Source organism: Streptomyces sp. NRRL F-2664 (assembly GCF_000719345.1).
In the GTDB taxonomy this organism is placed as follows: Bacteria; Actinomycetota; Actinomycetes; order Streptomycetales; family Streptomycetaceae; genus Streptomyces.
The window spans coordinates 1-56032 of the sequence record NZ_JOFX01000024.1; the positions used below are offsets into that span (position 1 = coordinate 1).

Sequence of the window (56032 nt, forward strand, 5' to 3'; positions counted from 1 at the left end):
CCTGCCCGGCACCGCGACTCCGCCGTCGCCGCGACCGTGTTTCGCCCGCCACGGCGAAGACCCGGCCAGGGGGCGGTGCCCCGGTTCGCCGCACCCCCGTGGGAGTGGCTCGGTCCCGGGGCCGGACCCGGTCCGCTGCCCCCGCGGGAGCGGCCCGCCACGGCGAAGACCCGGCCAGGGGGCGGTGCCCCGGTAGCCGCACCCCCGCGGGAGTGGCTCGGGCCCGGGGCCGGACCCGGTCTGCTGCCCCCGCGGGAGCGGAAGGGTCAGGGGGTCGGGCGGTTTCGGTGGAGGGTGGCGCAGGTCAGGGTGACTGCTGCGCCTACCGCCGCCCAGGCGGCCAGTACCAGCGTCGGGCCGCCCGCGCCGTTGCCGTCGAAGTACGTGAGGGAGCGTGCGGCGTACGTGCCCGCGCCCGGTGGCAGGGCCGGGCCGATCGCGCTCCAGAACGGCGGCAGGAGCGGGTACGGGTAGGCGCCGCCCGCACTGGGGTTGCCGAGGACGACGACGAGCAGGATGGCCAGGCCGATGCCGACCACCCCCGCCAGCCCCTGGAGGGCGAGGGTGAGCGCGCCGACCGCGAAGACGACCAGGGTGCCCAGCCCCCACAGCCCCCAGAGGGCGCCGGGCAGCGCGTCCAGGACCGGCCCGGCGATGACCGCGCCGAGCAGCCCGGCCGCGATCGCGTACGCGAGCAGCGCGCCGAGCCGGATCACGGCACGGTGGGGGTTGGCGGGCCGCGCCCCGGCGCTGATCGCGAGGATCGCGGCGCACAAGTAGCCGCCCACGCACCAGCCGATGACGAGGTAGAAGGAGCTCAGCCCCCGGCTGTCGCCCCGGGCGGCCGGGGCCACGTCGGTGACCTGCACGGTCCGCCCCTGGGCGCGTTCGGCGGCGCCCACGACCTCCTCGAGCGCCTGGGACAGCGAGGCTCCGGCGCCGGAGGCGACCAGCAGCCGGTCGGTCCGGCCGGCCGGGTCGATGACCAGCGCGCCGTCGACGTCCCGGTTGCGGACCTGGGCGAGCGCCGCGGCTCCGTCGTCGACCACCCGGGGGTCGAGCGGGTCCCCGGGCAGGGCGCCGAGCTGCTGCGCGGCCCGCTCGGCCGCCGGTGCGGCGGGCGCGGCCACGGCGATCGGGATCTCGCTGGGCTTCGGGTGGTGGAAGGCTCCGATGTACGAGGTGATGAAGGCGAGCTGGAGGACGAGGACCCCCAGGACGAGCAGTGCCGCCCGGGTGGTCACGGCGTCCTTGATCTCGGCGAGGAAGCCTTGGGACGGGGTCATGTCTCACACGCTCGGCGGGCCGGGGGCGGCCCGCAGCAGGGGCGGGCCGAACGGATGACCCGCCCGCCCCCGGTGATCGAACATGTGTTTCGCACGGGTATTCGAATTGCTCTATGGTGGAGAGCGGGGGTGGTGTTCTACGAGCGAAGCAGGAGGCCGCGGGTGCCTGGGTTTACGCATCTGCACACCGTTTCGGGGTTCTCCATGCGCTACGGAGGCTCGCACCCGGAACGGCTGGCGGAGCGTGCCGCCGAGCGGGGCATGGACGCCCTCGCCCTGACCGACCGCGACACCCTGGCGGGTGCGGTCCGGTTCGCGAAGGCAGCGGAGCAGGCGGGCGTCCGGCCGCTGTTCGGCGTGGACATGGCGGTGTCGCCCGCCGGGTCCCCCGCGGCGGGCTCGGCCGGGCCGGGGGGCCCGACCGCGTCCGCCGCGGGCGGCGGCCCCGGCGAGGCCTCGTCCCGCCGGCGCACCCCCGTCAAGGGCGGGGCCTTCCTGGACGAGTCGGCCGCGCGGGCCGTCTTCCTGGCCCGGGACGGGGCCGCCGGCTGGGCCGAGCTGTGCCGGATGGTCACCGCCGCCCACGCGGCGTCCGCCGAGGTCCCCTGCGTCCCCTGGGGCGCCCTGCGCGGGGAGGGCGTCTTCGTCCTCCTCGGCCCGGGCTCCGAGGTGGGGCGCGCCCTCGCCGCGGGCCGCCCCGACCGGGCCGCCCGGCTGCTCGCGCCCTGGCGGGAGGTCTACGGCGGCTCCCTGCGGCTGGAGGCCGTCCACCACGGCCGTACGGGCACCGGCCCCGGCTCGCTGCGGCTGGCCGCCCGTACCGTCGGCTTCGCCGCCGAGCAGGGCGTCCCGGCCGTGCTCACGAACGCCGTCCGCTACGCCGACCCCGGCCAGGGCCCGGTCGCCGACATCCTCGACGCGGCCCGCCGCCTGGTCCCCATCGACCGCCGGGGCCCCCTCGACACCGGCGAGCGCTGGCTCAAGCCCCCCGCCGCCATGGCCGACGCCGCGGACCGGATCGCCCGGGCGGCCGGTCTCGGCCCCGCCGACGCCCGACGCCTCCTCGCGCAGACCCGGGACACCGCCGAGGCCTGCTGCGTGGACCCCGAGGACGACCTGGGCATCGGGTCCGTGCACTTCCCCGAGGCCCGGCTCGTCGGCGCCGCCCACCGCAGCGCCCAGCGGGTCCTCACCTCGCGGGCCTCCGCCGGCATGGTCCTGCGCGGCTACGCGGGCGATCCCGCCTACTGGGAGCGGATGCACCACGAGCTCGACATCATCGCCCACCACGGCTTCGCCTCGTACTTCCTGACCGTCGCCCAAGTGGTGGACGACGTCAGGGAGATGGGCATCCGGGTGGCGGCCCGCGGCTCCGGCGCCGGCTCGCTCGTCAACCACCTGATCGGGATCGCGCACGCCGACCCCGTCGAGCACGGCCTGCTGATGGAGCGCTTCCTGTCCAAGCGCCGGCGCGTCCTGCCCGACATCGACATCGACGTGGAGTCCGCCCGCCGGCTGGAGGTCTACCGGCGGATCATCGACCGGTTCGGCACCGAGCGCGTCGCCACCGTCTCCATGCCCGAGACCTACCGGGTCCGCCACGCCGTCCGCGACGTCGGCGCCGCCCTGTCCATGGACCCGGCCGTCGTCGACCGGCTCGCCAAGGCCTTCCCGCACGTCCGGGCCCGCGACGCCCGCGCCGCGCTGGAGGAGCTGCCCGAACTGCGGGACGTGCGGGGGGAGTCGTACGGGCGGCTGTGGGAGCTCGTCGAATCCCTCGACGCGCTGCCGCGCGGGACCGCCATGCACCCGTGCGGGGTCCTGCTCTCCGACGCCTCGCTGCTCGCCCGTACGCCCGTGGTCCCCACCAGCGGCGAGGGCTTCCCCATGTCCCAGTTCGACAAGGACGACGTGGAGGAGCTCGGGCTGCTCAAGCTGGACGTGCTGGGCGTACGGATGCAGTCCGCGATGGCGCACGCGGTCGCGGAGATCCGGCGCGGCACGGGCCGGGAGCTCGACCTGGACGACCCGGCGCAGGTGCCGCCGGGCGACCGGGCCACGTACGAGCTGATCCGTTCGGCCGAGACGCTGGGCTGCTTCCAGATCGAATCGCCGGGCCAGCGGGACCTGGTGGGCAGGCTCCAGCCGGCCACCTTCCACGACCTGGTCGTCGACATCTCCCTCTTCCGGCCGGGGCCGGTGGCCGCCGACATGGTGCGGCCCTTCATCGAGGCCCGGCACGGGCGGGCGCCGGTGCGCTTCCCGCACCCGGACCTGGCCGACGCGCTGCGCGAGACGTACGGGGTGGTGGTCTTCCACGAGCAGATCATCCGGATCGTGGACGTCATGACCGGCTGCGGGCGGGACGAGGCGGACCGCGTGCGGCGCGGGCTGTCCGATCCGCCGTCGCAGGCGCGGATCAAGGTCTGGTTCGCGGCGAAGGCCGCCGAGCGCGGCTATCCGGTCGAGGTGGTCGCCCGTACCTGGGAGATCGTCGAGGCCTTCGGCAGCTACGGCTTCTGCAAGGCGCACGCGGTGGCCTTCGCCGTGCCCACCTACCAGTCGGCGTGGCTGAAGGCGCACCACCCGGCGGCCTTCTACGCCGGGCTGCTGACCCACGATCCGGGGATGTACCCGAAGCGGCTGCTGCTGGCGGACGCGCGGCGGCGGGGCGTCCCGGTACTGCCGCTCGACGTGAACCGGTCGGCGGTCGCCCATCGCATCGAACTGGTGTCCGAGGCGGCGGGCGGGGTGTGGGGCCTGCGGCTGGGGCTCACCGACGTCCACGGCATCAGCGGGGCCGAAGCGGCCCGGATCGAGTCCGGGCAGCCGTACGCCTCCCTGCGCGACTTCTGGGACCGCGCGCATCCGGGACGACCGGTCGCCGAACGGCTCGCCCAGGTGGGGGCCCTGGACTCCTTCGGCACCAACCGCCGGGACCTCCTGCTCCACTTGACGGAACTGCACGGCGCGCAGCGCGCGGCCGGGGTGCGCGGTGCCCAACTCCCGTTGGAGGGCGGCCGGTCCACGGCCTCCGTCGGACTGCCGGACCTGACCGACGCGGAACGGCTCAGCGCCGAGCTGGGCGTCCTCGGCATGGACGCCTCGCGGCACCTGATGGGCGACCACCATGCCTTCCTGGCCGAGCTGGGGGTGGTCCCGGCCCGCCGGCTGCGGGAGGTCGAGCACGGGCGGACCGTACTGGTCGCGGGGGCCAAGGCGGCCACCCAGACCCCCCCGATCCGGTCCGGGAGGCGGGTCATCTTCACCACCCTGGACGACGGTACGGGCCTGGTCGACCTGGCCTTCTTCGACGACAGCCACGAGCGCTGCGCGCACACCGTCTTCCACTCCTTCCTGCTGCTCGTACGGGGTGTCGTGCAGCGGAGAGGGCCGCAGAGCCTGAGCGTGGTCGGGGCGGCCGCGTGGAACCTGGCCGAGCTGGTGGAACTGCGGGCGACGGGCGGCCTGGACGCGGTCGCGGCCCGCCTCGCAGAGCCGGCCGGCACCGCCTCCGGCGAACCGGCCGCCGAGGGCGCGGCCGGGGGTGCGGCCGAAAGCGGGGTCGCGGCCGACGGGGAGCCTGCGGCGAAAGGGCCCGGACGCCGCACGATCCGCATGTCCACGGGGTACGAGATGAATCCCTGGGCCGACCTCCAGCCGCCCGGCACCGGCCCCGCGACCGGCCGCAAGCTGTGGCACTCCAGTCCGGGGAGCCCGGGATGAACACCACCGGCAAAGCCGTGATGTGCCTGCGGCTGCACTCCGCCGACGGCGGCCCGCTCGGGGCGCGGGAGTACGCCGGGGTGCTCGCCCTGCTCGGCGGGATCACCCCGGCCGTGCAGGCCCTGCCGCCCGACGCCGCCCTCGCCGATGTCCGGGGCGCCCTGCGCTACTTCGGCTGCGACGCCCGCCGGCTGGCCGCGGTGATCCGGGTCCGGGCCCTCGCCCTGTACGGCGTGGACGCCGCCGTCGGCGTGGCCGGCAACCCCATGCTGGCCCGGGCCGCGGCTCGCGAGGCCCGGCCCGGGGCGACCCTGGTGCTCCCCGAGGACCCCGCCGCCGTACGGGACTTCCTGGCGGACAAGCCCGTCACCGCACTCGACGGAGTCGGCCCCAAGGCCGCCCGCACCCTGTGCTCCTACGGCCTCGACTCCGTCGGGCGGGTCGCCGCCGCCCCGCCCGCCGCCCTGCGGCGGATCCTCGGCGCCCGGCTCGGCCGCGAGGTGCACGAGCGCGCCCTCGGGATCGACCGGACCCCCGTCCGGCCGGGCGCGGCCGCCCGCGCCGTCGCCGCCGAGCGGCTCTTCGACCGGGACGAGCTGGATCCCGTACGGCACCGGCGGGCGCTGCTCTCGCTGACGGAGGAGCTCGGTGCGAAGCTTCGTACACAAGAGGGCGGGCGGGTCTGCCGGGTCCTCTCGCTCGCCGTCCGCTGCGCCGACCGCACCACGCTCACCCGGACCCGCACCCTGGCCGAGCCCACCGCGCACTCGGCGGCCCTGACCGCAACGGCCTACTCCCTGTACGAGGGCCTCGGCCTGCAACGGGCCCGGGTCCGGGCGCTGTCCCTGCGGGCGGAGGAGCTGATCCCGGCCGAACGGGCCGTGCGGCAGCTCAGTCTCGATCCCGAGGACGACAAGGCCCGCCGCCTGGAAGCAGTCACGGACCTGGTCCGTACGCGCTTCGGTGCGCATGTCATCGCCCGCGGCACGCTGGCCGCCTGACGGTCGGTCGGCCGACACACGAGTTTTTACCGACGCGTAACTTCCCTGTGTTGCTACTCACACGTAATTTAGCGGCAGCAGCGCCCCCTTGTGATCCGGATCACGGGACGAATCCCCACGCTCATCCCCTTGAGTCGACCGCAAGGAGATCACACGATGCTGCCCTGGAGACGCCTGCTCCGCCCGCTGGCCGTCCTCACCCTCACCGCCGCCGCACTCGTCGCCCCCACCGGCGCAGCGCAGGCCGCATCCGCCCCGAGCAGCGGCTGGAACAACTGGTCCTGCAAGCCGTCCGCCGCCCACCCGCGCCCCGTCGTCCTCGTACACGGCACCTTCGGCAACTCCTGGGACAACTGGCTGGGCTTCGCCCCGTACCTCGTGAACCGCGGGTACTGCGTCTACTCGCTCGACTACGGCCAGCTGCCCGGTGTGCCTCTCTTCAACGGGCTCGGCCCCATCGACAAGTCCGCCGAGCAGCTCGACGTCTTCGTCGACAGGGTGCTGGCCGCCACCGGCGCGTCCAGGACCGACATCGTCGGGCACTCGCAGGGCGGCATGATGCCGCGCTACTACCTGAAGTTCCTCGGGGGCGCGCAGAAGGTGAACGCGCTGGTCGGGCTCGCCCCCGACAACCACGGCACGACCCTGCTCGGCTTCACCGAGCTCCTGCCGTACTTCCCCGGGGCCGAGGACCTGATCAGCAGCGCGACCCCCGCCCTGGCCGACCAGATCGCCGGCTCCGCCTTCCTGCGCAGGCTCAACGAGGGCGGGGACACCGTCCCCGGGGTGAAGTACACCGTGATCGCCACCAAGTACGACCAGGTGGTGACCCCCTACAGCAGCGGCTTCCTGGAGGGGCCGAACGTCCGCAACGTGGTGCTCCAGGACCTGTGTCTGCTGGACTTCTCGGAGCACGTGGCCATTGCGCTCACCGACCGGATCGCCTGGCACGAGGTGCTCAACGCCCTCGACCCGGCCCATGCCGAACGGACCACCTGCGCCTCGGTCTTCGACTGACCGGGGGCGCGGGCGGTCCGCACGGGAGGAGCATTCGCTAGCGGCCGTGCCGGCCCGCCGCCGTCGCACGGCGGCGGGCCGTCGCGAACAGCACGGCGGCGCCGACGGCCAGTGCGCCGGCCCCGGCGATGGCGATGGACGGGGTGGCGCTGTTGCCGCCGGTCTCCGCCAGGTTGCCGCCGCCGGCCGGGGCGGCCGCGTTCACCGGGGACGGCGAGGACGCGGACGGGAGCGGGGCACCGGCCGCGGCGTTCGTCCTCGGGTCGTTGTCGCCGTGGCCGTTGTGCTCCACCGAGGACTTGCCGGCGCCGTCGGCGATCTGCTGGTCCGTCGGGGCCGAGGGCTTGTCGGCGGGCTTCGCTCCGGGGGAGCCGTCGCCGCTCCCGGCGCCGTTCCCGTTCCCGGTGCCGGGCCTGGTGCTCGGTGCGGCTCCCGCCCCGGCGCTCCCGCCGCTGCCGCCGTTCCCGCCGCCGTTGTCCTTGCCGAAGACCACGTCGGAGCAGGTGTAGAAGGCCTCCGGGCTGTCGGAGCGCTGCCAGATGCTGTAGATCAGGTGCCGGCCGGACTTCGCGGGGACGTTCCCGGAGAAGACGTAGGCACCGTTCTGCATGCCCGGGTCCGTGGCCTTCGCGAAGGGCGCGGGCTCCAGGTCGGACCACTTCAGCGGCTTCGCCGGGTCGTAGCCGTCCTTCGTCACGTACAGCTCGAAGGAACCCCGGTGCGGTGCCGTGCCCTTGTAGCGGAAGGTGTGCGCGCCCGCGGACATCGGGCTCGCCGGCCAGTCGGCGCGGGCCAGGTCCAGGCCGCGGTACTTGTCGTTGCCGGCCGAGCACAACTGGCCGTTGGGGATCAGCGACCGGTGGTTGCCGGCGGCGTTGGCGATGTTGACGGCGTTCCAGTCGTAGAACGCCTGGGTCCCGCTCGCGGCGACGGCCGCCTTGCACGCCGCCGACTCCGGCGACTCGGGCCCCTCCGCGTAGCACGCCGCGACCCTGCTGACCGGGTCCGTCATCGAGCCGTGGGCGGCCGCGGGCACGGCGGCGTACGCGGCCAGCGCGAGCGGGGCGAGACCGGCGGCGGCGATGCGGACCGGCATCACGGTACGGCGGCGTGCGGACATGACTGGATCTCCTTCGGGCGACGGCGGGGGAGCGCCTGTGGAACGGGGCTCGGCGGCGCCGCCCCCCGGCGGCGCCACAACCGGCCCTTCCTGTCCTGGCCCCGCCAAGCTAGCCCCCGGACCACGCCTTTTCGCCGCTCCGGCCCCCCAGGAGAGGATCCTTAGGGTCCGCTTAAGGAGGGGAAAAGAGCGGCATCAGGAACAGGCCCCGGCCCGGGGCGGTGCGTCGCCCGGCGGGAGAAGAGCGGCCAGACCGGAGGGGGAGCGGGCCTGGTCATCCAGGGCGTCCAGGGCGCGGACGGCCTGGGCCGCCGCCTCCGGGTCGCTCGCCGCGAGGCCGCTCGCCGCGAACTCGTCCTCGTCCAGGCGCAGGACGGACGACCCGTCCGCCGAGACCCACAGGTCGAGGTCCAGGTCCTCCACCAGGATCTCCCCGTTCTGCACGTGCACGGGGCGCGTCACGTCGCAGTACCAGCCCTTCAGGACGCCGTCGCCCGTCCACACCTCCTTGATTGCGTACCAGCGGGTCCGCCAGAAGTGCTCGACGAACACGTCGCCCGGCTCGAAGCGGACGAAGCCGAAGTCCCTTACGCCCTCCGCGGCCCAGGGGGCGCGGACGGAGATGCGGTCGCCGTCGTCGGCGACCCGCGCCGCCGGATAGCGGATCCTGGTCCGGCCGGCCTTGGTCAGGACGACGGTCAGCTGCTCGGCCACCTGGTCCCCAGCTCCCTCGTGCAGTGCGTCTCGGTCGCGCAGATCTCGTACCCGAACCACCGGTTGATGGCGAGCATCGGTTCGTTGCCGCTGTCGTTGCCGGTGAACGCCTCCGTGAAGCCGGCCGCGCGAGCCCGGTGCAGGGAGGTGTTCTTGGCGAGTTTGGCCAGGCCGCGGCCCCGGAAGGCGCGCAGCGTGCCGGTCATGGCCGAGCCGTAGCGGGTGGCGCCGTCGGTCCGGGCGGCGCTGAAGGCCACCGCCTGCCCGTCGACCAGGGCGACGGTCGTCAGCTCCTTGTCGAGGGTCGGGTGGTGCCAGACGTGAGCCAGCCAGTCCTCGTAGTCGTCGAGTTCGGCACCCAGGTCACCGGGCTCGTCGGTCGTCGACTCGGCGTCGACGGCGAAGAGGGGGCGCGGGTCCGCGGCGAAGGCGGCGGCGGGCCGCAGCTCCACCCCGGGCGGGAGGACCTCCGGGAGCGCGGGCAGCGCGGCCGCCGTCAGGTCCAGGCGCAGGAGGTGCGCCGAGCGTCCGGGCCGGTAGCCGTGCCGCTCGGCGAAGGCCCGGTGCGCGGCCTCGTCGAGGACCCAGGCGTACGCGTCCGTCGCACCCCGGGCGGCGAGGTGCTCCTCCGCCGCGCGCAGCAGGAGCCGGCCGGCGCCGAGGCCGCGGCGGGCGGGGTGGACGTACGCGTTGAGGTACCCCTGGCCCGGCCGGGGGCTGTCGTGCGCGATGCCGACCTGGGCGGTGCCGACGACCTCGCCGTCCGCGGTCTCGGCGACGAGGACGCGGTGGTGCCGGGCGGGATGCGCGCCGGTGAGTTCGAAGGCGACGTCCCGGACGCTGGTGATCAGGAACGGCAGCGCGGCGCGGCGTACCCGCACCACCGACTCGACGTCCCGGGGGTCGCCCGGGCGGAGATCGCGGATCAGAACGGTCATGCGGCAGACGCTACGGGCGGCCCCGCACCCGGCGCCTCCCAATTAACCGGCGATGGGGGACAATCACCCCGTGAGCTCGACGAACCTGAAGATCACCCTCGACGGCTCGGCCGGCTCGGCCGCCCCGTACGAGCAGCTGCGCGCACAGATCGCCGGCCGGGCCCGGTCCGGGCAGCTGCCGGCCGGCTTCAAGCTGCCGACGGTGCGGGGGCTGGCGGAGGAGCTGGGGCTGGCCGCCAACACCGTCGCGAAGGCCTACCGGGCGCTGGAGGCCGACGGGGTGGTCGAGACGCGGGGCCGCAACGGGACCTTCGTCGCGGCCGCGGGGGAGGGCGCGGCCCGCGAGGCCGCGTCGGCCGCGCAGGCGTTCGCGGAGCGGGCGCACCGGCTGGGGCTGACGGAGGCCGAGGCGGTCGCCGCCGCCACCGCCGCCCTCCGGGCCCGGTACGCCGCCTCGTAGCCGCGGCCCCGTAGCCGCCGCCCTAGAGGTAGAGGCCCGCCTCCGAGTGGGGCTGCGGGGGCAGGACCGCCGCCGGGCCCGTGCCGCGGCGCAGGGCGAAGAGTTCCGCCAGGGTGGCGCCCTCGCGGGAGACGCCCTCGTCGGTGCCCAGCCAGTCCACCGCTTCCCGGTGGGTCAGCCGGCCGACCTCGATGCGGGCCAGGCAGCGCCCCGGGCGGACCACCGCCGGGTGGAGGCGTTCCAGGTCCTCGTTGGTCGTCACGCCGACCAGGACGTTGCGGCCCTGTCCCAGCAGACCGTCCGTCAGGTTCAGCAGCCGCGACAGCGCCTGGCCCGCCGTGTGCCGGGCCTCGCCGCGGATCAGCTCGTCGCAGTCCTCCAGCAGCAGCAGTCTCCAGCGGCCCTTCGCCGTGCCCTCGTCCTCGCCGATCGCGATGTCCATCAGATAGCCGACGTCGTTGAACAGCCGCTCCGGGTCCAGGACGCAGTCCACCTGGCACCAGTCCCGCCAGGACCGGGCCAGCGTGCGCAGCGCCGAGGTCTTGCCCGTGCCGGGCGGGCCGTGCAGCAGGAGCAGCCGGCCGGCGATGTCGTCCGGGGTCACCTTCATCAGCCGGTCCATCGCCGTGGCGACCGGTGCGGTGTAGTTGGGCCGCACCTCCGCCCAGGTCCCGGCCGCGATCTGGCGGGTCGTCCGGTACGGGCCGCGGCGCGGCGAGACGTACCAGAAGCCCATCGTGACGTTCTCCGGCTGCGGCTCCGGTTCGTCCTGCACGCCCTCGGTGGCCCGGCCGAGGACGCCGGCGGCCAGTTCGTCGCTGACCGCCGTCACGGTGACGTCCGCACCCCGGCTCCACCGGGAGACGAGCATGGTCCAGCCCTGGCCCTCGGCGAGGGTGGCGCTGCGGTCGCTGTCGCGCGCCGAGCGCAACACCGTGGCCTCCGGGGGCAGGAGGGTCGCCTCCGCCTTCACCCGCTCGATCGACACGCTGTGCGAGTAGGGCTGCTCGCCCGAGGCGAACCGCCCGAGGAACAGCGCGTCGACGACGTCCGACGGTGAGTCGCTGTCGTCGACGTTGAGCCGGATCGGCAGCGCGTCATGCGGGTTGGCTGGCATGGCGCCCATGATCCGGCACGAGGTGCCCGCGTGCACCCGTGTTTCGCCGGATCGGGTGCCAAGTTCCCCCTTCAAACGCAGGGCGGGTGAAGATTCGGGCCGCATGTCCGCCCCGAACATTCTTGGCATGGACACTTCCGGCAGCCCGCGGCTCCTTGTACCAACAACTCAGGAGTAACCCCCACTAGGAGCCGCACACATGAGCATGAAAATGTCGCGCTTCGCTGCCCTGACCTCCTCCCTCCTCCTCGCCGCCGGAACCGCACTGTTCGGAGCCGGCCAGGCCTCCGCCGCGGCCGACTTCGGCTACGTCGCCCTCGGCGACTCGTACTCCTCCGGGCTCGGCGCCGGCAACTACGACGGCACGAGCGGCAACTGCAAGCGCACCAACCGCGCCTACCCCGCCCTCTGGGCCGCGGCCCACTCCCCGCAGACCTTCTCCTTCACCGCCTGCTCCGGCGCCCGGACCGGTGATGTGCTCTCCGGCCAGCTCGGCCCCCTCAACTCCGGGACCGACCTGGTCAGCATCACCATCGGCGGCAACGACGCCGGATTCTCCGACGTCATGACGACCTGTGTGCTCCAGTCCGAAGCCACCTGCGTCAGCCGCGTCAACCAGGCCAAGGCGTACGTGGACACCACCCTCCCCGGCCGGCTCGACCAGGTCTACAGCGCCATCGACAGCCGGGCCCCGGCCGCCCGCGTCGTCGTCCTCGGCTATCCCCGCTTCTACAAGCTGAACGGCACCTGCACAGCCGGTCTGACCGAGGGGGAACGGGCCGCCATCAACGGGGCCGCCGACCACCTCAACGCCGCCATCGCCAAGCGCGCCGCGGACCACGGCTTCACCTTCGCCTCGGTCGCCGGCACCTTCACCGGGCACGAGATCTGCTCCGGCAGCCCCTGGCTGCACAGTGTCAACTGGCTGAATATCGCCGAGTCCTACCACCCCACCGCCGCCGGGCAGTCCGGCGGTTACCTGCCCGTCCTCACCAACGCGGCCTGATCCGGCCCGCCGTCCTCCGCCCCGCCGTCCACCGGTGGGCCGTCCCCGGTCCCGCCGTCCTCGGGGGTCGCCGCGGGACTCGCCGTCGGCGAGGCCGGGGACGGGCTCGCGCCGGGGGAGGAGGCCCCGCCCGTCGGGGTCGCCTCCTCGCACGTCACGGAGGTCGCCACCCACTCGGTGGCGACCTCCGCCGGTCCGCGCACCTCCAGCCGGACTGCGTCCTCGAAGACCGTGCCGGGCACGTGCGCCGGCTCGGTGTGCTCCAGCCGCCGGCTCCGCGGCCCGGCGGCCTCGTACGTGACGGTCTGCCAGCCGGGCCCCGTGGTGCGCCCGCTCCGCGTCGCCCAGCGGTACTCCAGCACCACCGGGACGCTCTCGACCTCGACGGTCGCGGTGAAGAAGGGGGCGTCCGCGGCGGGCGGCGGACAGCTCCCGGTGTACCGGGTGCGCACCGCGTCGACGTACACCGCCACGTGCCCGGCCGCGCCGGACGGGGCCGGCGCCGAGGGCGACGCCGACGCGGAGGTCGGCGCGCCCGACGCGGGAGTCCGGGTGGCGGGCGGGGCGGCGGTGGCCGGGCCCGTCGGCGCGCCTCCGCTCCCGCCGCGGCCGTCCCCGCCGCCGAGGTCCTCGAGCAGGACCCACACCAGCGCGGCCAGGGCGATCAGCAGCACGGCGATCCCCACGGCGAGCACCGGCCCGGCCACGCCCCGGCCCGCCGCCGGGGCGGCCGCAGGGGCCGACCCACCCGCCGCCGGGAGCGCTCCCGGTACGGTGGGCGGTGGCGTCTGCTGCCCGTAGGGCCCGGATCCGTCCCGCAGTTCGTGCCCGGGCCGGGATGTCGGCACCGGTGCGCCGGGTGTGGACAACGGCCCGCCGGCGGCCCGTACGTCTCCGCCGGCGCCCACCACGCGCAGCATCCGGGCGGCCTCCGCCGCGTCCAGCCGCTCCGCAGGGTCCTTGCGCAGCAGTCCCTCCAGTACGGGCGCGAGGGGGCCGGCCCGGCGCGCCGGGGGCGGTTCCTCGTCCACCACCGCCCGCAGCGTGTCCAGGGGGGTGGCCCGGCGGAACGGCGAGACCCCCTCGACGCAGGCATGGAGCAGCACGCCGAGCGACCACAGGTCCGACCCGGGGCCCGGTTCGCGCCCGGACGCCCGCTCCGGCGCCAGGAACTCGGGCGAACCCACCACCTCGCCCGTCATGGTGATGGCCGAGGACCCCTCCAGGCTCGCGATCCCGAAGTCACCGAGCACCACCCGGCCGTCATTGGCGATCAGCACGTTCGCCGGTTTGACGTCCCGGTGCAGCACCCCGGCACCGTGCGCGGACCGCAGCGCGGCCAGCACCTGCTCGCCGATGTGCGCGGCGCGCTGCGGGGGCATCGGCCCCTCCGCCTCCAGCACCTCCGCCAGCGAGAGCCCGCGCACCAGCTCCATCACGATCCAGGGCCGGCCGTCCTCGGACGCCACGTCGTAGACGGTGACCACCCCGCGGTGCGAGACCCGGGCGGCGGCCCACGCCTCCCGCTCCATCCGCCGGTACAGGCGCTGGAGTTCGGCGGTGTCCAGCCCGGCCGGCGCGCGCACCTCCTTGACGGCGACATCGCGCGCCAGCACCTCGTCGCGGGCCCGCCACACCACCCCCATGCCGCCCCGGCCGATCTGCTCCAGCAGCCGGTAACGCCCCGACACGACCCGATCGGAGTTCGATTCCTCACTCACGCGAGCCCCCCGAATGCTTCCGTGCGCCCATGCGTCACCGGCCGGTCACTCCAAGTTAGCGCAGTGGGCTTCATGTGGCGCCTGTCGTGACAAGACCCGCGCGACGGCCTTCCAGAGCGTGATTACCCTGCCCGATCCTGTGCGGAGAGTAACGGTCGACTTCGCTGAGTAACCGTCAACTGCCCCTCGCCACAGGGGTAATTCACACCACCGGGATACCCGCGCGCGACGCGGGGACGATAGGGTTACCCTGCCCGGGCCGGGTGCCCTCGTACGGGTGGGGAGAGATCATGGAACAGATAGCAATGCGCAGCAGGCCGCCCCGCGTGCCTGCCATCACCTGCGGCAGCAGTGCGACCAGTTCGCGCCTCGACCGCCACCTCGCCGTGCTGGGCGGACCCGCCGTCCCGCACCGGGAGACCGCGGAGGCGACCCTGCTGATGCGCGAACTCACCTCCCGCGACCACACGCACCGTCTGCGGAGCCGGAGCGCGCGCGTCTCGCTCTTCGCGCCGCTGCGCCGTCTGCGTCGCTCGCTCTTCGGCAGCCGCCGCTCGTAACAGACCCCGCACCCGCGGCCGTTCGCCCTTCCGGGCCGCGGCCACCCGGCCCTATGCGATCACACCGTCCCGGCGCAGTTCCGAGATCCGTGCGCCCGCCATCCCCAGGGCGCGCAACAGGTCGTCGGTGTGCTCACCCAGCGCGGGCACCGCACCCATGTGCGGTGCCGCGCCGCCCGGCAGCCCGATCGGCGGCAGCAGGGCCCGCAGCGGACCGACGGGCGACGCCACCTGCCGCCACCGGTCCCGGGCGGCGAGCTGCGGATGCCCGGCCAACCGGGCCACCGAGTTCAGCCGTGCGCAGGCGATGCCCGCGGCCTCCAGGCGCCCGATCGCCTCGTCCGCGTCCATCCGGCCCAGTGCCTCCGCGACCGCCGCGTCCGTCCCCTCCCGGTTCCCGGTGCGCGCCGTGTTCGTCGCGTACGCCGGATCGTCCGCCAACTCCGGTCGTAGCAGCACCAGTTCGGCAAGCCGCCGCCACTCGCGGTCGTTCTGCACCGACAGCAGCACCCGGTCCCCGTCCGCCGTCGCGTAGGCGTCGTACGGTGCGATCACCGCATGCGCCAGGCCGGTGCGCGGGGGCTGCTCCCCGCCGTGCATCGTGTGGTGCAGTGGATGCCCCATCCACTCCGCGAGCGCGTCCAGCATGGACACCTCCACACGGCCCCCGCGCCCGGTCGCGCCCCGGCGCAGGAGCGCCGCCAGCACTCCCGAGAAGGCGTACATGGCCGCCGCGATGTCGGCCGCCGGGATCCCGGCCTTGACGGGCTGCTCCGGGGTGCCGGTCACCGACACCAGCCCCGCCTCGCACTGCACGAGCATGTCGTAGGCGCGCTTGTGGGCGTAGGGCCCCTCCGGGCCGTAGCCGGACACGTCCACGGCGACGAGCCGCGGGTAACGGGCGCACAGTGCCGCCGAGTCGAGCCCGAGGCGGCCGGCGGCGCCCTGGGCGAGGTTCTGCACGAAGACGTCCGCACCGGCCAGCAGGGCGTGCAGCACCTCGCGGCCGCGCGGGTCCTTCAGGTCGAGCGCGATCGACTCCTTGCCCCGGTTGGCCCACACGAAGTGCGAGGCGAGGCCGTGCGCGGCGGTGTCGTAACCCCGGGCGAAATCACCGCCGTCGGGACGCTCGACCTTGATCACCCGTGCGCCGAGGTCGGCGAGCTGGCGGGTGGCGAAGGGGGCCGAGACGGCCTGTTCGACGGCGACGACGGTGATGCCGTCCAGGGGCAGCGGTTCGGTGCTCATGAGGCCCTGCCTACCGGTTCCGACGGGGGTCTGTCACCACCCGGCGGGCGATATGCGCCGTTGATCGCCTATCGGGCGGCTCCGCGGCCGAACCTGCGGGTGGTCGGGGGTACGAACACCACCAGCAGCGCCACCGACCACAGCAGCGCCCCCGCCACCGGGTGTGCGGCGGGCCAGGCCGCGTCCGCTCCCGCCCGGGCCCCGGCGTTCCCGCACAGTTCGCGCACCGCGGTGGCGACCGCACTGATCGGGTTCCACTCGGCGACCGTGCGCAGCCACCCGGGCAGGCCCGCCGTCGGCAGGTACGCGCTCGACAGCATCGGCAGGACGAAGGTGGCGCCGCCCAGCTGGCCCGCGGCCTCCTCGCTGCGGCTCAGCAGCCCCAGGTAGGTGCCCACCCAGGCGGTGGCGAAGCGGAACAGCAGCAGTACGCCCAGGGCGCCCAGCGCGCCGGGCAGGCCGTTCTCGATGCGCCAGCCCATCGCGAGTCCCACCAGCATCAGCGGCACCATCGACACGGCCGTGGTGAGCAGATCGGCAGCGGTCTGCCCGAGGGGGACGGCGGTGCGGCTCATGGGCAGGGTGCGGAAGCGGTCCGTCACCCCGCGGTGTGCGTCCTGCGCGGCCGTGAACATGCCGGCCATCAGGCCGTTCGCGGCCGTGGCGGCGAGCAGGCCCGGCACCAGGAACTCGCGGTACTCGGCGCCGGGCATGGCGAGCGCGCTGCCGAAGACGTAGCCGAAGAAGAGCAGCATCGTGATCGGCATCGTCTGGGTGAGGATCAGCAGGGCCGGAGCGTGCCGGGCCTTGTGGAGCTGGCGGGTGAGGACGGCGGCGCCGTCGTACAGCAGGGTGCTCATGCGGCGGACTCCTGTGCGCGGTGGGCGGCCCCGGCCCGGGTGACGCGGAGGAACACCTCGTCGAGGGTGGGCGGGCGCAGGCGCGCGTCGGTGACCTGGACGCCTGCTGTGTCGAGGGCGCGGATGATCTGCGGCAGGGTGATGCCGCCGCCGAGGACGCTCACGCCGACCGTCAGCCGGTCCTCGTCGAGCACCGGCCGGCCACCGGTGAGCCGGTCGAGCACGGCGGCGGCGCCCGGGAGTTCCTCCCGCGACGCGACGGCCACCTCGGCCCGGGAACCGATCAGGGACTTCAGCCGCGCCGGGGTGCCGCCGGTGAGGACCCGGCCCTCGCAGACGACCACGACATCGTCGGCCAGCCGGTCCGCCTCCTCCAGGTACTGGGTGGTCAGCAGCACCGTGGTGCCCTCCCCGGCGAGGGTCCGCACCGCCGCCCAGATGTGTTCGCGGGCGGCCGGATCCAGGCCGGTGGTGGGCTCGTCGAGGAACAGCACCCGGGGGCGGGTGACGAGCCCCGCGGCCAGGTCCAGGCGCCGACGCATGCCGCCGGACCAGGTGGAGGCGACCCGGTCGGCGGCTTCGCCGAGCCCGAAGCGCTCCAGTAGTTCGTCGGCGCGGGAGCGGCCCGCGGAGCCGCGCAGACCGGCGAGTCGGGCGAAGAGCCGCAGGTTCTCACGGCCTGTCAGGTCGCCGTCCACCGAGGCGTACTGGCCGGTCACGCCGATGGCGCGGCGCACCGCAGCCGGGTCGCGGGCGACGTCGTGGCCCGCGACCCGGGCTCGTCCGCCGGTGGGCGCGGTAAGGGTGGTCAGGATCCGGACGGCGGTGGTCTTGCCGGCGCCGTTGGGGCCGAGCAGGCCGCACACGGAGCCCTCGGGGACGGCGAGGTCCAGCCCGCGCAGGGCGCGCACCGGCCCGTAGTTCTTCTCCAACCCCTCACTAAGTACAGCGTACGTAGTAGTCATGCGCGCCACCGTACCTCACTACGTACGGCGTACGTAACTAAGATGGTGTCGAGACGACGAGGTGATCCGAGCGATGACAGCCGGCGGACGACCCGCTGAACCAGAAGTGATCTGGGCCCGCCCCCCACGGGCCGGCCGCGGGCCCAGGCCCGCCCACAGCCGCGAGTCGATCGCCGCCGAGGCGGTGCGGATCGCGGACATGGAGGGGATCGACGCCGTGTCCATGCGGCGCGTCGCCGCCGGGATCGGTGCGGGGACCATGTCCCTCTACAACTACGTGCCGCGCAAGGAGGAGCTCTACGAGCTCATGGTCGACGCGGTCAGCGGGGAGTACGACTTCGCCGCCCCGACCGGCGACTGGCGGGCCGACCTGCTCGCCCTCGCCCGGCAGACACGGGAGCTGATGCACCGCCACCCTTGGCTGCCGCGGCTCCTCAGCCCCGTGTACGGCTTCGGCCCCAACGCCCTGCGCTACCTGGAGCAGAGCCTGGAGTACGTGGCGCCGCTGGACGTATCCGGCGCCGAGAAGCTGGAACTCGTCGCCGCCGTCAACGGCGCCGTCGCCACTTTCGTGGCGGCGGAGCTGGCGCTCGCGGAGCGGGCCCGCGCACTGCCCTGGACCGAGGAGCAGGAACAGGGCGTGCGGACGGCCTGGCTCGGCTCCCGTCTGGCGACGGGGGAGTACCCGCGACTGGCGGCAGCCGTCTCGGGCACCGTACCGGTCCCCGGGGCGGGCCTGGACATGGCCGCCGTCTTCGACCGCTCGGTGTCCCGCCTGCTGACCGCCTGGGGCGGGTAGCCGGCGCGCGCCCGCGCCGAGCGGGCGCTCCGCGCAGCGAGCGAGCGGTCAGAGGAGGGCGAACTGGCCGCCGGGGCCCTCCTCGTGGTGGTCCAGTACCGACGCCGGGCGCCGGCTCCACGCCGGCGGGGGCAGCGCACCGGCCTCGCGCAGCTCCGCCGCCGGCAGGCGCGGGCCGGGATCGAAGGCCGCCCGCTCGGGGGCCAGCTCCGCCAACAGCGCCAGCGTGGTCACCAGCGCGAGCAGTTCCGAGGTCCAGCTCTGCGGCCACTCGGCCGGACCCAGCGCCGCCAGGCCGTCCGCCTCCGGCGCCCGGTGCGCCGTACGGGCCGCGAACCAGCCCTCCAACACGCGCACGCCCTGCACCTCGTACTCCCACGCCCCGGCCGGCACCGGCGAGACGGTCCCGGTGCCCAGCGTCAGCGTCTCGGTCTCCGCGTCGTACGCGAGACCGCCGGGCCACCCCCCGACCGCGGAGCGGACGTACGGGCGGCGCCCTCCCGGCAGCCGGGGCGCCTCGCCGCCGCGCGCGCCACGCAGCTGGACGGTGAGCAGCCGGCGGCCCAGCTCCAGCCCGGCCCGCCAGTGCTCCGGGTCGGCGGCGAGCGGGACCTCGTACCCCCGCGGGCCGGGCCGGCCGGCCACCAGGATCCAGCACAGGACGTCCTGCGGGGTCACCCGGCCGCCGTGACGCTGCCCGAGCAGCGGCAGCAGACCGGGCGCGAGATTCGGCTCGGCGCCGCCCGGGCGCCGGTGCAGCGGCCGGATCCGGCCCAGCCGCCCGGCCGGGAGGTGCGCGGTGGCCAGCAGGTCGGGCGTCTCGACGAGGAACAGCTGGTGTTCGTCGAGGACCCGCCACAGCTCCGGTCGGGCGGTGTCGATCAGCCGCTGGTCGGGCAGGAGCCACTGTTCGTCGAAGGGCTCGCGCAGCACCCGTACGGGGTCGGGGCAGGGGCCCGGGGCGTCGGCGAACCGGGCCGTCGCCGCCGAGCGCTGCCCCGGCAGCGCGGCCGCCGAGGCGGTGGGCGTACGGCTGCGGCTCGGGCGGAACAGCCGGTCCCGCTCGGCCCCTTCGGCGCCCGCCAGCACCGCCCAGCGCGTGCGCAGGGCCGCCGGATCGGGTGCGGCCACCCAGTCCCGGCCCAGGCGCATACCGCCCACGGCCCAGGGCATCAGATCGTCCAGCAGCGGGTCCGGCTGCGGTGTGTCAGCGCTCACGCCGCCGATGGTAGCGACGGCTCTCGACGGCCGGGCCGCGTCCAGACCGAAGAGCTACGCTGCATATGTATGGATACGTACGGTATCGACCGAGGAGCAGGTCATGAGCCAGTACGACGAATACTCGACTCCGTCCCAGGCCGAGGGCGAACGCCTCGACGAGGACATGGACGACGTCGAGCGCATGCAGCGCCACCCCCAGACGATGCGGACGACGCCGTCGCAGGCGGAGGGCGAGCGGACCGCCGCCGACGACGACGAGAAGAAGTGATCCGGGCGGGAGCGGCGCGGCTGACGCCGGCGAGGGGCGCGGAGCCGGCGCCGTTTCCCAGCCGGTGGGGTGCCGGGGCCCGGTCGGGTGCCCTTGCCCTTTCCCTTGCCGGTGCCCGACCGCGGTGCCGGTGCGGTCGCCCGGGCACGTGCGGGTGCCGGGGTACCGCTGTCAGTGCGCGTCGACGGTCACCGTGAAGGAGAAGCGGTCGCCCCGGTAGCGGATCCGCGCCACGTCCACCACCCGGCCGTCCTCGTCGTAGGTCACGCCCGTGTAGTGCAGGATCGGGCTGAGCAGCGGGACCTGGAGCAGCTCGGCGGTCTCCGGGTCGGCGAGCCGGGCCTCCACGGTGTCCGTGATCCGGCTGATGCGCACCCCCACCACGTCCCGCAGCACCTTCGTCATGGGCCAGCGCTCCAGGTCGGCGACGTCGACGGCCTCCGCGAACTCCGGCAGGACCGCGTTCTCCGCCCAGTTCGTCGGCTCGCCGCTCTCCCGGTCGCGCCGCAGACGCCGGTAGGTGACCACCTCGGCCGTATCGGGGAAGTGGTCCAGCAGCTCCCCGGCCACGGGGGTGCGCCCGTGGCCGAGGACGGTCGTGCTGTCGCCCGACTGCTGGGCCACGATCGCGTCCACCGAGCCGAGCAGCCGGACCGGGGTGCTGCGCAGCGCGCCCGGCTCGATGAAGGTGCCGCGCCGCCGGTGCCGGCTGATCAGCCCCTCGCCCTCCAGCTCCTTGAGCGCCTGCCGCATCGTCAGCACGCTCACTCCGTAGTGCTCGGCGAGCTGTTCCTCGGTGGGCAGGCGCAGCGAGGAGTCCGGGGTGCGCCCCAGTATCGAAGCGCGCAGTGACTGCGAGACCTGGTACCAGAGCGGCAGTTTCCGGTTCAGTACCAGCGAGTCGGGGGCGAAGGCGGTCACGGGTGGATCTCCGTACGGCTGGACGGTACTGACGTGCGGCGCATGCAGGGTATGCAGTGCGGGTCAGGCGCGGAAGTGGCGCTGCAGACCCTGCCACACGTCGTCGTAGCCGCGCTGGAGGTGCTCCGCCCCGGCCGCCTGGGCGGTGGCGGTGATCGGCCAGCGGGTCTCGAACATGAAGGCCAGGCCGTCGTCGATCTTCTGCGGCTTCAGGTCGGCGGCGCTGGCCCTCTCGAAGGTCTCGTGGTCGGGGCCGTGTGCGGACATCATGTTGTGGAGCGAGCCGCCGCCGGGGACGAAGCCCTCCGCCTTGGCGTCGTAGGCGCCCTCGATCAGGCCCATGTACTCGCTCATCACGTTGCGGTGGAAGTACGGCGGGCGGAAGGTGTCCTCGCCGACCAGCCAGCGCGGCGCGAAGACCACGAAGTCCACGCCCGCCAGCCCCGGGGTGTCGGAGGGCGAGGTCAGGACGGTGAAGATCGACGGGTCCGGGTGGTCGTAGCTGATGGTGCCCAGGACGTTGAAGCGGCGCAGGTCGTAGACGTACGGCACGTGGGTGCCGTACCAGGCGACCACGTCGAGCGGCGAGTGGCCGTAGGTGGCCGACCAGAGGTTGCCGCAGAACTTGTTGATCACCTCGGTGGGGCGCTCGACGTCCTCGTACGCCGCCACCGGGGCCCGGAAGTCCCGCGCCGCGGCGAGGCCGTTGGCGCCGATCGGGCCGAGGTCCGGCAGCACGAAGGGCTGGCCGTAGTTCTCGCAGACGTAGCCGCGGGCGTCGCCGTCCAGCAGCTCCACGCGGAAGCGGACGCCGCGCGGGACGAGGGCCACCTCGCCCGGGCGGGCGCTGAGCAGGCCCAGCTCGGTGCGCAGGAGCAGGCCGCCGCGCTCGGGGACGATCAGCAGCTCGCCGTCGGAGTCGCTGAACACCCGGTCCGTCATGGAGGCGTTGGCGGAGTAGAGGTGGACGGCCATACCGGTGCGCTGGGTCGCGTCGCCGTTGCCGCCGAGGGTCCACAGGCCGGCCAGGAAGTCGGTGCCGGGGGCCGGGTCGGGCAGCGGGTTCCAGCGGAGCCGGTTCGGGTCCGCGGGTGCCTCGGTGAAGGGGGCGGTGCGCAGGGCGCCGTTGTCGATCCGGGTGAAGGGCGGGTGCGCGGCCGAGGGGCGGATCCGGTAGAGCCAGGAGCGGCGGTTGTGGCTGCGGGGCTCGGTGAAGGCGCTGCCGCTCAGCTGCTCGGCGTAGAGGCCGAGGGGTGCGCGCTGGGGCGAGTTGCGGCCGAGCGGCAGGGCGCCCGGGACGGCCTCGGAGCTGTGCTCGTTGCTGAAGCCGGTGAGGTACTCCAGTGCCTCGGCCGTCTTCCTGGCCTGCTCGCCGCCGCCCGCCTGTGCGCTGTCGGCCTGCTCGCTCATGTGCTGCTCCCGCTCCGTCGAAGGAATCCTATGGTCGACAGTAGGATTCCGCGGCCCGTGCGTCAACGGCGCCCTGCGGGGCGCGGCGGCCGCGGGGGCGGGAGGAAACGGCAGGTGCCCGGAGGTTCCGGGAGGAAGCGCTGCGGCGTGACGCCGTGGCGGAGCGGGGATGCGTCGGCGGGGTGAGCTGCGGGGTGTCGTGGCGGAGCGGGGATGCGCCGACGGGGTGAGCTGCGGGGCGTCGTGGCGGTGTGCGGGCGCGCCGGCGGAGTGGCCGCGGGTGCCCGCTCGGATCCGCCCGCGCATGCGCGCACGGATTGACGCGCGGGGGGATCACAAAAGATGAACATTGCTCTACTCTCACGCGCATGTCGTGGACCCGCAGGTTCCCTGCCGTGCCGGCGGCGCTCCTCGCCGCCCTCCTCGCCCTCCTGTCCCTCTTCGCCGCCGCGCCAGCCGCCAGCGCGCACGAAGAGCGCCCGGTCGTCTTCCCGGACGGTTCCGGATCCGTCCCGGAGTACCGCAAGGCCGAACCCGACCTCGTCGTCTGCAAGACGGACCGGCCGGCCTTCGAACGCCGGATATCCGCCTTCCTCGAAGACCTCCGGGCCCGCAACCTCGCCCTGTACGAACGGTGCGAGAAGAGTGGCTACCGGCACCTCCAGGAGGCCGTCGACGCCGTCGACCGGCCCGGGATGAACATCGCGATCCTCCCCGGCCTCTACGAGGAGGAGCCCTCCCTGCCGGCGCCGACGGGGGAGTGCGCCGCGCTCAAGGCGCCGAGCTCCGCGCTCGGCTACCAGATCCTGTCCTATGAACAGCAGGTGCAGTGCCGGCACAACCAGAACCTCGTGGCCATCCTCGGCAAGAAGAACCTGCAGATCGAGGGCACCGGCGCGTCCCGGCTCGACGTGGTCGTCGACGCCAAGTACCAGAAGCTGAACGCCATCCGCGCCGACAAGTCCGACGGCGTCTACTTCCGCAACTTCACCGCCCAGCGCACCACCTTCAACTCGCTGTACGTCCTCGCCGCCGACGGCTTCGTCATCGACGACGTACTCACCCGCTGGAACGACGAGTACGGCTTCCTGACCTTCGCCAGCGACCACGGGCTCTACAAGAACTGCGAGTCCTACGGAAACGGCGACTCCGGCATCTACCCCGGAAGCGCCTCCGACATCAACGACGGCCGCGGCTACGACGTCCCCCGCTACTCCATCGAGATCACCGGCTGCCGCAGCCACCACAACATGGTCGGCTACTCCGGAACCGCGGGCGACTCGGTGTGGGTGCACGACAACGAGTTCGACCACAACATGGGCGGCGCCTCGATGGACAGCGCCTTCCCCGGCCACCCCGGACTCCCGCAGAACCACGCCAAGTTCGAGCGGAACCTGATCCACGACAACAACCAGGACTACTACCGCCACGTGGCCGACGGCACCTGCGCCAAGCCGCCCATCGAGCGCGGCTACGAGCGCGGCGTCGTCTGCCCGCAGATCTCCATGCCGCCGGGCACCGGCATCATCACCGCGGGCGGCAACTGGAACCTCTACGAGGGCAACTGGGTGTACGGGCACGAACGCGCGGGCTTCTTCCTCAGCGCGGTCCCCGCCTTCATCCGCGGCGAGGAGGCCTGGTCGAAGCAGACCGACACCTCCCACCACAACCGCTACGCCGGCAACGTCCTCGGCAAGGACACATCCGGCGCCTCCCGCCCCAACGGCATGGACGTCTGGTGGGACGGCCAGGGCAGGGGCAACTGCTGGCAGGGCGGGCCCGACGGCTCCACCCCGGGCACGCTCCCGCAGTGCGGCGAGCGGCGGGGCGACGTCTCCGGGGCGTCCGCCCGCCTGATCGGCGAGCCGGCCAAGCTGGTCCACCTCCTCGTCTGCGCGGACTACAACGTCCAGGCACGCAAACTCCCGGCCGGCTGCGACTGGTACGGCGCGCGCGGCCTGGAAAGGGTCGAGACCCAGCTCGCCATGGCCGTGGCCGCGGTGCTCCTCCTGGTCGGCGGGGTCCTGTGGTGGCGCCGCCTGCGCGGGTCCCGCCTGGGCACGGCCGCCGCACTGGCCGGGCTGGCGGGCCTGGCCCTGGACGTGGCCGGGTCCACGATGGCGCTGACCTCCACCTTCGTCCCGGCCCTCGCGCTCCTGCTGCTCGGCCTGTGGTGGTCCGGAGCAGGCCTGGTACTGCGCCCGACCCGCCCCTGGCTTGCGCGCCTGACCCTGCTGCTGGCCGGCCTCACCCTGCTGGATGCCTTCGACAAGGCGGTCCTGATGATCCCATGGACCCCCCTGAGCCCCGCCTGGGTACGGGCCCTGGTCGCCGTCGTCTGGGTCCTGTGGGCGGCCATCGCCTCGGCCCGCCCGGGCCCCGCCCCGGCCCACCCCGCCGGACCGAACGACGCCCCCGACACCGACCACGCCCCCACCCCACCCGCGCCCACCGACACGGGCGCAGCAACCACCACGACCGGGCCGGCCGAGTCGGCCGAGGGTCAGGGCCCGGGAGTGACCGGTGGACTGGGGGCGGCCCGGGGTCAGGGCGCCGGGCCGACCGGAGGAGCCGGGACTGCCGGCACCGCCCGCGCAGAAGCACCCCGGGAAACCCGAGCGGCGAACGCGACCCAGGTGGCCGAGGGGCAGGGCGACGGGAGAGCCGAGTCGGCCGGGGCGGCACGTGCGGAAGCACCCCGGGAAACCTCGGCCGGGGCGGCACCCGGCCGGGGCGCCGGGGGAGCCGGGGCCGGGACCGCACGCGGAGAAGCACCCCGGGAGAGCCAGGCGGCGAGCGCAACCCAGGTGGCCCGCGGGACCGCAATTCCCGAGGCGATTCGCGGTGCCGAGGCGGCTTCAGGAGCCGGGGAGGCCCAGGCGCCCCGCACGGCAGGAGGCTGGACGTGACCCGCAGCCGCGAGGACCGGACCCAGTGTGCCGGCATGCCCGACGGCCGGACTCCGTGCGACGGCAGGGCCCTCGACCGGGTCCGGTATGCCGATCGGCCGGAGGGGCAGCCATGGCGCGACGGCCCGCCCGACGGCCGGACTCCGTGCGACGGCAGGCCCGTCGACAGGACCCGGCATGGCGCCCGGTCCAGCGACCGGACCGGGCCCGCCGGCAGGCCCGTCGACCCAACTCGGCACGACGGCGGGCCCGGCGGCAGGAACCGGTGCGACGCCTGTGCCACGTCGGCCGGTGGGCCCCGTGCGGCCGGTGGGCCCGGCGCGGCCCACGAGCCGACGCGGCGCCCACCCGCCCGCACCGCGGCCCTGCTCGCCCTCGCCCTGGTCCTTGCCGCGGGCGCGGCGACAGGCTGCGGCGGGCGGGCCACCACCCACCACAAGCCCGGCACCAGCCATGAGCAGGCCACCGGCAAGGTCGGCACCCTGCTACCCGCCGCGGACGCGGCCGGCCACAAACTCCGCGAGGTCCCGGCCACCGGCGCCCCGGAGGTCCACCTCGCGCTCCGTCCCGACTCCGAGGACGGCTGGAACCTCCAACTCGCCGTGAAGAACTTCCGCTTCACACCCGACAGCACCGGCGGCGCCGCCCTCCCGGGCGCCGGCCACGCCCACCTCGAACTCGACGGGCGCAAGCTGGCCCGGCTCTACGGCCCCTGGTTCCACTTGCCCGCGGCGCAGGTACCCGAAGGTACGCACACCCTGACCGTCCGCCTCTACGCGGACGACCACACCGCCTGGGCGGTCTCCGGCAGGGCCGTCGAGGGCACGGCGCAGCTCACCGCCCCCGCGCCGGCCCGCTCCGAAGGCGGAGGCCACCACCACGGCGACTCCCCGGCGCCGCAGCCGCCGACACCGGGCCAGGAGCAGGCCGACCGGACGGTCACCGTCACCGTCCGGGACGGCAAGGTCAGCCCGCCGCCGGCCCGCACAGAACTGCGGCGCGGAGAACGCGTGGCTCTGCGCGTCACCAGTGACCGCGCCGACACCCTGCACGTCCACGGCTACGACAAGGAGATCGCCCTGCCCGCCGGCCAGGAGGCCACCCTGGTCCTGACGGCCGACCGCACGGGCCTCTTCGAGGTCGAGACCCACGAGTCCAACCTCGTTCTGACCCAACTCCTCGTCCGATGACCGCCCGCCACCCCAGGCCAGTCCTCACACCACCCCCAGCACCGGCACCAGCACCACCCCCAGCACCGGCGGTGGCACCGACACCACCCCCAGCACCGGCACGGGTGCCAGCCCCGGCTGAGGTACTGCCGCCAGCACCACCCCCGTCACCAGCGCCGACCCCGACCCCGGAGCGGGAACCGGGCCGAGGCGCGCGCCCCGTGCCGCAGTCCGTCCCCTGCCCCGCGCCGGATGCAGCGCCCCACCCCTGCCCCCAGGCCGAGCCGGGTTCGGCCGCCGATCGGGGTTCCCGGCGCACACCGGCAGCCGGCGTCCGGTCCAGCGTCGGGCGAGACCGGCCGGGCCGGCCGACCGCGTCCGCCGGGCCGTCCGCCTCCGCGCCGTCCCTGCCCGGGCCCGTACACCCGTCCGCCGCCGCGCCGTCCCGGCTCGGGCCTGCGCCCGGGGCGTGCGGCCTGTCGGCCCATGGCGGCGGGCGGGGGCTGGTGGGTCGATGGTGAGTCCCGGATCGCTCGTGCCGGGGGTGTCGCCGGTCGCCGGCGGTGGCGGGTACGGCCAGGGCGTGGTCCTCCACCCGGCCGAACCGCTCACCGCGCTCGCGCACGGCATCGGTTCCCAGCACGATCTGCCGATCTCTCCCTTCTACGCGTTCGCCGGCGCCTTCGCCGCCCTGTTCGTCTCCTTCCTCGCGCTCGGTCTGCTCTGGTCCACCTCCCGCTTCCGTGGAGAACACGCAGGCCTCGCCCTGCCCGCCCCCCTCCAGCGGGTGGCCGACGCGCCGGCCACCCGAACCGCCCTGCGCGGGCTGGGGCTCGCCGCCGCGCTCTTCGTGCTGCTCCACCTCCTCCTCGGTCCCGACGACCCAGCCCGCAACCCCGCTCCCGGCGCCGTCTACGTCCTCCTCTGGGTCGGACTCGTGCCCGCCTCCCTCCTCCTCGGCCCCGTCTGGCGCCTGCTCAACCCGCTGCGCACCCTGCACCGCCTGCTTTCCCCCACCCTGCGACGCGGTACCGGTCCCGCCCACCACCCCCTTCCCGCCCGGCTGGGACTGTGGCCCGCCGCTGCCGGACTGTTCGCCTTCACCTGGCTCGAACTCGTTTCACCCGATCCCGCATCAACCACCACCCTCCTGATCGCCCTCGCCGCCTACGCCACCGCCCAGTTGCTGCTCGCCGCCCGCTACGGCGAGAGCTGGTTCACCGACGGCGACCCCTTCGAGGCGTACTCCGCCCTCCTCGGCCGCCTCTCCCCCCTCGGCCGCCGCAGCGACGGCCGGCTCGTCGTGCGCAACCCCTTCCACGGACTCGACGCGACGCCCGAGCGGCCCGGACTCGTCGCCACCGTCTGCGTCCTCCTCGGCTCCACCGCCTATGACGGCTTCTCCGACAACCCCTCCTGGATCGACACCTTTCAGACCTCCCCCCTCGGCCGCACCCCCACGGCCACACTCGGACTCCTCGGATCCATCGCCCTCGTCGCCGCCCTCTACTGCCTGTGCGCCGCGGCCACCCGCCTCGTCAGCGGCCCGCCCCCCGGCCCGCTGACCGCCTTCGCGCATTCACTCGTCCCCATCGCCCTCGGCTATCTCATCGCCCACTACTTCTCCCTCCTGGTAGTCGAAGGACCACGCACGGTAAGCATGGCACTCGGCGCTGACAACGCCCCAGAACCCGCTCCACCACTGGGCCCCGGCGCTCTCGCCACCCTCCAGGTCGCCGCCGTCGTCACCGGCCACGTGCTCGGCGTCATCGCCGCCCACGACCGCGCCGTACGCCTCTTCCCGCCCGCCAGGGCCGTGGCCGGGCAACTGCCCCTGCTCGCGCTGATGATCACTTATACGATCGGGGGCCTCGGCCTCCTGCTGAACTGAGGCCCCCGCCCGACCCGGAAGCGAGGAGCGGCATGATGGACCCCGTGCCTCCCGCCCACTCCCTGCGCCGTGCGCCGGTCCAGCAGCGCAGCGCCGACCGGCTAGCCCGGATCCTCGACGCCTGCGCGGAACTGCTCGACGAGACCGGGTACGAGAACCTCAGCACCCGCGCCGTCGCCCAACGCGCCGGCGTGCCCATCGGCTCCGTATACCGCTTCTTCGGCAACAAGCGGGCCATGGCCATCGCCCTCGCGCACCGGAACCTGGACCGCTACGCGGACGGCATCGCAGACCGGCTCGCCGGCCTCCCCGCCACCCACTGGCAACCGGTGGTGGACGCGGTACTGGACGAGTACCTGGCAATGAAGCGAGACGTCCCCGGCTTCGCGCTCGTCGACTTCGGCGTGCCCGCGCCACCCGCCGACGAATCCGACGGCGAGCCCAACCACCAGGTCGCCGCCCGTCTGACCGAACTGCTCTCCGCGCACCTCGGCCTGACCCCCGACGCCACGCTGGAGCGCGCGGTCCTCGTCGCGGTGGAAGCCACCGACGCCCTGATCCAGCTGGCCTTCCGGACGGATCCCGCCGGAGATCCCGGCATCGTCGCCGAAACCCGCGCGATGATGCACGCCTACCTGGCCCGCGTACTCGACTGAACCCCTCCCACGGCCCGGCCGGCGCACTCCCCTCGCCTTCATGCCTACCGGTCGGTATGCTCGGGCTCCCCGCATGCCCGTGCCGCCGCCTGCCCGCGCCCGCTGCCGCCCTGGAGGGCCCATGCCCCGCACCGCCCTGCGTATCTGCCCCCTGTGCGAAGCCACCTGCGGCCTCACCCTCACCGTCGAAGGCACCACGGTCACGGGCGCCCGCGGGGACCGCGACGACGTCTTCAGCCGCGGCTTCATCTGCCCCAAGGGCGCCGCCTTCGGGCAGATCGACGCCGACCCGGACCGCCTGCGCACCCCGCTCGTACGCCGTGACGGCCGGCTCCGGGAGGCCACCTGGGAGGAGGCCTACGACGCCATCGCCGCCGCCGTTCCCGGCCTGCTCCAGGAGTACGGCGCCCCATCCGTCGGCGTCGTCCTCGGCAACCCGAACGTGCACACCATGGCCGGCGCCCTCTACCCCCCGCTCCTCGTCAAAGCCCTCGGCACCCGCAACCTCTTCACCGCCAGCACGCTCGACCAGATGCCCAAGCACGTCTCCAGCGGACTCCTCTTCGGCGACCCCCTGGCCATCCCGGTCCCCGACCTCGACCGGACGGACTTCCTGCTGCTCCTGGGCGCCAACCCGGTCGAGTCGAACGGCTCCCTGTGCACGGCCCCCGACTTCCCCGGCCGGCTCAAGGCCCTTCGCGCCCGCGGCGGCACCCTGGTGGTCGTCGACCCGCGCCGCACCCGGACGGCCGCCCTCGCCGACCGGCACCTCGCCCCCCGCCCCGGCAGCGACGTGTTCCTGCTCGCCGGCCTCGCGCACACCCTGCTCGCCGAGGGACTCGCCGCCCCCGGGGCGCTGGAAGAACACGTCGAAGGGATCCGGGAACTCGACGCCGCCCTGGCCCGTTTCACTCCTGAGGCCGTCGCACCCGCCTGCGACCTCACGGCCGACGAGATCCGCAGCCTCGCCCGCGACCTCGCCGCCGCACCCACTGCCGCCGTCTACGGGCGGATCGGCAGCTGCACCGTCGAGCACGGCACGCTCGCCAGCTGGCTCGTCGACGTGCTGAACATCCTCACCGGCAACCTCGACCGGCCCGGCGGAGCCCTCTTCCCGCTCTCGGCCACCGACCGCGCGCCCCGCCCGGCCGGCCCCGGGAAGGGCTTCACGCTCGGCCGCTGGCACAGCCGGGTCAGCCGGCACCCCGAGGCCAAGAGTGAACTGCCCATCGCCGCCCTGGCCGAGGAGATCGAGACGCCTGGGGAAGGGCGGATCCGCGCCCTGATCGCCATCGCCGCCAACCCGGTCCTCTCCGCACCCGACGGCAACCGCCTCGACCGGGCGCTGGCCGGCCTCGACTTCATGGTCTCGATCGACCCCTACCTGAACGAGACCTCCCGCCACGCCCACGTCGTGCTGCCCCCGCCGCCGCCCGCGCAGAGCGCGCACTTCGACTTCGCGTTCAACGCCTTCGCCGTCCGCAACCAGGTGCGCTACTCGCCGCCCGCCGTCCCCTTGGAGGAGGGGGGTATGGACGAGTGCGAGATCCACGCGCGCCTGATCCTCGCCGTGTTGGGGCTGCACGGAGCCCCGCCCGGCGCCGTCGACGAGCGTGTCATCGCCGACACCCTCACCCGGGCCGTCGCCGATGCGCACTCACCCCTCCACGGCACCGACCCCGACGAGCAGGCCCTCCGCCTGACGGGCCGTAGCGGCCCCGAGCGGCGGCTGGACCTGATGCTGCGTCTCGGGCCGTACGGGCTCGGCCTGGAGGACCTGCTGAAGGCGCCGCACGGCATCGACCTGGGCCCGCTGCGGCCCCGTCTGGGGGAGGTGCTGAGGACGCGCAGCGGCAGGATCGAGCTGCTCCCGGAACCGGTCGCGGCCGAACTCCCCGGGCTGCGCGCGGCGCTCGCCGACCGCCCCGCCTCCCTGGTGCTCGTGGGCCGCCGCCACCTGCGGTCCAACAACAGCTGGTTGCACAACGTCCCGGCCCTCGCCGGAGGTTCCAACCGCTGCACCCTGCACGTCCATCCGCAGGACGCGGCCCGGCTGGGCCTCGCCGACGGAGGACGCGCCAGGATCACCGCCGACGGCGGAAGCCTGGAGGTTCCCGTCGAGGTCACCGGCGCCGTCCGCACGGGAGTGGTGAGCCTCCCGCACGGCTGGGGCCACGACCGCGTCGGTGCCCGGCTCGGGGTGGCGTCCGCCGCGCCCGGAGCCAACGTCAACCAGCTCCTCGACGGCACCCGGCTCGACCGGCTCTCCGGCACGGCGGTGCTCAACGCCTTCCCCGTGGAGCTGACGCCCCTCCCCTGAGCTGGGGTTTTGCTCGTATTGCTCACGCGTCGACGTCTTGTTGGCGCGAGGAGGCGGCACCTACGTTCCCCCCATGCTGACCTTCCTCGGCTTCGCCATGATCGCCACCTTCCTGGTCCTGATCATGATGAAGAAAATGTCGCCCATCGCGGCGCTCGTCCTCATTCCCGCACTGTTCTGCGTCTTCGCAGGGAAGGGCGCCCACCTCGGCGACTACGTCATCGAAGGCGTCGGCAAACTCGCACCGACCGCCGCCATGCTGATGTTCGCCATCGTCTACTTCGGGGTGATGATCGACGTCGGCCTCTTCGACCCGATCGTCCGAGGCATCCTGCGCTTCTGCAAGGCCGACCCGGTCCGTGTGGTCGTCGGCACGGCCGTCCTCGCCGCCATCGTCTCGCTCGACGGCGACGGGTCGACCACCTTCATGATCACTGTCTCGGCCATGTACCCGCTCTACAAGCGACTCGGTCTCAGCCTGGTCGTCATGACGGGTGTCGCCGCCACCGCCAACGGCGTGATGAACACCCTGCCCTGGGGCGGCCCGACGGCCCGCGCCGCGACCGCCCTCGACCTCGACGCCGCCGACATCTTCGTCCCCATGATCCCGGCCCTCGGGGCGGGGCTGCTCTTCGTGTTCGCCCTGGCGTACGTCCTCGGCCTGCGGGAACGCCGTCGCGTCGGGACGCTGGCGCTCCCGGGTCCGAGGGGGGTCGAGGAGGTGGTGGAGGCGGACCTGGCGGGCACAGCCGCCACAGGCACCGCAGGTACCGCAGGCACCGCAGGTACCGCACGCACCGCACGGACGGCCGCCGCCGCTCCTGCGACATCGACCGCCGCCGACGCTCCCGCGGAAACGACCGCCGCCGGCGCCACGACGTCCATCGCCGGCACTTCCGCCGGTTCCGCGGCGCGTGCCGCTGTCCTCGACTCCGCCCCCGCCCGTGGCGGCTGCGACCCCGACGCCGAGGAAGGGTTCCAGGGGCTCGACCCCCACCGGCCCACCCTGCGCCCCCGCCTCTACTGGTTCAACGCCGGTCTCACCGTCGCCCTCCTCGCCGCCATGATCATGGAGTTGCTGCCCATCCCGGTGCTGTTCCTGCTCGGCGCCGCCCTCGCCCTCACGGTCAACTTCCCGCACATGCCCGACCAGAAGGCCCGGATCGCCGCCCATGCCGACAACGTCCTGAACGTCGCCGGCATGGTCTTCGCCGCCGCCGTCTTCACCGGCGTCCTGACCGGCACGGGCATGGTCAAGCACATGGCCGACTGGCTGGTCGGCGCCGTCCCCGATGCCATGGGCCCGCACATGGCACTCGTCACGGGCCTGCTCAGCCTGCCCCTCACCTACTTCATGTCCAACGACGGCTTCTACTTCGGAGTCCTGCCCGTGCTGGCCGAGGCCGGCGCCGCCCACGGGGTCTCCCCGCTCGAGATCGCCCGCGCTTCCCTCGTCGGCCAGGCGCTGCACATGTCGAGCCCACTGGTTCCCGCCGTGTACGTCCTCGTCGGCATGGCCAAGGTCGAATTCGGCGACCACACCCGCTTCACCGTGAAGTGGGCGGCCCTCACCTCCCTCGTCGTCCTCGCCGCAGGAATGCTTTTCGGCATCATCTGATGCCCGGCACCCTCTGGCCGCAAAAAACTACCGCCGCTAGTTTGTAGGGTGGCGGGGAGTTCGGATCCACGCGCATGTGCGTATCGGGAGGAATGGCATGAAGGCCCAGGACGGGATGTACATCGACGGCGCATGGCGGCCGGCGGTCGGCACCGGCCGGATCGAGGTCGTCAATCCCGCCGACGGCCAGGTCATCGCCCAGGTCCCGGCCGGCACCGCGGAGGACGTGGACGCAGCCGTACGCGCAGCCCGCACCGCCCTGCCGGCCTGGGCCGCCACTCCGCCGGCCGAGCGGGCCGCGCTGATCGGCGCGCTCCGGGACGCACTGCAGGCCCGCAAGGGCGAGCTGACCGAGACCGTCACCGCCGAGCTCGGCGCCCCGCTCGGCTTCGCCAAGGCCGTCCACGTCGGCTCGTCGATCGCCATCGTCTCCTCCTATGTCGAACTCGCCGCCTCCTACGCCTTCGAAGAGCGCATCGGGAACTCCACCGTCCTCATGGAGCCGGTCGGTGTGGTCGGGGCCATCACTCCCTGGAACTACCCGCTGTACCAGGTCGTTGCCAAGGTGGCACCCGCTCTCGCCGCCGGCTGCACCCTCGTCCTCAAGCCGGCGGAGGACACCCCGCTGACCGCACAGCTCTTCGCCGAGGCCGTGCACGAGGCGGGTATTCCGGCCGGGGTCTTCAACCTGGTGACCGGCACCGGACCGGTCGCGGGCCAGGCCCTGGCCGCCCACGAGGGAGTCGACTTCGTCTCCTTCACCGGCTCGACCGCCGTCGGCAGGCAGGTCGGCGCCACCGCCGGCGCCGCCGTCAAGCGCGTCGCCCTCGAACTGGGCGGCAAGTCGGCGAACGTCATCCTGCCCGGAGCCGATCTGCCCAAGGCCGTCGCCGCGGGCGTCGGCCACGTCATGAAGAACACCGGCCAGAGCTGCAACGCGCTCACCCGGATGCTCGTGCACCGGGACCAGTACGAGGAGGCCGTCGCGCTCGCGGTCGCGGCGGTTGCCGACCATCCCACCGGCGACCCCCGCACGCCCGGCACCCGCGTCGGCCCCGTCGTCAACGCCAAGCAGCACGAGCGCGTCCGCGGCTTCATCGCCAAGGGGGTCGAAGAGGGTGCCCGCCTGGTCGCCGGCGGACCGGACGCGCCGCACGAGCAGGGGTACTTCGTCGCCCCGACCGTGTTCGCCGACGTGACCCCCGACATGACCATCGCCCAGGAGGAGATCTTCGGCCCGGTGCTGTCGATCCTCGCCTACGAGGACGAGGACGAGGCCCTGCGCATCGCCAACGGCACCGTCTACGGCCTGGGCGGCGCCGTCTGGGCCGCGGACGAGGAGACGGCCGCGGCCTTCGCGCGCCGCATGGACACCGGGCAGGTCGACATCAACGGGGGCCGCTACAACGTCCTCGCGCCCTTCGGCGGCCACAAGCAGTCGGGCGTGGGCCGCGAGCTGGGCCCCCACGGCCTGGCGGAGTACCTCCAGACCAAGTCCCTGCAGTTCTGACCCGCCGCCGCACCCGCCCGCCGCCGCACCCGTCCGAGCCGCCGCCGTACCCGCCCGCCACGCGGTGCGCCTTACCCACCCCCACCCGCTGCCGCAGCCCCCGTACCGGAAAGTCGAGACGCCGCCCATGGTCCGCGCCGCCATCCTGCCCGCCGTCGGAGCACCCCTGGAGATAAGAGAGATCGTCCTGCCCGATCCCGGACCCGGGCAGGTCCGGGTCAGGCTGGCCGCAGCCGGCGTCTGCCACTCCGATCTCTCCCTCACCAACGGCACCATGCGGGTCCCCGTACCCGCCGTCCTCGGACACGAGGGCGCGGGCACGGTCCTCGCGGTCGGCGAGGGCGTCACCCACGTCGCCCCCGGCGACGGCGTGGTGCTCAACTGGGCGCCGTCCTGCGGCACCTGCCGGCACTGCTCGATCGGCGAGGTCTGGCTCTGCGCGACGGCGCTCGCCGGGGTCGGGGCCGTCCACGCCCACGACGCGCAGGGCACGGCGCTGCACCCGGGGCTGAACGTGGCCGCGTTCGCCGAAGAGACGGTCGTCGCGGCCGACTGCGTGCTGCCCGCACCCACCGGGATCCCGCTCGCCGAGGCCGCCCTCCTCGGCTGCGCCGTCCTCACCGGCTACGGCGCCGTCCACCACAGCGCCCAGGTTCGCCCGGGCGAGTCGGTGGCCGTCTTCGGAGTCGGCGGGGTGGGCCTGGCCGCGCTCCAGGCCGCCCGGATCGCGCAGGCGGGCCCGGTCGTCGCCGTCGACGTGTCACCGGCCAAGGAGGAGCTGGCGCGCGCCGCGGGGGCCACCGAGTTCGTGCTCGCCTCGGACACCACCGCCCGGCAGATCCGTGCGCTCACCGGCGGGCAGGGCGCGGACGTCGCCGTCGAGTGCGTCGGCCGGGCCGACGCCATCCGCAGCGCGTGGGAGTCGACCCGCCGGGGCGGCCGCACCACCGTCGTCGGGATCGGCGGCAAGGACCAGCAGGTCACCTTCAACGCCCTGGAGATCTTCCACTTCGCCCGGACCCTCACCGGGTGCGTCTACGGCAACAGCGATCCCGCTCGCGACCTCCCCGTCATCGCCGAGCACGTCCGCAGCGGCCGTCTCGACCTGGGCGCCCTGGTCACCGACCGCATCACCCTGGACGGCATCCCCGCCGCCTTCGACGCGATGCTGGCAGGCAGGGGCGGCCGCTCCCTCGTCGTCTTCGAGGACTGACCGCCCGCCCGGCCCCGCCCCGGGCCGACCCGGCTTCGGCTCGGCCCGCCCGCGCCTGGGGCCGGCTCCGGCCTGGCCCGTCTCCGGCCTCGCCCAGCCGCGCCCGGCCCCGGCTTTCGCCCGCCCCCGGTTCCGGCGCGCCGCGGTCGCCGCAGTCGCCGCGGTCGCCGCGGTCCGCGGGTCAGGCGGGCCGTTCCGTGGGCCGCAGTGCCTCGTACTGGAGGGCCAGGCCGTCCAGCAGGGCCTCCAGGCCCGTCTCGAACGCCCCCTCGTCCACCTCGCGCTGCCGCTCGGCCAGCAGATGGGCCTGGCCCAGGTGCGGGTAGTCCGCCGGGTCGTACGCCGCCCGGTCGTCCACGAAACCCCGGGCGAAGGAACCCACCGCCGAGCCCAGGATGAAGTACCGCATCAGCGCGCCGATCCGGGTCGCCTGCGCCGCCGGCCATCCGGCTTGCGTCATCGCGCCGAAGACCGCGTCGGCCAGCCGCAGCCCCGCCGGACGGCGCCCGGGCCCCCGGGCCAGTACCGGCACGATGTTGGGGTGGTCCGCGAGGGCGTCCCGGTAGGAGTGCGCCCACGCGTGCAGGGCCGCACGCCAGTCCTGCCCGTCGTCGAACATCGACAGGTCGACGCGCGCGCTCACCGCGTCCGCCACCGCGTCCAGGATTTCGTCCTTCGTGCGGAAGTGGTTGTAGAGGGAGGGACCGCTCACCCCGAGCGCGGCCGCCAGCCGCCGGGTGGACACCGCCTCCAGCCCCTCCGCGTCGACCAGCACTCCGGCCGCCTCGACGATCCGGTCCCGGCTGAGAAGGGGCTTGCGCGGTCTGGCCATGCGCCACATAGTAGGGCCTGCCCTCAAAAACTACCGGTGCTAGTTAAATCCGCGCCGCCCACCCCCGCCCGCCCGAGGAGGTCCCGGTGAATCTTGAGCCGAGCGAGGAGCAGAGCGCCGTGCGCCGGCTCGCCCGCGAGTTCGCCGAGCGCGAGATCGTCCCGTACGCCGCCGCGTGGGACCGCGCCGAGAGCGTGGACCGCGCCGTCGTGAAGAAGCTCGGCGCCCTCGGCTTCCTGGGCCTGACCATCCCGGAGGAATACGGCGGCTCGGGTGGCGACCACCTCTCCTACGTCCTGGTCACCGAGGAGCTCGGCCGCGCCGACTCCGCCGTGCGCGGGATCGTCTCCGTCTCCCTCGGCCTGGTCGCCAAGACCGTTGCCGCCTGGGGCGACGAGGAGCAGAAGCGCACCTGGCTGCCCCGCCTGTGCTCCGGCGACGCGCTCGGCTGCTTCGGCCTGACCGAGCCCGGCACCGGCTCCGACGCCGCGAACCTCACCACCCGGGCCGTGCGCGAGGGGAACTCCTACGTCCTGCACGGGAACAAGATGTTCATCAGCAACGGCACCTGGGCCGATGTCGTGCTGCTCTTCGCCCGCACCGGCGAGGAGCCGGGCCACCGGGGGATCTCCGCCTTCCTCGTCCCCGCCGACACCCCCGGCCTGACGCGCCGCGAGGTCCACGGCAAGCTGGGTCTGCGCGGCCAGGCCACCGCCGAACTCGTCCTCGACGGCGTCCGCGTGCCCGCCTCCGCGCTGCTCGGCCCGGCGGGCAAGGGCTTCTCCGTGGCGATGTCCGCCCTGGCCAAGGGCCGCATGTCGGTCGCCGCCGGCTGCGTCGGCATCGCCCAGGCCGCCCTGGACGCGGCCGTGTCGTACGCGGCGCAGCGCGAGCAGTTCGGCAGGCCGATCGCCCACCACCAGCTGGTCCAGGAGCTCATCGCCGACATCGCGGTCGACGTGGACGCCGCCCGGCTGCTGACCTGGCGGGTCGCGGACCTGATCGACCGCGGGCGGCCCTTCGCCACCGAGTCCTCCACGGCCAAGCTCTTCGCGTCCGAGGCCGCCGTCCGCGCCGCGGGCAACGCCCTGCAGGTGCACGGCGGTTACGGATACATCGACGAGTACCCCACCGGCAAGCTGCTGCGGGACGCGCGCGTGGCGACCCTGTACGAGGGCACCAGCCAGATCCAGAAACTCCTCATCGGCCGCGCCCTCACCGGGGTCTCCGCCTTCTAGCGCGCCGCAGCGCCCGCGACTGAGTAGCGGGATGAGTACGCGTGCGGATGTGCCCCGCCCGGCCGCCGCCCGATGCTCGACGCATGAACGAGACACCGGTCAAGCAGCAGAGCACGGGGGCGTACTACGGACAGGCCGTCGCCTCCTTCGCCATCGCCCTCATCGCCGTGGCCGTGGGGATCTACCGCCTGGAGGCCGACGGCTGGGTCCGTGCGTTCCTCGGGATCGCGGTCCTCTACCTCACCACCTCCGCCTTCACCCTCGCCAAGGTGATCCGCGACCGTCAGGAGGTCACCCAGATCGTCAGCCGGGTCGACCAGGCCAGAATGGAGAAGATCATGGCCGAGTACGACCCCTTCGCACCGAAGTAGCCGCACGGGCCCGAGCGCCCGGCCCCGGATCGCTAAGCGCTTGCTCAGCTTCCCTGTAGGGTGTTCTCTCCCGAACGGTGAAGAGGTGAGTGAGCGATGGACAGCGCGGAGGACACGGCCGACGGCTACCGGCCGTGGTCCGAGGTCACCCCGGACGCCGCACGGAGGCTGCTCGTCGCCGCCGTCGACGCCTTCGCCGAGCGCGGCTACCACGCCACCACCACACGTGACATCGCGGGCCGCGCCGGCATGAGCCCGGCCGCTCTCTACATCCACTACAAGACCAAGGAAGAGCTGCTCCACCGGATCAGCCGGATCGGGCACGACAAGGCCCTCGACATCCTCACCACCGCCGCCGACGCCCCCGGCGGCGCGGCGGAGCGCCTCGACGCCGCCGTACGGTCCTTCGTGCGCTGGCACGCCGCGCACCACACCACCGCGCGGGTGGTCCAGTACGAGCTCGACGCCCTCGGCCCCGAGCACCGCTCCGAGATCGTGGCGCTGCGCCGGCGGAGCGACGCCGCAGTGCGCCGCATCCTCGCCGACGGGGTGGCGTCGGGCGAGTTCGACGTCCCCGACGTGCCGGGCACCACCCTCGCCGTGCTGTCGCTGTGCATCGACGTGGCCCGCTGGTTCAGCGCGGCAGGGCAGCGCACCCCCGACGAGGTCGGCGCACTCTACGCCGACCTCGTGCTCCGCATGGTGGGCGCGCGGCAGCGCCCTCAGAAGTAGTAGCGGGACACCGACTCCGCCACGCACACCGGCTTCTCGCCGCCCTCGCGTTCCACGGTCACCGTGGCCGTGACCTGTACGCCGCCGCCCGCCTCCGTGACCTCGGTGATCACGGCGGTGGCGCGCAGCCTGGAGCCGACCGGCACCGTCGCCGGGAAACGCACCTTGTTCGTGCCGTAGTTCAGACCCATCCGCATGCCCTCGACCCGCATCACCTGCGGCACCAGGCTGGGCAGCAGCGACAGCGTCAGATAGCCGTGGGCGATGGTCGATCCGAAGGGTCCGTCCGCCGCGCGCTCCGGGTCCACGTGGATCCACTGGTGGTCACCGGTGGCGTCCGCGAAGAGGTCGATCCGCTTCTGGTCCACCTCCAACCACCCGCTGGGACCGAGCGGTTCACCGATCCCGGCGTGCAGTTCCTCGGCGGACGTGAAGACCCTCGGCTCGGCCATGCCTGTTCCTGTCTCTCGCGGACCACTGACGGACGAATAAGCGCTTGCTCAGCATGCGGGGACCGTATGTGTATGTCAACGGACCTCCGACTACCCTCGGCCGGGTGCCGCAGATTCCCGAGAAAGTCCACGAGCTCACCGTCGGCCAGCTGTCCGCCCGTAGCGGCGCGGCCGTCTCCGCGCTCCACTTCTACGAGGCCAAGGGTCTGATCAGCAGCCGCCGCACCGCCGGCAACCAGCGCCGCTACACCCGCGACGCGCTGCGCCGGGTGGCCTTCGTCCGCGCCGCCCAGCGGGTTGGCATCCCGCTCGCCAGCATCCGCGAGGCGCTGGCCCAGCTCCCCGAGGAACGCACGCCCAACCGGGAGGACTGGGCCCGCCTGTCCGAGGCGTGGCGCACCGAACTCGACCAGCGGATCGGGCGGCTCGCCCGGCTGCGCGACCACCTGACGGACTGCATCGGCTGCGGCTGCCTCTCGATGGAGACCTGCGCCCTGTCCAACCCCGACGACGTCTTCGGCGAACGCCTCACCGGCTCCCGTCTCTGAGGGGCCGCGAGTCCTCACGACTCCAGCGACAGCAAGGCCCGGGCCGCCGAGACCAGTTCGGCGTTGGAGCGGGCCGGCCGCCCGTCCGGCAGGTGCAGTACGTCTCCGACTCCCGTGCGTGCGGCCGCGCCGCACCGGGCGGCCAGGCGGAGCGCCGGCCAGGCCGCCGCGTCACGCCCGAACAGCACCACCGCCGCCGGCGGCAGCCCCCGCAGCCCGCCCGGCAGGGCCGCCCCGGCCCCCGCCGCGCCTCCGGCCCGCGTCCCCGCCCCTACACCCGACCCGGCTCCCGCCCCGGCCCCCGACCCGGTCGAGGCTCCGGCCCCTGCGCCCGCCCCCGCGTCGGCCGTCCGCGCCTCCGGCGTCCCCGCGGCGACCTCGGCGGCCACCCGCACTCGGCCGCCGCCGCCCGGAGCGCCGTCGAGCCCCCGGCCCGGACCCCGTACCAGCCAGCCCCGCAGCCGCTCCAGGGCCCTGGGCCCGGCCGGACCCCCCAGCAGCACCACCGCGTCCACCGCGACGCCCCGCTCCAGCAGCGCCTGCGCGAGGTCGCCCGCCCCCGGTTCCGCGAAGTGCACCAGCGCGCGGTCGGGCAGCACCGTCCACGCGCCGACCCGCGTCAGCCGCCCCGCCGGATCCGGCTCGGCCGCGATGCTCGCCGGGACCGTCAGCGGTACGCCCACTCCCGCGCTCCGCAGCAACTCCAGCACCGGCCCGACCACCCGGGGCGAGAGGCTCTCCCGCCCGCACGGCGTCCGCGGGTGCACCAGTACCTCGCCCGCCCCGGCCGCGACCGCCCGTAGGGCCGACTCGGCCAGGTCCTGCGGTGAGAGGGGAACGGCGGGCCCGTCGGCGGCGCTGCGCGACCCGTTGACCGACACCACCGGCGTCCGTCCGGTCCGCACCGCTCACGCCGCGCCCGCTGCGGGGAACTCCGCCAGGGCCGGTCTCGGCACCACGATCCCGCAGCCCGCGCACACCGGCCCGTCCCAGGACAGCGCCCCCGCCCAGGGGCCCACCGGAGCCACCTCCGGCCACCGCAGTTCGGTGTCCCCGCAGACCGGGCACCCCGTCCCCGGCTCCGACTCCAGCGCCCGGACCAGCCGCCGCAGCACCTCGCCCAGCGCCCCCTCCGGCCGCACCCCCGGATCCGCGCAGCGCACCACCGCGTCGCCGCTGCCGCCCCACGCCCACTCCGGCCGGCGCAGGCCGTCGTGCTTCTCCCTCCGGCGCCGCTCCGCGAACTGGCGCTCGTACTCCAGCCAGACCGTCCGCGCGTCCTCCAGCTCCTCCAGCGCGGCCACCAGCCGCAGGGGGTCCGCCCCCCGGTCCTCGGGGGCGATCCCGTGCCGGTCGCACAGGTGCCACCAGGTCGCCCGGTGCCCGTAGGGCGCGAACCGCTCCAGGCAGCGGCGCAGCGAGTGGCGCCGCAGGGCCCGGTCATTGCGTGCGTCACGCACCTGATGGGCCAGACTCCGGAATCCCGCCATCACACCATCACCTCCGCCGATGTGCCCAACATGCCCGGTAGGGGGCGGGCGCATGCGGGGGCGGACGAGGCGTGCCGGTGGCACATGGCCGGAAGTCAGCGCCCCATGCGTCCCGCCGACACCACCAGCCGGGCCAGTTCCGCATGGCAGATGTCGCTGTGCGCCCCCGAGGGGGCGCCGCCGCGCCGCACCACGGAGCCCGCGTCCACGCTGACGCAGCCGGCCGCGGGCACCCCCTCGCGCAGGGCCGCGTCGAGGCTCAACCGCACCGCGCCCGGCACGGCGCGGACCCCGTCGTGCCCGATCGCGCCCCACCGTTCGTCGAAGCCGAGCAGTCCGGCCGAATCACCCGCCATTCGGGATGCCAGCGGGTAGAAGACCTTGAGTGCGGAGTCGTGTGGGGAGTGGCAGGCCACCACCGGTCCGTCGACCTTCTGGTGGAGGCCGCGCAGCGCCCCGCCGCGCCCCTTGTCGTGCGGCAGCCGGTCGGCGAACGCGTAGTGCGAGAAAGCCCCCTGGAGCAGGGTCATCGAACGGATGTACCGGGCTCCGTCCGGCACCGCGCGCAGCGAGAACGACACCACCCGCGCCCCGAAGCTGTGCCCTACGAGGTGGAACCGGAGCGCCGGACGGCCCGCCGCCAGCTGCGCGAGGACCGGCCCCAGCCCCCGCTCGCCGACCACCCCCGCCCGCTTCTTCATCTTGTAGTACGTCGCCTGCCGCAGCAGTTCCTTGGCGCCGCCCCACAGACCCCGCAGGCCCCCGCCGACCGTGAACCCCGCACTCCCGGCGCCGGCGGCCACCGCCCCGGCCCCCGCCCTCGCCAGGGCGAGCGAGAGCGCCCGGCAGACCTCCAGCACGTCGTCCGCGAAGATCGCGGGAACCGCCGACGCGGCCACCGCGTGCACCGTGTCCACCCCGGCCAGCTCCCGTACGAGCGCACCGAACTCGATGAAGGCGGCGGCCGACTCCGGTTGCTCCGCCAGTAGTTCGGCCAGCCGGTCCAGCTCCGCGCGCCGCCCCGGCCAGAACTCCCCGAGCGCCTGCCGGGTGAGGGGGTCGAGCGCGCAGCCGTAGCCGGGTCCGGGAAGGGCGCCCGGGGCCTCGAAGTCGGGTATGGGCTCGTCGGAGAAGCGTATCGAGGGCCATACGACACCCACGTACCCCAGCCGCACCCCCGTCCCCACCAGTGCGGGGAACGGCGCGAAGAACCGGTCGTAGAGCCGGTTCGACGTGGACCGGTCACTGTTCCAGCCGTGCGCGAAGACCAGTACGTCCGTGGCCTCCATCCGGGCGACCGCTTCCTGCGTCGCGCGGTCCACGTCCCCTTCGGAGTCGAAGGTCAGCTCCGCGTACGGTCCCACCCCGACTCCGGTCCCCGTCCCGGTACCGATACCCGATCCGCCACCCACGCCCGCCATGACGCCCCCCTCCACGCCGTGCCTCCGGTGCGCCCAGCATCCTGCTGCGGCGCCCTTCCGGCCAGCCCCCCGGCGCGGCCGCCGCCTCAGGGGTAGAGCAGGTACCGTGCGCGCACCGCCTCGAAGCGGGCGAGCCCCGCCGCCCAGTCGCCCGCGACTTCCTCCACCCCGGCCCCCGCGTCCACCAGCTTCCGCACCCGGTCCGAGCCGGTCAGCCGGTCGATCCAGTGGTCCGCCCGCCAGCCGAAGCCGCTCCACACCCGGCGCGCGGTGACCAGCAGGGCGATGCCGGCCCGCACGGGGTCGAAGGCCTCCCGGTCGTGCACGATCAGCCGGACCCCGCCGCACACCTTCCCCGCGTGCTTGGAGAAGGACGGCGTGAAGTACGCCTCCCGGAACCACACCCCGGGCAGCCCCAGCCCGTTCGCCGCCTCGGCCCACCGCCGGTCGATCCCCTCCGCCCCCAGCACCTCGAACGGGGTGGTCGTCCCGCGCCCCTCCGAGAGGTTCGTCCCCTCGAAGAGGCAGGTCCCGGCGTACGCGAGAGCCGTGTCCGGCGTCGGCATGTTCGGGCTCGGCGGCACCCACGGCAGACCGGTCTGCCCGAAGAACGCCCCGCGCCGCCACCCGGTCATCGCCACCGTGGTCAGCCTCACCGGGGCGGCGCCCAGGAACTCGCCGTTGAAGAGCCGCGCCAGCTCGGCCGCCGTCATCCCGTGCGCGAGAGCGATCGGCTCGCGGCCCACGAAGCTCGCGTACGGCCGCTCCAGCACCGGTCCCGCGGCCCGCCGGCCGCCCACCGGGTTGGGCCGGTCCAGCACCACCACCGCCTTCCCGGCGAGGGCGGCCGCGCGCATGCAGTCGTAGAGGGTCCAGATGTAGGTGTAGAAGCGCGCCCCGACGTCCTGGATGTCGAAGACGACGGTGTCGATGCCGGCCGCCGTGAACACGTCGGCGAGCCGCTGCCCGCTCGTGTCGTAGGTGTCGTACACGGGCAGTCCCGTCGCCGGGTCCCGCGAGGCCCCCTCGGACCCCCCGGCCTGCGCCGTCCCGCGGAAGCCGTGCTCGGGTCCGAACACCGCGACGAGGTCGACCCGTTCGTCCGCGTGCAGTACGTCGACCAGGTGGCGGGCGTCCGCGGTGATCCCGGTGGGGTTGGTGACCACCCCCACCTTCTGCCCGGCCAGCACGGCGTACCCGTCCGCGGCGAGCCGCTCGAAGCCGGTACGCACCCGCCCCGCCGGACGCGGCGAGGCCGTGCCCGCGGTGCCCACCGCTCCGGCGGTACCCGCCCCGGCCGCGGTGCCCGCCGCCCCCGCGGTCGTCGTCGTTCCCGACGCGCCCACCGCGGCCGCCGCACCCATGGCCCCCGCCAGCCCCAGCACCCCGCGTCGCGACAGCGTCATCCCGCCACGCTAAGCAGCGCGGCCCTTCCGCCCTCACATACCGACCGGTTAGTCTGCCCGGATCCGCCATCCGGCGGTGGCCGCACGAGAGGTGTGATCCCGTGAACGCGTACCAGGACCAGCGAGTCGTCGTCACCGGTGCGGGCGGCGGCATCGGCGCCGCACTCGCCCAGCGCTTCGCGGCCGAAGGCGCCACCGTGGTCGTCAACGACGTCGACCCCGCCCGGGCAGCCGCCGTGGCCGCCGGGATCGGCCCCCGGGCGATCCCGCTCCCGGGCGACGCCTCGCAGATCGTGGCCGAGGCGCGCGAGGCCCTCGGTGGGACGGTCGACGTCTACTGCGCCAACGCCGGACTCGCCTCCGGCGGCGACGCCGGCGCCGACGAGGGCGTCTGGGAGGCGGCCTGGAACGTCAACGTGATGGCCCACGTCCGCGCCGCCCGGCTGCTGCTGCCCGACTGGCTGGAGCGGGGGAGCGGCCGCTTCGTGTCCACCGTCTCCGCCGCGGGACTGCTGAGCATGATCGGCGCGGCCCCGTACAGTGTCACCAAGCACGGCGCGCTCGCCTTCGCCGAATGGCTGTCGCTGACCTACCGGCACCGCGGTGTCCAGGTCCACGCCATCTGCCCGCAAGGAGTACGCACCGACATGCTGACCGCCGCCGGCTCCGCGGGCGCACTCGTCCTCGCACCGACCGCGATCGAGCCGGAAGCGGTGGCGGACACGCTGTTCGACGGCATGGAGAAGGGCCGCTTCTTGATCCTCCCGCACCCCGAGGTCGCCGACTACTACGCGGTCCGCGCCACCGACCCGGACCGCTGGCTGAGCGGCATGAACCACCTCCAGCAGACATGGGAGACCAGGTGACCTCCGGCTCCGGCACCGGCTCAGCCTCCGCGTCCGCCTCCCGCCCCTGGCTGGGCCTGCTCGCCCCGGTCCAGCGGGCACCCGTCACACCGCCGCCCACCGTGCTGCACGCCTTCCGGGAGGCCGTGGCCCGCGCCCCCGGACGCGCCGCGCTCGCCTACTTCGACGGCCGGATCGGATACGCCGAGGCAGACGCGCTCTCCGACTCCGTCGCCGGCCACCTCGCGGCGCGCGGCGTCCGCCGCGGCGACCGGGTCGCCGTCATGCTCCAGAACACCCCCCACTTCGTCCTGGCCGTCCTCGCCGCCTGGAAGACCGGGGCCGTCGTCGTCCCCCTCAACCCCATGTACAAGTCCGGCGAGGTCGGCCACGTCCTGCACGACTCCGGCGCCGCCGCGCTCGTCTGCGACGGCAGCGCATGGGAGGCGTACCTGCGGGAGGCCGTCCGGGGCAGCGCCGTGCGCAGTGTCCTGACCGCCTCCGACCGCGACTTCCAGACCCGCAACGACCCGCGGATCTTCGCGGCCCTGCCTGGGGCCCCCGCCCCGGTGCCGCCGTCCATACCGCACCAGCAGACCGCGCCCGCGGACGCAGGAGCCGGACCCGCAGCCGCGACCGCCGGACCGGACGGCGGCCCGCCGCACACCGCCGACCTCGCCACCGTCGCCCGCCGGGGCCACCGCGCCCCGGACGGCCCCGCCCCCACCGCCGCCGACACCGCCCTGATCAGCTACACCTCGGGGACCAGCGGCACCCCCAAGGGCGCCATGAACCCGCACGGCGCGCTCACCTACAACGCCGTGCGACAGGTCACCTCCCACCCCGTCCCCGAGGGCGCCGGCTACTTCGCCCTCGCACCCCTCTTCCACATCACCGGCATGGTCTGCGAACTGGCCGCCTGCTTCGTCAACGCCGGCACCCTCGTCCTCGCCCACCGCTTCGACGCCGGCGCCGTCCTCGACGCCTTCCTGGAACACCGCCCCGCCTACACCGTCGGCCCGGCCACCGCCTTCATGGCCCTCGCCGCCCACCCCGCCGTCACCCCGGGCCACTTCGCGTCCTTCCAGGTGGTCTCCTCCGGCGGCGCCCCCCTGCCGCCCGCGCTCGTCGAACGCCTTCGCACCGCCTTCGGTTTCTACCTGCGCAACGGCTACGGCCTCACCGAGTGCACCGCCCCCTGCGCCACCGTGCCCGTGCACCTCGAAGCCCCGGTCGACCCCGCCTCCGGCACCCTCTCCGTGGGCCTGCCCGGCGCCGACACGATCGTCCGCATCCTCGACGAGCAGGGGGCCGAACTGCCCCTCGGCCGGACCGGCGAGATCGCCGTACGCGGCCCCCAGGTCGTGCCCGGCTACTGGAACCTGCCCGACGAAACGGCGGAGGCCTTCCCGGACGGCGAACTGCGCACCGGCGACGTCGGCTTCATGGACCCCGACGGCTGGCTCTACGTCGTCGACCGCAAGAAGGACATGATCAACGCCTCGGGTTTCAAGGTCTGGCCCCGCGAGGTCGAGGACGTGCTCTACACCCACCCCGCCGTCCGCGAGGCCGCGGTCGTCGGCGTCCCCGACCCGTACCGCGGGGAGAGCGTCAAGGCGTACGTGAGCCTGCGCCCGGGCGCACCCGCCGAGCCCGACGAGCTGTCCGCCTACTGCGCCGAGCGCCTCGCCGCGTACAAATACCCGCGCCAGGTCGAGATCCTGCCTGTCCTTCCGAAGACGACCAGTGGCAAGATCCTGCGACGGGAACTGCGCGACCGCGGCTGAAAACAGTCGGAGGGTCGTACAGCTGGTCGCAGCGACCAGGCAGAACGAGAAGAGGAAGGTCAGCACCATGGCGGCCAGGACAACGGAACCCGCAGGCACGTACGAAGCCCCGGTACCGCAGCGGCTGCTGGCCGTCGCCACCCGGTTGTTCGCCGAGCGCGGCTACGACCGCACGTCCGTCCAGGAGATCGTGGAGGCGGCCGGGGTCACCAAGGGGGCGCTCTACCACTACTTCGGGTCCAAGGACGACCTGCTGCACGAGGTGTACGCGCGGATGCTGCGCCTGCAGCAGCAGCGCCTCGACGCGGTGGCCGCCTCCGACGCCCCCGTCGAGGAACGCCTGCGGGCCGCGGCCGCCGACGTGGTCGTCACCACCATCGAGAACCTCGACGACGCCATGATCTTCTTCCGCTCGATGCACCAGCTCAGCCCCGAGAAGTACAAGCAGGTCCGGGCGGAACGCCGGCGCTACCACGAGCGGTTCCGGGCGCTGATCGAGGAGGGTCAGCGGACCGGCGTGTTCTCCACCGCCACCCCCGCCGACCTGGTGGTGGACTACCACTTCGGGTCCGTGCACCACCTGTCCACCTGGTACCGGGCGGACGGCCCGCTCACGCCGCAGCAGGTCGCCGACCACCTCGCGGACCTGCTGCTGCGGGCCCTGCGGCCCTGACGATCGGGGACCGGCGGGCGGCCGCCCGCCGAGGCCGGGCCCGCTCCGGGGCCCGGGACCCGCTCCTGCGGAAGCTACATGTACCTCTTCAGCTCCCGACGGGCCAGGGACCGCTGGTGCACCTCGTCCGGACCGTCGGCCAGCCGCAGGGTCCGCGCCGCCGCCCACAGCTCGGCCAGCGGGAAGTCCTGGCTGACCCCGCCCGCACCGTGCAGCTGCACCGCGTCGTCGAGGATCCGCACCACCGCCCGCGGGGTCGCGATCTTGATGGCCTGGATCTCAGTGTGAGCCCCCCGGTTGCCGACCGTGTCCATCAGCCAGGCCGTCTTCAGTACCAGCAGCCGCAGCTGCTCCACCGTGACGCGGGCGTCGGCGATCCAGTTCTGCACCACGCCCTGCGCGGCCAACGGCCTGCCGAAGGCGGTGCGCTCCACTGCACGCCGGCACATGAGCTCGATGGCACGCTCCGCCATCCCGATCAGCCGCATGCAGTGGTGGATGCGGCCCGGGCCGAGCCGCGCCTGGGCGATGGCGAAGCCGCCGCCCTCCTCGCCGATCAGGTTCGCCGCCGGGACCCGTACCCCGTCGAACACCACCTCCGCGTGACCGCCGTGGTCGTGGTCCTCGTACCCGTACACCGTCATGGCCCGGCGCACCTCGACACCGGGGGTGTCCCGCGGGACCAGCACCATCGACTGCTGGCGGCGCGGGTCGGCGCCGTCCGGGTCGGTCTTGCCCATCACGATGAAGACCGCGCAGTCCGGATTCATGGCACCGGAGATGAACCACTTGCGACCGGTGATCACATACTCGTCGCCCACCCGCTCGATCCGGGTCTCGACGTTCGTCGCGTCCGACGAGGCCACCTCGGGCTCCGTCATCGCGAACGCCGAGCGGATCACGCCCTCCAGCAGCGGGCCCAGCCACTGCTTCTTCTGCTCCTCGCTCCCGAACTGGGCGAGCAGCTCCATGTTCCCGGTGTCGGGGGCCGCACAGTTCGTCGCCATGGGAGCCAGGTGCGGGCTGCGGCCGGTGATCTCGGCGAGCGGCGCGTACTGGAGGTTGGTCAGCCCCGCCCCCGGCCCGTCGCCCGGCAGGCCGTGCGGGTCCACGAAGAAGAGGTTCCACAGGCCCTGGCGGCGCGCCTCGGCCTTCAGTTCACCGAAGACGGCCGGGGTGTCCCAGGGAGAGGCCAGCCGTGCGCGCTGCTCGGCGGCAACGGGCTCCGCCGGGTGCACGTACTCCTCCATGAACGCGAGCAGGCGCTCGCGCAGTTCCTCGGTCCGGGCGTCGAATGCGAAGTCCATGCCGGGTCCCTCAGCCTTCCTGCAGTTCCTGGAAAGTGGTCAGTCCGTGCTCGATGAAGACGGGAACCAGGTCGCCGATCCGGTCGAAGCCGGCGCCCACGGTCTGCCCGAGCGTGTAGCGGTAGTGGATGCCCTCCAGGATCACCGCGAGCTTGAACCAGGCGAAGGCCGTGTACCAGGCGATGGCCCCGGTGTCCCGCCCCGACCGGGCGGCGTACCGCTCGACCAGCTCGGCGGGCGCCGGATGGCCCGGGGCCCCGCTCGTCGTGCTGACCGGCGATGCGGTCGGCCCCAGGTCGGAGCTGTACATCACCAGCAGCCCGAGATCGGTCAGCGGATCCCCGAGCGTGGACATCTCCCAGTCCAGCACCGCCCGGATCGAGTGGTCCGGGCCGCCGATCAGGACGTTGTCCAGCCGGTAGTCGCCGTGCACCACCGTCGGGGCGGGGGAGTGGGGCAGGCGGCGGCCCAGGGCGGCGTGCAGTTCGTCGATCCCGGCGAGCTCGCGCCCCCGGGACGCCGCGAGCTGCTTGCCCCAGCGCCGCAACTGCCGGTCGAGGAAGCCCTCGGGCCGGCCGAAGTCGCCCAGGCCCACCGCCCCCGGGTCCACCGCGTGCAGCTCGACCAGCGTGTCCACCAGTCCCAGCACCGCCTGCCGGGTGCGCTCCGGGCCGATCGCCGCGAGCTCTCCGGCCGTGCGGTACGGCACCCCGTCCACGTACTCCATGACGTAGAACGGCGCCCCGAGCACGGCCTCGTCCTCGCACAGCAGCACCGGCTCCGGCACCGGCACCGCCGTCCCGTGCAGGGCCGCGATGACCCGGTGCTCGCGGCGCATGTCGTGGGCGGTGGCCAGTACATGGCCCAGCGGCGGCCGGCGCACCACCCAGCGGGCGGTCCCGTCGGTCACCTCGTACGTGAGGTTCGACCGGCCCCCCTCGATCAGCCGGCCGCGCAGCGCACCGGCCACGAGCCCGGGGCGGGCCCGGTCCAGATGGCCGCGCAGCCGCTCCAGGTCCAGGCCTCGGGGATCGGCCGGGGCTGAGGTCATGGCGCGCACCTTTCGTGCGAGGGTCGAGGAAAGCAGCGGCGGTGCGTCGCGTGCACCACCGCACCGTCATCATGCCGACCAGTCGGTATGCCGTCCAGAGGGCGGGCCGAAAGAACCCCGGCCCTATGCGTGGCAGAGGATCGGCGTACCGCCGTTCATCAGCGTCATGTCCGTCAGGACCGCCAGGAGGTCCAGCGGAGAACCCTCCGGCTCGCCGGCCAGCTCCGCGTACGCCCGGTGCACGTTCGCCACGAGCCGCTCGCTCTCCCGCCACGCCGCGAACTCGCCGAGGTCGGCCCGTCGGGCCACCTCCAGCGGTGCCAGCCCCTTGGCGTACCCGTCCCCGGCGAGCTGCGCCACGTACCGCAGGTAGCGCTCGGTGGAGTCGTAGGCCGACGGGTCGGTCAGCGGCCCGTGGCCCGGTACGACGGTCTCGGTGTCCAGCGTGCGCAGCAGGTCCAGGGCCCGCAGGGAGCCGGCCAGTGAGCCCATCGCCAGGAACGGCGTACCCCCGGCGAAGACCAGGTCCCCGGTGAAGACCACCCGCTGCGCGGGCAGCCAGACGACCGAGTCCCCGGTGGTGTGCGCGACGCCCGGGTGGACGATCCGGACCTCGGTCGCGCCCACGTGCACAGTCGCCCGGTCGCCGTAGGTGAGGTCCGGGGCGGTGATGTCGACCGCCCCGAAGTCCGTGCCGGGCCAGATCATCTCCAGCTGGTGCCCGGCGGCGAGCTGCTCGGCCCGCGCGTTCTCGTGCCCGAGGACCAGCGCCTCGGGGGTGAAGACGGAGTTGCCGTAGGTGTGGTCGCCGTGGTGGTGGGTGTTCACCACCGTCCGGGGGAGCGGCACCCCGGCCGCCGCGACGGCCTCGCGCAGCGCCAGGGCGCGGCGCTCGGTGGCGGCGGTGTCGACGAGCAGGGTCCGGCCGCCGTCGCTGACGAAGCCGGCGTTGTTCAGGCACCAGCCGCCGTCGGGCTGCACGTAGGCGTGCACCCCCGGCGCGGGCCGGACGAGGTACGGGTCGTCGACGGGCAACAGCGCTCTCCCCGGGTCGCGGTGACGGGCAGTCGGCATCCTGCCGGCTGCCGCCGTGCCGGGGGAGGGCGGGTCGCCGCCCCGACCGGCTCCCGGGGAGCGGGTCGGGGGCGGCGCCGCTCAGTGGTCGTCGTAGTGCCCGTCGTGCTCGGCGTGCCGGTGCCCGTCGTGCAGGTAGTCGACGTGGTCGCCGTGCGGGACCGCCTCGTGCCCGCAGTCCGTGCCGTGCGCGTGTGCGTGGCCCTCGTGGGCCGTGTGCCCGGCCGGCTCGCACTCGTCCCAGTGCCCCGAGTGCTTCCGGTGCAGGTGGCCGTCGTGCGCGTAGTCGACGTGGTCGCCGTGCGGCACCGCCCGGTGACCGCAGTCCGCGCCGTGGACGTGCTCGTGCGTGGGGTGTTCGTGGTGGAGGGTCGTCATGGCGACGAGAGTAGTCCGAATGATCGGCTATCGCCCGTTGTGTCCGGACCTGTAGCGGGAAGTAGGACGATCCGGTCGGCGGATCAGAGGATGACCGCCATCGCGAAGACCGCCAGTGCCACGGTGCACGCCACCACGGCCAGCGCCGACCGGGGTGCCAGCCCGGGCGGCCGGCCGGTCGCCAGCGCCCGGATCCGGCGGTGCGCCACTCCCAGGAACACCAGCCAGAGCAGCACGATCACCGCAGCCCCGGCCACCTCCGCCGACGAACCGGACCCGCGCAGCGCCTGCCGCAGCGCCAGCACCGCCACCACCGAGGACGCCAGCGTCGTACGCCGCCACGCGAGCCGGGTCCGCTCGGGCTGCAGCCCGGCGTCGCGGTCCGTGCCCGCCGCGCTCACCGGCCCGACGTCCAGCCCAGCAGCGACACCACCACCATCGCCACCGCCACCAGCCCCACACCGAGGCTCAGCACCACCGGGAACCGTGACAGCGGCAGGTCCTCGTGCCGCCGCATCGCCCGCTCGCAGCGCACCCAGTGGTTCACCGCCCGCAGCGCACAGGCCGCACCCACGGCCAGCAGGGCGAAGGCCATCCCGACGCGCACCCCCCATCGCAGGTCGGGCAGGAACTGCTCGACGGCGAAACCGCCGCCGACCAGGGCCAGGGCGGTGCGGATCCAGGCGAGGAACGTGCGCTCGTTGGCCAGCGAGAAGCGGTAGTCGGGGGTGTCGCCCTCGTCCTTCAGCCGCGACGGCGCGAACCACAGGCGTACGTCCTTGACGAAGTCGATCACCCGATCAATCTACTGGCGGGGCTCCGGACGCGCGCGCAGCCGCCGGTAGGCCTCCAGCCCGTCCGGCACCCACGGCCAGTCCCCGGCCCCGACCCGCCGGTCCAGCTCCTCCCGCGTGAGGAAGGCGTGCCAGTCCACCTCCGAGACCTGGGGGGACACCGACAGTTCGCACCGCACCTCGTACACGCAGGACCACCAGGCTCCGCCCGGGCCCTCGTACAGGAACTTGAACAGCGGCTCCGGCCGGGGAAGCCCCCGCACCCCCAGCTCCTCCTCGGCCTCCCTCAGCGCGGCCCGCGCGTAGGTCTCGCCGGCGCCGAGCACCCCGCCGACGAACATGTCGTAGTGCGAGGGGAAGACGAGCTTCGACGCCGTGCGCCGGTGCACGAAGATCCGGTCCTCGGCGTCCCTGGCCAGCACGAACACGCAGCGGTGGATCAGCCCGCGGGCGTAGACCTCGCCGCGCCGGGCCTGCCCGGTGACCCGGTCGTCCCGGTCCACCACGTCCAGCACTTCATCAGCGGCACTCACGAGGTCCATCCAACCACCGCTGTTGACGGGTTACCGCTCCGTAGCAAAGGATCTGCCCCACCAGCGACGGAGGACGGGTACCCGCATGACGTACGACGCAGACGTGATCGTGATCGGAGCCGGGCTCGCGGGCCTCGTGGCCACTGCCGAGCTCGTCGACGCGGGCCGCAAGGTCATCCTGCTCGACCAGGAGCCGGAGCAGTCCATCGGGGGCCAGGCGCACTGGTCCTTCGGCGGCCTCTTCTTCGTGGACTCGCCCGAGCAGCGCCGGATGCGGATCAAGGACAGCCGGGCGCTCGCCCTCCAGGACTGGCGGGGCACCGCCGGGTTCGACCGCGAGGAGGACGCCTGGCCGCGCCGCTGGGCCGAGGCCTACGTCGACTTCGCGGCCGGCGAGAAGCGCCCCTGGCTGCACCGGCAGGGCGTCCGCTTCTTCCCCGTCGTCGGCTGGGCGGAGCGCGGCGGCTACGACGCGGGAGGCCCCGGCAACTCCGTGCCCCGCTTCCACATCACCTGGGGCACCGGCCCCGGCCTGGTGGCGCCGTTCGAACGCCGGGTCCGGGAGGGAGTGGCCCGCGGCCTGGTCCGCCTGGCGTTCCGCCACCGGGTGACCGGACTGTCCGCCACCGCCGGCGCGGTGGACACCGTGACCGGTGAGGTCCTGGAGCCCTCCGACGCCGTACGCGGCACCGCCAGCAGTCGCGAGGCCATCGGAACCTTCTCCCTGCGGGCCCAGGCCGTGATCGTCACCAGCGGCGGCATCGGCGGCAACCACGACCTCGTGCGCGCCCAGTGGCCCGCCCGGCTGGGCACCCCGCCCGAGCGCATGCTCTCCGGGGTTCCCGCCCACGTCGACGGCCTGATGCTGGGCATCGCGGAGGCCGCGGGCGCCAGCCACATCAACAAGGACCGGATGTGGCACTACACCGAGGGCATCGGGAACTGGGACCCGATCTGGGCCCGGCACGGGATCCGCATCCTGCCCGGGCCGTCCCCGCTGTGGCTGGACGCCACGGGCCGGAGGCTGCCCGTACCGCTCTTCCCCGGCTTCGACACCCTCGGGACGCTCGACCACATCATGAGGACGGGCCACGACCACACCTGGTTCGTGCTCAACCAGCGCATCATCGGCAAGGAGTTCGCCCTCTCCGGCTCCGAGCAGAACCCGGACCTGACCGGCAAGTCGGTACGCGACGTCATCACGCGGGCCCGCCAGGCCGTACCCGGCCCGGTCAAGGCCTTCATGGACCGCGGCGCCGACTTCGTCGTCGAGCGCGACCTCTCCGCCCTCGTGCGCGGCATGAACGCCGTGACGAAGGAGGACCTGCTCGACGAGGGCGCCGTCCGACACGCGATCGTGGCCCGCGACCGGGAGATCGCCAACCCCTTCACCAAGGACCTGCAGGTGACGGCCATCCACGGGGCCCGCCGGTACCTCGGTGACAAGCTGATCCGCACCGCCGCCCCGCACCGGATCCTCGATCCCGCGGCCGGTCCGCTGATCGCGGTACGGCTCTCCATCCTGACCCGCAAGTCCCTGGGCGGGCTGGAGACCGACCTGTCCTCCCGGGTCCTGACCGGGACGGGCGAACCGCTGGCGGGCGTCTACGCCGCGGGCGAGGCGGCCGGATTCGGCGGGGGCGGGGTCCACGGCTACCGGGCCCTGGAGGGCACCTTCCTCGGCGGCTGCATCTTCTCCGGCCGCGCGGCGGGGCGGGCCGCGGCGCAGGCGGTCGGCTGAGACACGGCCCGCGGCGGCCGGCCCCGCGGCGGCCGGCCCCGCGGCGGGTCGGGACCGGCTGCCGGAGGCGTCAGGCCAGGCGCTCGGCGACCCGGAACCGCTCCGCCACGACGAGGGTGTCGTCATCGACCGTGAACCCCGGGTCCCCGATCACCGTGCGCACCGGCTCGCTGTGCCAGAACTCCTCGTGGGCCCTGCGCCATTCGGCCACCGAGGTGTGGCCCTCCCCCTCGTCGACCGCGTGCTCCAGCCCCACGTCGCCGAGCCGCAGCACCTCCACGGAGGTGACCTCCACCACGGCCACCCCGCGCTCGTCGGAGTCCACGAGCAGGGACCGTGTGCCGGGCTCCGGCAGCGGTTCCCGCTCGGCCTCGTACTCCGCGAGGAGCCCGGTGGTGCTGGTCTTCGCCCCGCCCAGCACGGCGGCGACCAACTGATCGCGGAGCGGACCCGGAAACCCCAGCAGGTACGGGGGAAGATCGTCATATGCAGTCATACGGCCACCTTAGAACGCCGGCCGCGGCGGGCCGCAATGCCCAGCGGCCGCCCAACTGACACGGGCGCCCGACCAGTTGAAACCCGCCACGCAGTGGACTGGACCTTGACTCGGAGCTGCGCCTACCGCTTTGCTGTGCGTGATCACCGGAGTGCTCACCGGAGTTCCGTCGGAACCCCGAGCCCCGGCGCTCCACCGCACCCCCCTCCGTGCTCCACGCAATCCACCGGAGCCCGGCACAGCGCACCGCCCACAGCTCCACGCCCCCGCTCCACCGGCACGACCCCCGAGCCCCACGGCCGGCCGGACCGCGCGCGTGCACCCTGCGCGCGCGACGGCCGCCACCGGCCTCCCGACCCGGCCGGACCGCCCGACCGGATCCCCGGCCGGACCGCCCCGATCCGACCCCCGACCTCTGTCCGCCCGCGTCCTGGAGGGAAACCCCGCGGATGTCCCCGCCTCCGCCGCCCCTCGGCCGCGCCCGCAAGCGGGACGCCCAGCTCTTCGACCCGGCCCTCTGCGACGCCGAACTGATCGACGTACGCGCCCAGTTCACCCAGGGGCGCTGGGCCCGGGTCCGTTCCCTCCTCGTCGGCACCGGCGACGACTGGGACCGCCGGGGCCACCGCGTCACCGTCCTCGCCCAGACCCCGGCGGCCACCGCCTGGGCCCGGGAGTGGCTGCTCGCCGAACCGGACAGCGCCGACGCCGCGACCCTGCTCGCCTGCGCCGCCGTCTTCGCCGCCCTGCGCCACAAGGGCACGCCGGCCGCCGCCGAGGAGGCCTGCCGCCGGGCCGCCGCACTGCTCCCCGACGACCCGACCCCGTGGCTCGGCCTGCTGCTGCTCTCCCGCGCCTTCGGCACGGAGGAGGAGTTCAGCCGCCACTTCGACCAGGTCCGGGCCCGCCACCGCGAGCACCACCACGCCCACCACCTCATGGTGGCGAAACTGGCCGAACGCACCCTCGCCCCGGGCCAGGACCCTCTCCACGAGGTCTACGACTTCGCCGCCTGGGCCGCCGAGGAATCCCCGGCCGACTCCCCGCTGGCCGTGCTCCCCGTCGTCGCGCACGCCGAGCGCTACCGCGTGCTCGCCGCCACGCACGGCCACACCCCCGAGGCGGCCGCCGCCCACTGGGCCGGCCGCCGCGCCCGCCAGGTCCTGCGCTCCGCCTTCGACTGGTGGCTGGAGTGGGAGCGCGAGGACCACCCCCGCAA

50 protein-coding genes and 1 pseudogene (1 of these 51 cut by a window edge) are annotated in these 56032 nt (G+C 74.2%); 25 read left to right on the top strand and 26 right to left on the bottom strand.

Annotation, left to right across the window (positions count from 1 at the left end; genetic code table 11):
• Positions 1 to 266 precede the first annotated feature (266 nt).
• Positions 267 to 1286, bottom strand: coding sequence for a membrane protein (locus IF89_RS0120835; RefSeq protein WP_043194207.1), 1020 nt, complete (start codon positions 1284 to 1286; stop codon positions 267 to 269).
• 162 nt (positions 1287 to 1448) lie between these two features.
• Between IF89_RS0120835 and IF89_RS0120840 the strand changes: the two genes are divergently transcribed.
• The 3 genes from IF89_RS0120840 to IF89_RS0120850 all read left to right on the top strand — a co-directional run bounded on the left by IF89_RS0120840 (position 1449) and on the right by IF89_RS0120850 (position 7030).
• Positions 1449 to 5012: a DNA polymerase III subunit alpha gene (locus IF89_RS0120840; protein ID WP_043194209.1), complete on the top strand. Its 3564-nt coding sequence runs from the start codon at positions 1449 to 1451 to the stop codon at positions 5010 to 5012.
• Positions 5009 to 6013 carry a DNA polymerase gene (locus IF89_RS0120845; protein WP_030770135.1) on the top strand — a complete coding sequence of 335 codons (1005 nt, stop codon included), beginning with the start codon at positions 5009 to 5011 and terminating at the stop codon, positions 6011 to 6013. Before IF89_RS0120840 ends, IF89_RS0120845 begins: the two co-directional genes overlap by 4 nt.
• A gap of 156 nt (positions 6014 to 6169) precedes the next feature.
• Positions 6170 to 7030: an esterase/lipase family protein gene (locus IF89_RS0120850; protein ID WP_030770142.1), complete on the top strand. Its 861-nt coding sequence runs from the start codon at positions 6170 to 6172 to the stop codon at positions 7028 to 7030.
• Positions 7031 to 7067: 37 nt separating this feature from the next.
• On the opposite strand, the gene IF89_RS0120855 is transcribed toward IF89_RS0120850, so the two are convergent.
• The 3 genes from IF89_RS0120855 to IF89_RS0120865 form a co-directional block, all read right to left on the bottom strand.
• Positions 7068 to 8150, bottom strand: a complete 1083-nt coding sequence (locus tag IF89_RS0120855; RefSeq protein ID WP_030770144.1) for a lytic polysaccharide monooxygenase auxiliary activity family 9 protein — start codon at positions 8148 to 8150, stop codon at positions 7068 to 7070.
• A 195-nt stretch (positions 8151 to 8345) separates the two neighbouring features.
• A complete protein-coding gene (locus tag IF89_RS0120860) occupies positions 8346 to 8864 on the bottom strand; it encodes a DUF402 domain-containing protein (protein WP_051807363.1) in 519 nt (172 codons plus the stop codon).
• Positions 8849 to 9802 carry a GNAT family N-acetyltransferase gene (locus IF89_RS0120865; RefSeq protein WP_030770151.1) on the bottom strand — a complete coding sequence of 318 codons (954 nt, stop codon included), beginning with the start codon at positions 9800 to 9802 and terminating at the stop codon, positions 8849 to 8851. The genes IF89_RS0120860 and IF89_RS0120865 overlap by 16 nt, the downstream gene beginning before the upstream one ends.
• A 70-nt stretch (positions 9803 to 9872) precedes the next feature.
• On the opposite strand from IF89_RS0120865, the gene IF89_RS0120870 reads away from it, so the two are divergent.
• A complete protein-coding gene (locus IF89_RS0120870; protein WP_234327831.1) occupies positions 9873 to 10262 on the top strand; it encodes a GntR family transcriptional regulator in 390 nt (129 codons plus the stop codon).
• Positions 10263 to 10284: 22 nt separating this feature from the next.
• Here the strand turns inward: IF89_RS0120870 and IF89_RS0120875 are convergent, their stop codons facing one another.
• Positions 10285 to 11379 carry a DUF5925 domain-containing protein gene (locus IF89_RS0120875; RefSeq protein ID WP_043194217.1) on the bottom strand — a complete coding sequence of 365 codons (1095 nt, stop codon included), beginning with the start codon at positions 11377 to 11379 and terminating at the stop codon, positions 10285 to 10287.
• Positions 11380 to 11584: 205 nt separating this feature from the next.
• Between IF89_RS0120875 and IF89_RS0120880 the strand changes: the two genes are divergently transcribed.
• The gene (locus tag IF89_RS0120880; protein ID WP_030770158.1) at positions 11585 to 12385 is read left to right on the top strand and encodes an SGNH/GDSL hydrolase family protein; all 801 of its coding nucleotides are present in this window, start codon (positions 11585 to 11587) and stop codon (positions 12383 to 12385) included.
• Here IF89_RS0120880 and IF89_RS0120885 read toward each other — a convergent pair.
• The gene (locus IF89_RS0120885) at positions 12355 to 14106 is read right to left on the bottom strand and encodes a serine/threonine-protein kinase (protein WP_078628424.1); all 1752 of its coding nucleotides are present in this window, start codon (positions 14104 to 14106) and stop codon (positions 12355 to 12357) included. The genes IF89_RS0120880 and IF89_RS0120885 overlap by 31 nt on opposite strands.
• 290 nt (positions 14107 to 14396) lie before the next feature.
• Here IF89_RS0120885 and IF89_RS0120890 point away from each other — a divergent pair, with 290 nt between their 5' ends.
• Entirely contained in the window at positions 14397 to 14666 is a 270-nt protein-coding gene (locus IF89_RS0120890) for a hypothetical protein (RefSeq protein ID WP_078628425.1), read from the top strand.
• 51 nt (positions 14667 to 14717) lie between these two features.
• Here the strand turns inward: IF89_RS0120890 and IF89_RS0120895 are convergent, their stop codons facing one another.
• The 3 genes from IF89_RS0120895 to IF89_RS0120905 all read right to left on the bottom strand — a co-directional run bounded on the left by IF89_RS0120895 (position 14718) and on the right by IF89_RS0120905 (position 17739).
• Positions 14718 to 15914 carry a CaiB/BaiF CoA transferase family protein gene (locus IF89_RS0120895; RefSeq protein WP_030770165.1) on the bottom strand — a complete coding sequence of 399 codons (1197 nt, stop codon included), beginning with the start codon at positions 15912 to 15914 and terminating at the stop codon, positions 14718 to 14720.
• Between the two features lie 68 nt (positions 15915 to 15982).
• Positions 15983 to 16774, bottom strand: a complete 792-nt coding sequence (locus IF89_RS0120900; RefSeq protein WP_030770168.1) for an ABC transporter permease — start codon at positions 16772 to 16774, stop codon at positions 15983 to 15985.
• Positions 16771 to 17739 (bottom strand): daunorubicin resistance protein DrrA family ABC transporter ATP-binding protein, encoded by a 969-nt coding sequence (locus IF89_RS0120905; RefSeq protein ID WP_030770170.1) that lies wholly within the window; start codon positions 17737 to 17739, stop codon positions 16771 to 16773. The genes IF89_RS0120900 and IF89_RS0120905 overlap by 4 nt, the downstream gene beginning before the upstream one ends.
• Before the next feature lie 73 nt (positions 17740 to 17812).
• Between IF89_RS0120905 and IF89_RS0120910 the strand changes: the two genes are divergently transcribed.
• Positions 17813 to 18538, top strand: coding sequence for a TetR/AcrR family transcriptional regulator (locus IF89_RS0120910; protein WP_030770173.1), 726 nt, complete (start codon positions 17813 to 17815; stop codon positions 18536 to 18538).
• 48 nt (positions 18539 to 18586) lie between these two features.
• Here IF89_RS0120910 and IF89_RS0120915 read toward each other — a convergent pair whose 3' ends face one another.
• Complete coding sequence (locus IF89_RS0120915; protein WP_158717903.1) at positions 18587 to 19711, bottom strand: type ISP restriction/modification enzyme; 1125 nt, start codon at positions 19709 to 19711, stop codon at positions 18587 to 18589.
• Positions 19712 to 19859: 148 nt separating this feature from the next.
• Here IF89_RS0120915 and IF89_RS47040 point away from each other — a divergent pair, with 148 nt between their 5' ends.
• Positions 19860 to 20027 carry a hypothetical protein gene (locus tag IF89_RS47040; protein ID WP_199820536.1) on the top strand — a complete coding sequence of 56 codons (168 nt, stop codon included), beginning with the start codon at positions 19860 to 19862 and terminating at the stop codon, positions 20025 to 20027.
• 171 nt (positions 20028 to 20198) lie between these two features.
• On the opposite strand, the gene IF89_RS0120925 is transcribed toward IF89_RS47040, so the two are convergent.
• Both IF89_RS0120925 and hmgA read right to left on the bottom strand, forming a co-directional pair.
• Positions 20199 to 20948 (bottom strand): GntR family transcriptional regulator, encoded by a 750-nt coding sequence (locus IF89_RS0120925; RefSeq protein WP_030770183.1) that lies wholly within the window; start codon positions 20946 to 20948, stop codon positions 20199 to 20201.
• A 63-nt stretch (positions 20949 to 21011) separates the two neighbouring features.
• Positions 21012 to 22358, bottom strand: a complete 1347-nt coding sequence (hmgA, locus tag IF89_RS0120930; RefSeq protein ID WP_030770186.1) for a homogentisate 1,2-dioxygenase — start codon at positions 22356 to 22358, stop codon at positions 21012 to 21014.
• A gap of 368 nt (positions 22359 to 22726) precedes the next feature.
• On the opposite strand from hmgA, the pseudogene IF89_RS0120935 reads away from it, so the two are divergent.
• From IF89_RS0120935 to IF89_RS0120970, 8 genes and pseudogenes are all read left to right on the top strand, one after another.
• Positions 22727 to 24775: pseudogene (locus IF89_RS0120935) on the top strand (right-handed parallel beta-helix repeat-containing protein); the annotation flags it as partial.
• Positions 24776 to 25263: 488 nt separating this feature from the next.
• Positions 25264 to 26457 (top strand): hypothetical protein, encoded by a 1194-nt coding sequence (locus IF89_RS0120940; protein WP_324605342.1) that lies wholly within the window; start codon positions 25264 to 25266, stop codon positions 26455 to 26457.
• Positions 26458 to 27019: 562 nt separating this feature from the next.
• Entirely contained in the window at positions 27020 to 28327 is a 1308-nt protein-coding gene (locus IF89_RS0120945) for a hypothetical protein (protein ID WP_030770193.1), read from the top strand.
• 35 nt (positions 28328 to 28362) lie between these two features.
• Positions 28363 to 28983: a TetR/AcrR family transcriptional regulator gene (locus tag IF89_RS0120950; protein ID WP_030770196.1), complete on the top strand. Its 621-nt coding sequence runs from the start codon at positions 28363 to 28365 to the stop codon at positions 28981 to 28983.
• Between the two features lie 121 nt (positions 28984 to 29104).
• Positions 29105 to 31303, top strand: a complete 2199-nt coding sequence (locus IF89_RS0120955; RefSeq protein WP_030770200.1) for a molybdopterin-dependent oxidoreductase — start codon at positions 29105 to 29107, stop codon at positions 31301 to 31303.
• Between the two features lie 73 nt (positions 31304 to 31376).
• Entirely contained in the window at positions 31377 to 32921 is a 1545-nt protein-coding gene (locus tag IF89_RS0120960) for a CitMHS family transporter (RefSeq protein WP_030770203.1), read from the top strand.
• Positions 32922 to 33018: 97 nt separating this feature from the next.
• Positions 33019 to 34431, top strand: a complete 1413-nt coding sequence (locus tag IF89_RS0120965; RefSeq protein ID WP_030770210.1) for an aldehyde dehydrogenase family protein — start codon at positions 33019 to 33021, stop codon at positions 34429 to 34431.
• Between the two features lie 127 nt (positions 34432 to 34558).
• Positions 34559 to 35644: a Zn-dependent alcohol dehydrogenase gene (locus IF89_RS0120970; RefSeq protein ID WP_030770213.1), complete on the top strand. Its 1086-nt coding sequence runs from the start codon at positions 34559 to 34561 to the stop codon at positions 35642 to 35644.
• 181 nt (positions 35645 to 35825) lie between these two features.
• Here IF89_RS0120970 and IF89_RS0120975 read toward each other — a convergent pair whose 3' ends face one another.
• On the bottom strand, positions 35826 to 36476 hold the full coding sequence (locus tag IF89_RS0120975; RefSeq protein ID WP_030770215.1) for a TetR/AcrR family transcriptional regulator: 651 nt from the start codon (positions 36474 to 36476) through the stop codon (positions 35826 to 35828).
• Between the two features lie 86 nt (positions 36477 to 36562).
• Between IF89_RS0120975 and IF89_RS0120980 the strand changes: the two genes are divergently transcribed.
• The 3 genes from IF89_RS0120980 (at position 36563) to IF89_RS0120990 (ending at position 38817) form a co-directional block, all read left to right on the top strand.
• Positions 36563 to 37714 carry an acyl-CoA dehydrogenase family protein gene (locus IF89_RS0120980; protein WP_030770218.1) on the top strand — a complete coding sequence of 384 codons (1152 nt, stop codon included), beginning with the start codon at positions 36563 to 36565 and terminating at the stop codon, positions 37712 to 37714.
• 83 nt (positions 37715 to 37797) lie between these two features.
• Positions 37798 to 38085: a YiaA/YiaB family inner membrane protein gene (locus IF89_RS0120985; RefSeq protein WP_030770220.1), complete on the top strand. Its 288-nt coding sequence runs from the start codon at positions 37798 to 37800 to the stop codon at positions 38083 to 38085.
• 96 nt (positions 38086 to 38181) lie between these two features.
• On the top strand, positions 38182 to 38817 hold the full coding sequence (locus tag IF89_RS0120990) for a TetR/AcrR family transcriptional regulator (protein WP_030770223.1): 636 nt from the start codon (positions 38182 to 38184) through the stop codon (positions 38815 to 38817).
• Here the strand turns inward: IF89_RS0120990 and IF89_RS0120995 are convergent.
• Positions 38808 to 39269 (bottom strand): MaoC family dehydratase, encoded by a 462-nt coding sequence (locus IF89_RS0120995; RefSeq protein ID WP_030770226.1) that lies wholly within the window; start codon positions 39267 to 39269, stop codon positions 38808 to 38810. The genes IF89_RS0120990 and IF89_RS0120995 overlap by 10 nt on opposite strands.
• Before the next feature lie 104 nt (positions 39270 to 39373).
• On the opposite strand from IF89_RS0120995, the gene soxR reads away from it, so the two are divergent.
• Positions 39374 to 39817 (top strand): redox-sensitive transcriptional activator SoxR, encoded by a 444-nt coding sequence (gene soxR, locus IF89_RS0121000; protein ID WP_030770229.1) that lies wholly within the window; start codon positions 39374 to 39376, stop codon positions 39815 to 39817.
• Positions 39818 to 39831: 14 nt separating this feature from the next.
• Here soxR and IF89_RS0121005 read toward each other — a convergent pair whose 3' ends face one another.
• The 4 genes from IF89_RS0121005 to IF89_RS0121020 form a co-directional block, all read right to left on the bottom strand.
• The gene (locus IF89_RS0121005) at positions 39832 to 40698 is read right to left on the bottom strand and encodes a 3-keto-5-aminohexanoate cleavage protein (RefSeq protein WP_234327833.1); all 867 of its coding nucleotides are present in this window, start codon (positions 40696 to 40698) and stop codon (positions 39832 to 39834) included.
• Between the two features lie 27 nt (positions 40699 to 40725).
• On the bottom strand, positions 40726 to 41307 hold the full coding sequence (locus IF89_RS0121010) for a hypothetical protein (RefSeq protein ID WP_030770236.1): 582 nt from the start codon (positions 41305 to 41307) through the stop codon (positions 40726 to 40728).
• Between the two features lie 95 nt (positions 41308 to 41402).
• Positions 41403 to 42671, bottom strand: a complete 1269-nt coding sequence (locus IF89_RS0121015) for a serine-threonine protein kinase (protein ID WP_234327834.1) — start codon at positions 42669 to 42671, stop codon at positions 41403 to 41405.
• Between the two features lie 143 nt (positions 42672 to 42814).
• Positions 42815 to 44134, bottom strand: coding sequence for an exo-beta-N-acetylmuramidase NamZ domain-containing protein (locus IF89_RS0121020; RefSeq protein WP_030770241.1), 1320 nt, complete (start codon positions 44132 to 44134; stop codon positions 42815 to 42817).
• Positions 44135 to 44235: 101 nt separating this feature from the next.
• Between IF89_RS0121020 and IF89_RS0121025 the strand changes: the two genes are divergently transcribed.
• The 3 genes from IF89_RS0121025 to IF89_RS0121035 all read left to right on the top strand — a co-directional run bounded on the left by IF89_RS0121025 (position 44236) and on the right by IF89_RS0121035 (position 47439).
• The gene (locus IF89_RS0121025; protein WP_030770243.1) at positions 44236 to 45000 is read left to right on the top strand and encodes an SDR family oxidoreductase; all 765 of its coding nucleotides are present in this window, start codon (positions 44236 to 44238) and stop codon (positions 44998 to 45000) included.
• On the top strand, positions 44985 to 46766 hold the full coding sequence (locus IF89_RS0121030; RefSeq protein WP_051807369.1) for an AMP-binding protein: 1782 nt from the start codon (positions 44985 to 44987) through the stop codon (positions 46764 to 46766). Before IF89_RS0121025 ends, IF89_RS0121030 begins: the two co-directional genes overlap by 16 nt.
• Before the next feature lie 67 nt (positions 46767 to 46833).
• Entirely contained in the window at positions 46834 to 47439 is a 606-nt protein-coding gene (locus IF89_RS0121035) for a TetR/AcrR family transcriptional regulator (protein ID WP_030770246.1), read from the top strand.
• Between the two features lie 74 nt (positions 47440 to 47513).
• On the opposite strand, the gene IF89_RS0121040 is transcribed toward IF89_RS0121035, so the two are convergent.
• The 7 genes from IF89_RS0121040 to IF89_RS0121070 form a co-directional block, all read right to left on the bottom strand.
• Positions 47514 to 48746 carry an acyl-CoA dehydrogenase family protein gene (locus IF89_RS0121040; protein WP_030770248.1) on the bottom strand — a complete coding sequence of 411 codons (1233 nt, stop codon included), beginning with the start codon at positions 48744 to 48746 and terminating at the stop codon, positions 47514 to 47516.
• 10 nt (positions 48747 to 48756) lie between these two features.
• A complete protein-coding gene (locus IF89_RS0121045; RefSeq protein ID WP_030770250.1) occupies positions 48757 to 49797 on the bottom strand; it encodes a phosphotransferase family protein in 1041 nt (346 codons plus the stop codon).
• Between the two features lie 123 nt (positions 49798 to 49920).
• Positions 49921 to 50832, bottom strand: a complete 912-nt coding sequence (locus tag IF89_RS0121050) for an MBL fold metallo-hydrolase (protein ID WP_030770251.1) — start codon at positions 50830 to 50832, stop codon at positions 49921 to 49923.
• 120 nt (positions 50833 to 50952) lie between these two features.
• Positions 50953 to 51249, bottom strand: a complete 297-nt coding sequence (locus tag IF89_RS0121055) for a hypothetical protein (protein WP_030770253.1) — start codon at positions 51247 to 51249, stop codon at positions 50953 to 50955.
• Positions 51250 to 51332: 83 nt separating this feature from the next.
• Positions 51333 to 51650 carry a DUF202 domain-containing protein gene (locus IF89_RS0121060; RefSeq protein WP_030770255.1) on the bottom strand — a complete coding sequence of 106 codons (318 nt, stop codon included), beginning with the start codon at positions 51648 to 51650 and terminating at the stop codon, positions 51333 to 51335.
• Positions 51647 to 52045, bottom strand: coding sequence for a YidH family protein (locus tag IF89_RS0121065; RefSeq protein ID WP_030770256.1), 399 nt, complete (start codon positions 52043 to 52045; stop codon positions 51647 to 51649). The genes IF89_RS0121060 and IF89_RS0121065 overlap by 4 nt, the downstream gene beginning before the upstream one ends.
• Positions 52046 to 52054: 9 nt before the next feature.
• On the bottom strand, positions 52055 to 52585 hold the full coding sequence (locus IF89_RS0121070) for an NUDIX hydrolase (RefSeq protein ID WP_030770258.1): 531 nt from the start codon (positions 52583 to 52585) through the stop codon (positions 52055 to 52057).
• A gap of 76 nt (positions 52586 to 52661) precedes the next feature.
• On the opposite strand from IF89_RS0121070, the gene IF89_RS0121075 reads away from it, so the two are divergent.
• The gene (locus tag IF89_RS0121075; RefSeq protein ID WP_030770260.1) at positions 52662 to 54317 is read left to right on the top strand and encodes an FAD-binding dehydrogenase; all 1656 of its coding nucleotides are present in this window, start codon (positions 52662 to 52664) and stop codon (positions 54315 to 54317) included.
• Positions 54318 to 54387: 70 nt separating this feature from the next.
• Here IF89_RS0121075 and IF89_RS0121080 read toward each other — a convergent pair whose 3' ends face one another.
• Positions 54388 to 54813, bottom strand: coding sequence for an ASCH domain-containing protein (locus IF89_RS0121080; RefSeq protein WP_030770264.1), 426 nt, complete (start codon positions 54811 to 54813; stop codon positions 54388 to 54390).
• 449 nt (positions 54814 to 55262) lie between these two features.
• Here IF89_RS0121080 and IF89_RS0121085 point away from each other — a divergent pair, with 449 nt between their 5' ends.
• Positions 55263 to 56032: the 5' portion of a hypothetical protein gene (locus tag IF89_RS0121085; protein ID WP_030770267.1), read on the top strand. The gene runs 178 nt beyond the window's last position; the window shows 770 of its 948 coding nt (coding positions 1-770); its start codon is at positions 55263 to 55265; its stop codon lies beyond the right edge, outside the window.

Bases quoted from the DNA above. Each gene is read 5' to 3' on its own strand.
- IF89_RS0120835 (WP_043194207.1), bottom strand. From the start codon at position 1,286: ATGACCCCGTCCCAAGGCTTCCTCGCCGAGATCAAGGACGCCGTGACC.
- IF89_RS0120845 (WP_030770135.1), top strand. From the start codon at position 5,009: ATGAACACCACCGGCAAAGCCGTGATGTGCCTGCGGCTGCACTCCGCC.
- IF89_RS0120850 (WP_030770142.1), top strand. From the start codon at position 6,170: ATGCTGCCCTGGAGACGCCTGCTCCGCCCGCTGGCCGTCCTCACCCTC.
- IF89_RS0120855 (WP_030770144.1), bottom strand. From the start codon at position 8,150: ATGTCCGCACGCCGCCGTACCGTGATGCCGGTCCGCATCGCCGCCGCC.
- IF89_RS0120865 (WP_030770151.1), bottom strand. From the start codon at position 9,802: ATGACCGTTCTGATCCGCGATCTCCGCCCGGGCGACCCCCGGGACGTC.
- IF89_RS0120875 (WP_043194217.1), bottom strand. From the start codon at position 11,379: ATGCCAGCCAACCCGCATGACGCGCTGCCGATCCGGCTCAACGTCGAC.
- IF89_RS0120880 (WP_030770158.1), top strand. From the start codon at position 11,585: ATGAAAATGTCGCGCTTCGCTGCCCTGACCTCCTCCCTCCTCCTCGCC.
- IF89_RS0120890 (WP_078628425.1), top strand. From the start codon at position 14,397: ATGGAACAGATAGCAATGCGCAGCAGGCCGCCCCGCGTGCCTGCCATC.
- IF89_RS0120895 (WP_030770165.1), bottom strand. From the start codon at position 15,914: ATGAGCACCGAACCGCTGCCCCTGGACGGCATCACCGTCGTCGCCGTC.
- IF89_RS0120900 (WP_030770168.1), bottom strand. From the start codon at position 16,774: ATGAGCACCCTGCTGTACGACGGCGCCGCCGTCCTCACCCGCCAGCTC.
- IF89_RS0120905 (WP_030770170.1), bottom strand. From the start codon at position 17,739: ATGACTACTACGTACGCTGTACTTAGTGAGGGGTTGGAGAAGAACTAC.
- IF89_RS0120910 (WP_030770173.1), top strand. From the start codon at position 17,813: ATGACAGCCGGCGGACGACCCGCTGAACCAGAAGTGATCTGGGCCCGC.
- IF89_RS0120915 (WP_158717903.1), bottom strand. From the start codon at position 19,711: ATGCCCTGGGCCGTGGGCGGTATGCGCCTGGGCCGGGACTGGGTGGCC.
- IF89_RS47040 (WP_199820536.1), top strand. From the start codon at position 19,860: ATGAGCCAGTACGACGAATACTCGACTCCGTCCCAGGCCGAGGGCGAA.
- hmgA (WP_030770186.1), bottom strand. From the start codon at position 22,358: ATGAGCGAGCAGGCCGACAGCGCACAGGCGGGCGGCGGCGAGCAGGCC.
- IF89_RS0120950 (WP_030770196.1), top strand. From the start codon at position 28,363: ATGGACCCCGTGCCTCCCGCCCACTCCCTGCGCCGTGCGCCGGTCCAG.
- IF89_RS0120955 (WP_030770200.1), top strand. From the start codon at position 29,105: ATGCCCCGCACCGCCCTGCGTATCTGCCCCCTGTGCGAAGCCACCTGC.
- IF89_RS0120960 (WP_030770203.1), top strand. From the start codon at position 31,377: ATGCTGACCTTCCTCGGCTTCGCCATGATCGCCACCTTCCTGGTCCTG.
- IF89_RS0120965 (WP_030770210.1), top strand. From the start codon at position 33,019: ATGAAGGCCCAGGACGGGATGTACATCGACGGCGCATGGCGGCCGGCG.
- IF89_RS0120970 (WP_030770213.1), top strand. From the start codon at position 34,559: ATGGTCCGCGCCGCCATCCTGCCCGCCGTCGGAGCACCCCTGGAGATA.
- IF89_RS0120975 (WP_030770215.1), bottom strand. From the start codon at position 36,476: ATGGCCAGACCGCGCAAGCCCCTTCTCAGCCGGGACCGGATCGTCGAG.
- IF89_RS0120985 (WP_030770220.1), top strand. From the start codon at position 37,798: ATGAACGAGACACCGGTCAAGCAGCAGAGCACGGGGGCGTACTACGGA.
- IF89_RS0120990 (WP_030770223.1), top strand. From the start codon at position 38,182: ATGGACAGCGCGGAGGACACGGCCGACGGCTACCGGCCGTGGTCCGAG.
- IF89_RS0120995 (WP_030770226.1), bottom strand. From the start codon at position 39,269: ATGGCCGAGCCGAGGGTCTTCACGTCCGCCGAGGAACTGCACGCCGGG.
- IF89_RS0121010 (WP_030770236.1), bottom strand. From the start codon at position 41,307: ATGGCGGGATTCCGGAGTCTGGCCCATCAGGTGCGTGACGCACGCAAT.
- IF89_RS0121020 (WP_030770241.1), bottom strand. From the start codon at position 44,134: ATGACGCTGTCGCGACGCGGGGTGCTGGGGCTGGCGGGGGCCATGGGT.
- IF89_RS0121030 (WP_051807369.1), top strand. From the start codon at position 44,985: ATGGGAGACCAGGTGACCTCCGGCTCCGGCACCGGCTCAGCCTCCGCG.
- IF89_RS0121035 (WP_030770246.1), top strand. From the start codon at position 46,834: ATGGCGGCCAGGACAACGGAACCCGCAGGCACGTACGAAGCCCCGGTA.
- IF89_RS0121040 (WP_030770248.1), bottom strand. From the start codon at position 48,746: ATGGACTTCGCATTCGACGCCCGGACCGAGGAACTGCGCGAGCGCCTG.
- IF89_RS0121045 (WP_030770250.1), bottom strand. From the start codon at position 49,797: ATGACCTCAGCCCCGGCCGATCCCCGAGGCCTGGACCTGGAGCGGCTG.
- IF89_RS0121055 (WP_030770253.1), bottom strand. From the start codon at position 51,249: ATGACGACCCTCCACCACGAACACCCCACGCACGAGCACGTCCACGGC.
- IF89_RS0121070 (WP_030770258.1), bottom strand. From the start codon at position 52,585: ATGGACCTCGTGAGTGCCGCTGATGAAGTGCTGGACGTGGTGGACCGG.
- IF89_RS0121075 (WP_030770260.1), top strand. From the start codon at position 52,662: ATGACGTACGACGCAGACGTGATCGTGATCGGAGCCGGGCTCGCGGGC.
- IF89_RS0121080 (WP_030770264.1), bottom strand. From the start codon at position 54,813: ATGACTGCATATGACGATCTTCCCCCGTACCTGCTGGGGTTTCCGGGT.